Below are 46,346 nucleotides of genomic sequence, written 5' to 3'. Positions count from 1 at the left end.
CAAAGGAACCTCATCCACCGGAGTGGACGGGGTATCAACTTCTGGCGTTGATTTTTGGCACGCTGTTGAGTTCTCAAGGAACGGACGCTTCCTTCGTACTCACCCTCTCGGGCTTTCCTCCGGGCTTCGTTCTTGCGTTTCCCACTCTATCAGAGTGTTTCGCGCTTCGCTTTCCGAGGTTCTTCGCTTTCGCGTTTTCCCTTTCCGGCGATTCCAACCTTACCAGATTCTTTATCCGTGCCGTTTCCGGTCCGGATTTGAATTGGATGGCCGTTGGAGGGCCTTTCCCTTTCGGGCGGATCAGACCTTATCAGGTATTCCTGGGTCCCGATTACCACCCGCTCGCACGAGGAGTCCGGGCACAGGAGTGTGCCCGGGCTTGTCACGAGGTGGAGCCGTAAACGTACTGGAGCGGGGCCCCCGATGCAAATCCGGTTGCCCCGCTCCGGTGACACGGCTACGCCGGGTCTCAGACCTCCACGACGACCGGGAGGATCATCGGCCGGCGGCGGTAGCCGTCGGAGACCCACTTGCCCATCGTCCGGCGGATGAGCTGCTGGATCTGGTGCGGTTCCGCCACACCGTCGGCGGCCGCCCGGGCGATGGCCTCCTCGATCTTCGGCAGGACCCCCGTGAACGCGGAGTCCTCGATGCCGGAGCCGCGGGCCTGGATGTTCGGGCCGCTCACGACCTTGCCCGTGGTGCTGTCCACCACGACGAAGACCGAGATGATGCCCTCCTCACCGAGGATCCGGCGGTCCTTGAGGGAGGTCTCGGTGACGTCGCCGACCGAGAGGCCGTCCACGTACACGTAGCCGGCCTGGACCTTGCCGGAGATCCGCGCCTTGCCGTCGATCAGGTCGACGACGACGCCGTCCTCGGCGATGACGATGCGGTCCTTCGGGACACCCGTCATCGCGCCGAGCTCCGCGTTCGCCCGCAGGTGGCGCCACTCGCCGTGGACCGGCATGAGGTTCCGCGGCTTGCAGATGTTGTAGAAGTACAGCAGCTCGCCCGCGGACGCGTGGCCGGAGACGTGCACCTTGGCGTTGCCCTTGTGCACGACGTTGGCGCCCCAGCGGGTCAGGCCGTTGATCACGCGGTAGACCGCGTTCTCGTTGCCCGGGATCAGCGACGAGGCCAGGATCACGGTATCGCCGGGGACGATCCGGATCTGGTGGTCCCGGTTGGCCATGCGGGACAGGGCCGCCATGGGCTCGCCCTGGGAGCCCGTGCAGACCAGCACGACCTCGTCGTCCGGCAGGTCGTCGAGGGTCTTCACGTCCACGACGAGACCCGGCGGGACCCGCAGGTACCCCAGGTCACGGGCGATGCCCATGTTCCGGACCATCGAGCGGCCCACGAAGGCCACCCGGCGCCCGTACTCGTGCGCCGCGTCCAGGATCTGCTGGATGCGGTGGACGTGGCTGGCGAAGCTGGCCACGATGATCCGCCGCTGCGCGCCGGCGAAGACGCCGCGGATCACGTTCGAGATGTCGCGCTCCGGCGGGACGAAGCCCGGGACCTCGGCGTTCGTCGAGTCCGACAGGAGGAGGTCGATGCCCTCCTCGCTCAGCCGGGCGAACGCGTGCAGGTCCGTGAGCCGGTTGTCCATCGGGAGCTGGTCCATCTTGAAGTCGCCGGTGGCGACGACCAGGCCCGCGGGCGTGCGGATGGCGACCGCCAGCGCGTCCGGGATGGAGTGGTTGACCGCGATGAACTCGCAGTCGAAGACGCCCAGGTTCTCCCGGTCGCCCTCCTTCACCTCAAGGGTGTAGGGGCGGATGCGGTGCTCCTGGAGCTTCGCCTCGATGAGGGCCAGCGTCAGCTTCGAGCCGATCAGCGGGATGTCCGGCTTCTCCCGGAGGAGGTAGGGGACGGCGCCGATGTGGTCCTCGTGACCGTGCGTGAGGACGATGCCCTCGACATCGTCGAGCCGGTCCCGGATCGACGTGAAGTCCGGCAGGATCAGGTCGATGCCCGGCTGCTCCTCCTCGGGGAAGAGCACACCGCAGTCGACGATCAGCAGCCGGCCGTCGAACTCGAAGACGGTCATGTTGCGGCCGATCTCGCCCAGGCCGCCCAGCGGGGTGACCCGCAGGCCGCCCTTGGGAAGCTTCGGAGGGGGGCCGAGCTCAGGGTGCGGATGGCTCAAAAGTCTCTCCTCACCATGCGCGCCACGTGCCTCGTCCGGCACGTGGCGCGCATGTCAGTCGTGCATTCGTGCACTTGCATGTGTCTGGTTCGGGTCTTGCCTATTCAGTTGTGAAGTCCGTTGTCAGAGCTGTACCCCGCCGGCAGCAAGATCGATCTTGAGCTGGGCGGTCTCCTCGGCGGTCAGCTCGACCAGCGGGAGCCGCAGCGGGCCCGCGGGCAGGCCCTGGAGGTTCAGGGCGCCCTTCGTGGTGATCACGCCCTGGGTGCGGAACATACCGGTGAAGACCGGGAGCAGCTTCTGGTGGATCTCGGTGGCCTTCTGGACGTCGCCGTCGAGGTAGGCGTCCAGCATGGCGCGCAGCTCGGGGGCGACCACGTGGCCGACGACGGAGACGAAGCCGACGGCGCCGACGGACAGCAGCGGCAGGTTCAGCATGTCGTCGCCGGAGTACCAGGCGAGGCCGCTCTGGGCGATGGCCCAGCTGGCGCGGCCGAGGTCGCCCTTGGCGTCCTTGTTGGCCACGATGCGCGGGTGCTCGGCCAGGCGGACCAGGGTCTCGGTGTTGATCGGGACGCCGCTGCGGCCGGGGATGTCGTACAGCATCACCGGAAGCTCGGTGGCGTCGGCGACGGCCGTGAAGTGCCGGTAGAGGCCCTCCTGCGGCGGCTTGTTGTAGTACGGGGTCACGGCCAGCAGGCCGTGCGCGCCGGCACGCTCCGCCTGGCGGGCGAGCTCCAGGGTGTGGCGGGTGTCGTTGGTGCCGATGCCGGCGACGACGTGGGCGCGGTCGCCGACGGCCTCCAGGACGGCTCGTACGAGCTCGCTTTTCTCCGCGTCGGTGGTGGTCGGGGACTCGCCGGTGGTCCCGTTGACGATCAGGCCGTCGTTGCCTGCGTCCACCAGGTGGGCGGCGAGCCGCTGCGCGCCGTCGAGGTCGAGTGCGCCATCCGCCGTGAACGGCGTGATCATGGCGGTGAGGACCCGCCCGAAGGGGGTCTGCGGAGTCGAGATCGGAGCCATGGGTAACACGCTACTCGCTGCCACGCCCACGGTGACCCCTCGGGGGACGTCTCGCAGGTGTGCCATTCCTGCGGCGGCCGGGAGGTGCTTGGAGCCCGGCACTGCCTGCTCGGGGGTTCAAGCAGTGCCGGGTCCGTTTGATCAGCCTAGATGAACTTCACGAAACGTCGCAATACGGACACTTCGGACTTGATTTAGCACATCCGTGCGGATCGGGCGAATGGGTGTTTGGCGGGCCTTGCGTCGCCCGCCCCCTCACGGGGCGATGCGGCCGTTCGCGTTGAAGGCGGCGTACGTGAGCGGCATCAGCCTGGCCCAGTGCTGCTCCATCTTCTCGCCCACCATCTCGATCTCCCGCTGCGGGAAGGACGGCACCTGCGCCAGCTCGTGCTGGGTGCGCAGCCCCAGGAAGTGCATCAGCGAGCGCGCGTTGCAGGTGGCGTACATCGAGGAGAACAGGCCGACGGGCAGGACCGAGCGGGCCACCTCGCGGGCCACGCCCGCGGCCAGCATCTCCTGGTAGGACTCGTACGCCCGGCGGTACGAGTCCTCCATGATCCGGCCGGTGAGCTCCAGCTGGGCCTCGGTGCCCTCGACGAAGACGTACTTGCCCGGACGGCCCTCCTGGACCAGCTTGCGCTCCGCGTCCGGGACGTAGAACACCGGCTGGAGCTCCCGGTAGCGGCCCGACTCCTCGTTGTACGACCAGCCGACCCGGTGCCGCATGAACTCACGGAACACGAAGATCGGGGCGCTGATGAAGAAGGTCATCGAGTTGTGCTCGAAGGGGCTGCCGTGGCGGTCACGCATCAGGTAGTTGATGAGGCCCTTGGAGCGCTCCGGGTCCTTCTGCAGCTCGTCGAGCGACATCTCACCGGCCGTCGAGACCCGGGCGGCCCACAGCACGTCCGAGTCGGCGGCGGTGTGCTTGACCAGTTCCACCGTCACATCACTGCGGAAAATGGGTTTCAGGGCGGGGGCGGCGGACTCGCTCACCGGGGATCCTTCCGGACGACCTACAGGGGGGCGCGCCCACTCTACGGCGCCCGTGACGGCGCTCCTTGCAGGTGCCCCCGCGGCAGCCGGTCGTCACCGGGGCTGACGGACCGCGTGAAAATCTTTCCCCGTTGTCCCGAATTCCGGCACCAATCGGGCGGTTCGTACGTCCATACGGGTAGCACCCCCGTGTTCGCCCGCCGCCCCGCACCGGGGCCCCGACCGTGAGGAGCGCCGTCCCATGTCCCCGCCCCGGCTCCCGCTGGGCACCTCCCGGCGCGAGCCCGTCCCCTTCGCCTTCGTCGCCGAGGCCGACCGCTTCCGCAGCAACGTCGCCCCGCCGCCGCGCGAGCGCCTGGGCAAGGCACAGTTGACCGCCCGTACTCTGGTCGGTCTGACCGTGGTGGCGGGGCTCGTCGGCTCCCTGCTCTTCGGCGTGCCCGCACTGCAGCCCCACTCGGCGCCCGCCACGTCGCAGCAGTCGCAGGCCTCCGACGGGCGGTAGCCTCACGGACAAGCCCAACCGAACGTGCATGTGAGTGAGGTCCAGCCGTGCCCCTGCCCTTCCTGACGGCCGACGGCGCGTTCGACGCGCAAGAGGAAGACGTCCCCCTCGCCCACGACGACCGCGACCGCTGGCGCCGCCCCTACCGGCCCGGGCCCTGGCGGGTGGCCGGCTCCGCACTGCTGCTCCTGCTCGCCGCGTTCATGCTGCTCGCCACGATGATCATCGCCTTCGCGGGCACCTGGCCCGGCGCGGCCGTGTGCCTCGCGGCCGCGCTCAGCGTCATCGGGACGGCGGTGCGGATGCTGATGACGGGTGTGTGGGTGAGCCGCTCGGGGCTGCGACGGGTCGGGTTCTTCGGCGCCCGCTCGGTCGCCTGGAACGACATCACGGAGATCCGCACGGTGCAGCAGCCCGTGCGCTGGCTGGGGCTGCCGAGGACGGTGCAGGGCCAGGCCCTGACGGCCGCCTGCCGGGACGGTGTGGAGCTGCCGGCGCTGTTGACCGACCACAACCCCGACTTCCTGTCCCGGTCCGAGGCCTTCGACCGGGCTGCCGACACGGTCGAGGCCTGGGCCGAGGAGTACCGGACGGTGCACGCCGCCGCCTGAGGCGCGCGGCGCGCACGGGAAGCCCGTACGGGGATCAGACCTGTACGGGCTTCCTGTCGTGCAGGGCGATGGCCCGCTGCATGGCCTTGCGCGCCCGCGGGGTGTCGCGGGCATCGTGGTAGGCGACCGCCAGGCGGAACCAGCTGCGCCAGTCCCCCGGCGCGTCCTCGGTCTCGGCCTTGCGTCGCGCGAAGACCTCGTCGGCGGAGTCCCGCAGGATCCGGCCGTACTGGTCCCGCTCCAGCTCGTCGACGGGCAGCCCGCCCTCGGCCTCCAGCTCGGCGGCGAGCTGGTTGGCCCGGGTGACGAACCGGGTGTTCTTCCACAGGAACCAGATGCCGATGACCGGCAGGATCAGCACGGCCGCCCCGAAGGCGACCGTCAGCCAGGTGCCCTGCCTGATCAGCAGCAGGCCCCGACTGCCGACCAGGACGAAGTAGACGACCAGGACGGCGGCCGTGAGGAAGTAGGTGATCTTCGCGCGCATGGATGTTACTGCCTGATCGTCAGCCGAGGTCGAGGAAGTTTTCCAGGCCGAACGTGAGGCCCGGGGTCTGCACCACGCGCCGCACGCCGAGCAGGATGCCCGGCATGAAGCTGCTGTGGTGCAGGGAGTCGTGACGGATGGTCAGGGTCTCGCCCTCGCCTCCGAGCAGCACCTCCTGGTGGGCCAGCAGGCCGCGCAGGCGGATCGCGTGCACCGGGACGCCGTCGACGTCCGCACCGCGGGCGCCGTCCAGGGCGGTGGCGGTGGCGTCGGGCTGCGGGGCGCAGCCTGCCTCGGCGCGGGCGGCCGCGATGAGCTGGGCGGTGCGGGTGGCCGTGCCGGAGGGGGCGTCCACCTTGTTCGGGTGGTGCAGCTCCACGACCTCGACGGACTCGAAGTAGCGGGCGGCCTGGGCGGCGAACTTCATGGTGAGGACGGCGCCGATGGAGAAGTTCGGGGCGATGAGCACACCGGTCTCGGGGGACTGGTCGAGCCAGCCCCGCAGCCGGCCGAGGCGGTCCTCGGTCCAGCCGGTGGTGCCGACGACGGCGTGGATGCCGTGGCGGATGCAGAAGTCGAGGTTGCCCATGACGGACGCGGGGGTGGTCAGCTCGACGGCGACCTGGGCGCCGGTCTCGGCCAGCGTCTCCAGCTTGTCCCCGCGGGTGAGCGCGGCGACCAGCTCCATGTCCTCGGCGGCCTCGACGGCCCGGACGGCTTCGGATCCGATGCGCCCCTGGGCACCGAGTACCGCGACCCGCAGCTTGCTGCTCATGCGTACTTCCTTCGCTTCCACTGGTCGTGGCGGCCAGGCCGCCGGGGGTGCGGGCGGAGCGGCGGCGGGCCGTCCCCGAAGGGCGGCCGGCCGTCTCCCCTGCCGCGCATGGCTCAGGCCACCGCCTCGTCGAGGCGGGCGGCCTGCTTCTCCTTCAGCGGACCTATCACCGCGAGCGACGGCCGCTGGGCCAGGACGTCCTGGGCGACCGAGCGGACGTCGTCCGGGGTCACGGCGGCGATCCGGCCCAGCATGTCGTCGACCGACATCTGGTCGCCCCAGCACAGCTCGCTCTTGCCGATCCGGTTCATGATCGCGCCTGTGTCCTCCAGGCCGAGGACGGTGGAGCCGGACAGCTGGCCGATGGCCCGCTTGATCTCCTCGTCCGTGAGGCCCTCCGCGACGACCTTCTCCAGCTCGCCGCGGCAGATGCGCAGCACGTCGTGGACCTGGCTGGGGCGGCAGCCCGCGTACACGCCGAACAGGCCGGTGTCGGCGAAGCCGGAGGTGTACGAGTACACGCTGTAGGCCAGGCCGCGCTTCTCCCGGACCTCCTGGAAGAGCCGGGAGGACATGCCGCCGCCGAGGGCGGTGTTCAGCACGCCCAGGGCCCAGCGGCGGTCGTCGGTGCGGGCGAGGCCCGGCATGCCGAGGACGACATGGGCCTGTTCGGTCTTGCGGCCGACCAGGTCGACGCGGCCGGAGGTGCGGATCCGCTTGGTGCCGCCGCGCGGGCCGATCGGCTGGGCGTCGGTGCGGCCGAGGGCGCCGGCCTTCTCGAAGGCGGCGCGGACCTGGCGTACGACCTTGGCGTGGTCGACGTTGCCGGCGGCGGCCACGACCAGGTGGGTGGGGTCGTAGTGCTTCCGGTAGAAGCGGTGGATCCGGTCGGCGCCCAGACCGTTGATCGTGTCGACGGTGCCGAGGACGGGGCGGCCCAGCGGGGAGTCGCCGAACATGGTGTGCGCGAACAGGTCGTGCACGCAGTCGCCGGGGTCGTCCTCGGTCATCGCGATCTCCTCGAGGATGACACCGCGCTCGGCGTCGACGTCCTCCTCGCGGATCAGCGAGCCGGTGAGCATGTCGCAGACGACGTCGATCGCCAGCGGCAGGTCGGTGTCGAGCACCCGTGCGTAGTAGCAGGTGTACTCCTTGGCCGTGAAGGCGTTCATCTCGCCGCCGACCGCGTCGATCGCGGAGGAGATGTCGAGGGCGCTGCGCTTGCCGGTGCCCTTGAAGAGGAGGTGCTCGAGGTAGTGCGTGGCGCCGTTGAGCGAGGGCGTCTCGTCCCGGGAGCCGACGTGCGCCCAGATGCCGAAGGTGGCGGAGCGTACGGAGGGCAGCGTCTCGGTGACGATGCGCAGGCCGCCGGGGAGGACGGTGCGCCGGACGGTGCCGATGCCGTTCTCGCCCTTGAGGAGGGTTTGGGTACGGGCGACGGCCCGCTCCTCCGAAGAGGGGCGGGCCGTCACACGGGAACTACGCGACGTCACTTGTCGGAGTCGTCCTTGTCGGCGTCGGCGGCGTCCTCGCCCTCGATCACGGGGATCAGGGAGAGCTTGCCGCGCTGGTCGATCTCGGCGATCTCGACCTGGACCTTGGCGCCGACCGCGAGCACGTCCTCGACGTTCTCCACGCGCTTGCCGCCGGCGAGCTTGCGGATCTGCGAGATGTGCAGCAGGCCGTCCTTGCCCGGGAGCAGGGAGACGAAGGCACCAAAGGTGGTGGTCTTGACGACCGTGCCCAGGTAGCGCTCGCCGACCTCCGGCATGGTCGGGTTGGCGATCGAGTTGATCGTGGTGCGGGCGGCCTCGGCGGCCGGGCCGTCGGCGGCACCGATGTAGATGGTGCCGTCGTCCTCGATCGTGATCTCGGCGCCGGTGTCCTCCTGGATCTGGTTGATCATCTTGCCCTTGGGGCCGATGACCTCGCCGATCTTGTCCACGGGGATCTTGACGGTGATGATCCGCGGGGCGTTCGGGGACATCTCGTCCGGCGTGTCGATCGCTTCCATCATCACGTCGAGGATGTGGAGGCGGGCGTCGCGGGCCTGCTTGAGGGCCGCGGCCAGGACGGAGGCCGGGATGCCGTCCAGCTTGGTGTCGAGCTGGAGGGCGGTCACGAACTCCTTGGTGCCGGCGACCTTGAAGTCCATGTCGCCGAAGGCGTCCTCCGCACCGAGGATGTCGGTGAGGGCGACGTAGTGGGTCTTGCCGTCGATCTCCTGGGAGATCAGGCCCATGGCGATACCGGCGACGGGGGCCTTGAGCGGCACACCGGCGTTCAGCAGCGACATGGTGGAGGCGCAGACGGAGCCCATGGACGTCGAGCCGTTGGAACCGAGGGCCTCGGACACCTGGCGGATCGCGTACGGGAACTCCTCGCGGCTCGGCAGAACCGGGATGAGGGCGCGCTCGGCGAGGGCGCCGTGGCCGATCTCGCGGCGCTTGGGGGAGCCGACGCGGCCGGTCTCGCCGGTGGAGTACGGCGGGAAGTTGTAGTTGTGCATGTAGCGCTTGCGGGTCACCGGGGAGAGGGTGTCCAGCTGCTGCTCCATGCGGAGCATGTTGAGGGTGGTGACGCCCAGGATCTGGGTCTCGCCACGCTCGAACAGCGCGGATCCGTGGACCCGCGGGATCGCCTCGACCTCGGCGGCCAGGGTGCGGATGTCGGTGACACCGCGGCCGTCGATGCGGACCTTGTCCTTGATGACGCGCTCGCGCACCAGGGCCTTGGTCAGGCTGCGGTAGGCGGCGGAGATCTCCTTCTCGCGGCCCTCGAAGGCCGGGAGGAGCTTCTCGGCGGCGAGCTCCTTGACGCGGTCGAGCTCGACCTCGCGCTCCTGCTTGCCGGCGATGGTCAGGGCCTGGGCCAGCTCGCCGCGGACGGCCTGCTCCAGGGCGGCGAAGACGTCGTCCTCGTAGTCGAGGAAGATCGGGAACTCGCCCTCGGGCTTGGCGGCCTTGGCGGCGAGGTCCGACTGGGCCTTGCACAGGACCTTGATGAACGGCTTCGCGGCCTCGAGACCGGCGGCCACGACCTCCTCGGTCGGCGCCTCGGCGCCGCCCTTGACGAGGGTGATGGTCTGCTCGGTGGCCTCGGCCTCGACCATCATGATCGCGACGTCGCCGTCCTCCAGGGTGCGGCCCGCGACGACCATGTCGAAGACGGCGTCCTCGAGCTCGGAGTGCGTCGGGAAGGCGACCCACTGGCCCTTGATCAGCGCGACGCGGACGCCGCCGATCGGGCCGGAGAAGGGCAGGCCGGCGAGCTGGGTGGACGCGGACGCGGCGTTGATCGCGATGACGTCGTACAGGTGGTCCGGGTTCAGCGCCATGATGGTGGCGACGACCTGGATCTCGTTGCGCAGGCCCTTCTTGAAGGACGGGCGCAGCGGGCGGTCGATCAGGCGGCAGGTGAGGATCGCGTCCTCGGAGGGGCGGCCCTCGCGGCGGAAGAAGGAGCCGGGGATCTTGCCGGCCGCGTACTGCCGCTCCTCGACGTCGACCGTCAGGGGGAAGAAGTCGAGCTGGTCCTTGGGCTTCTTCGACGCGGTGGTGGCGGACAGCACCATCGTGTCGTCGTCCAGGTAGGCGACGGCGGAGCCGGCGGCCTGGCGGGCCAGACGGCCCGTCTCGAAGCGGATCGTGCGGGTGCCGAAGGAACCGTTGTCAATGACGGCCTCGGCGTAGTGGGTCTCGTTCTCCACTAGCGTTTTCTCCATTTTCGTCGTCTCCGTCCGCGGCCCGTGTGGCGGCGGACGGCTGGAGAAGCGCTCCTTGCGTGCGGGCCGGTCTTCGATCGAAGTACCCGGTTCGGCGCCCGTGGGGCATTTCCGGGTACCACTACCGAGGACCGGCGGCGTAGGAGGGCGCTCCTCCCCCTTCAGTTGTGCACCGCAGTGCGACGCGCACGTGCGTCCAGACTACAAAGCGTCCGGTACGTCCCGCACGCAGAGCGGGCGCACGGCACGTATGGCAAAGGGAGCGGTCCCCTCATCGTGGGAACCGCTCCCTTCTCAGCGTCTTACTTGGCGCCGGCCGCACCGCGGCGGATGCCGAGGCGGTCGACCAGCGTACGGAAGCGCTGGATGTCCTTCTTGGCCAGGTACTGCAGCAGGCGGCGGCGCTGGCCGACGAGGATCAGCAGGCCCCGGCGGGAGTGGTGGTCGTGCTTGTGGGCCTTCAGGTGCTCGGTCAGGTCCGAGATGCGGCGGGAAAGCATCGCGACCTGGACCTCGGGGGAGCCGGTGTCGCCCTCCTTGGTACCGAACTCGGCCATGATCTGCTTCTTCGTGGCGGCGTCGAGCGACACGTTTACTCCTTTGGGTGATTCGTGGCCACCGAGCGCCCCAGGTCGTCGTCTCTGGGGCTTCTGTGACTCGGGTGGCGGTCCGCTGAGCGCATCCCCCGGAAGGCTCCGGGGCCGCGTACACAAACGGCCGTCACACAGCGTACCAGCCTGCCGTCCGGCGTGTCTCAGCTGGTGAGCGAGCGGGCGCGGGAGTAGACGTCGAGGACGGCCAGGGCCAGCGGGACGAGGCTCAACAGCACGGCCGCCTCGGTGAGGTCGAGCAGCCGCCCCCAGAAGGGTGACAGACCCTTGCGGGGTATGACCAGCGCAATTCCGGCGAGGAGGGCGGCGCCGGCGGCGACCGCGGCGGACAGCCAGATCGTACGGAGGTCCAGGCCGCCGCGGTCGTGGTAGCGGATGAGCTCCACCAGCAGGTCGGCGGGCGGGCGCAGGGCGAGGCCCAGGATCAGCAGGGCGACGGCGGCCAGGCCGGCGGCCAGGGCGCACACGACCTGGGAGGTGTAGCGGAAGAGCCGGGCGCGCAGCAGCATGGCCAGCCCGGTGGCCAGGGCCAGGAGCCGGCCCCAGGTGTTGTCGGAGAAGCCGAGGACCGCGGCGGAGCCCACCGCGACCGCGGCGCAGCCGGCGACGAGGCCGAGCAGCATCTCGTGTCCGCGGCGGGCCTGGGTGGCGATGGCGTCGGCGTCGAGCGGGGTGCCGGCCTCGCCTTGGTCGGGGCCGGCGGCGGGGTCGCCGTACGGCTCAGTCTCGTAGCGGTCCGGAGTCTCGTAGACCTCGACGGCGCTCTGCGGGGCGGCGTAGCCGATGGGCAGCCGGGCGAAGCGGGCGGACAGGCCTGGCAGGAAGGCGACGAGGCCGATGGCGACGGGGGCGCAGCCGGCGGCGGTGGCCGTGGCGGAGGCCTCGGTGACGATGGCGAGGAAGGTGGCCAGGGTGCCGGTGGCTGCGAGGAAGGTGGCCGCGACGAAGGGGGCGTCGCCGTTCGGGGTGAGCGCGACGAGGGCGACGGAGGCGATCAGGACGCAGACGCAGCCGAGCAGGAACTGCAGGCGGCCGGGTCCGTGGCCGGCGGCGGGGGCGATGATGCCGGAGCCGGCGATCAGGAGCTGGGGCAGGGCGCCGAGGCCGAGGGCGACGGCGGAGCCGCGGTCGCGGTAGACGCGGGCGCGGACGCCGGCGGCGGCGGTCAGCAGGAGGCCGACGGCTCCGGCGATGATGCCGGGCAGGCCGTGCATGTCGTGCCGGACGGGGTCGGCGTACCAGAGGACGAAGCCGAGCAGGAGGAGCAGGACGGCGGCGCCGGCCAGGCCCGCGCCGCGCAGCATGTCGTCGCTCCACAGGTGGCGGTCGCGGACGACGGCGGAGGCCACGGCGTCGGAGACGTCGTCGAAGACGGCGGGCGGCAGCGACTCGGCGAACGGGCGCAGGCTGAGCACCTCGCCGTCGAGGACCTGCTGGGCGGCGAGGGTGCGCGCGCCGTCGAGGACGGTGCCGTCGCGGCGGACGAGGTGGTATCCGGTGGGAGCGCCGACGGGCTGGGTCTGGCCGGTGAGGCGCAGCAGTTCGGGGTAGACGTCGGCGACGGCGATGTCCTCGGGGAGGGCGACGTCGATGCGGCTGTCAGGAGCCACGACGGTGACCCTGCAGAAGCCCGTCGCTGCGGCCGTACTCACCTGTGGGACCCCCTGGTTGGCGGAGCGGGTGCATTCCGCGGCCGTCTCGGATTCGCGGATGCGCATACTGCGCGGGCCACCCTACCGGGAGTATGTGTGACAGTCGGCAAGTAGGATCGCCGTCGCGCGGGGAGAGCCCCTTCGCGCCCGGGACTTGGGGCGCAGCAGCAGCGTCCGGTCCGTTTTCGAGGGATTGATGCTCCGGTGAGTCAGATCGTCGTCAAACGCCCGCCGCGGTCCCTGCCGCCCGAAGTCCCCGCGGACGAACTGAGGCTTGAGGCTCCGCCGGAACTTCCCCGGGGACAGCAGGAGGGCATGCTGATGCAGCTCCTGCCGATGCTGGGCATGGGTTCCTCGGTCGTCTTCTTCTTCATGCCGGGTGCCGCGCCGTTCATGCGCATCATGGGCGTGCTGATGCTGGTGTCGACCGTGGCCATGATCATCGCCCAGTTGGTCCGCCACCGGCGCGGTACGCAGGGGCAAATGGCCGATGTGCGCAGGGACTACCTGAAGTACCTCGCGCAGACGCGCCGTCAGGTGCGCAGGACCGCGCGGGCGCAGCGCGACGCGCAGCTGTACCTGCACCCGGCTCCCGAGCAGCTGTGGTCGGTGGTGGCCGAAGGCTCGCGGCTGTGGGAACGGCGTGTGGGCGACGCGGACTTCGGGCAGGCGCGGCTGGGGCTGGGCGTGCAGCGCCTGGCGACTGCGCTGGTGGCGCCGGACACGGCTCCGGTGGACGAGCTGGAGCCGCTGACGGCGGGCGCGATGCAGCGGTTCCTGAAGGTGCACTCCTCGCTGGACGGGCTGCCGGTGGCGGTGTCGCTGCGGGCCTTCTACCACATGACGGTGTCCGGGGAGCCGGAGTCGGCGCGCGGCGCGGCCCGGGCGGTGGTGGCGCAGCTGGCGACGCTGCACTCCCCCGACGACCTGGTGGTGGCCGTGGTGGCCGCGCCGGGCGCGGTGGAGGCGTGGGACTGGGTGAAGTGGCTGCCGCACACGCAGGTCCCGGGGCAGGTCGACGGGGCGGGCGCCAAGCGGCTGTTCGGAGACGACCTGACCGAGGTGGAAGCGCTGCTGGCGCCCCGGCTGGAGGGGCGGCCGCGGTTCAGCCGGGACACCTCCCCGGTGCTGGACCAGCCCCACCTGGTCGTCGTCCTGGACGCCAACTCCCGCGGCGGGCTGGTGCCGGCCGAGTCGGCGTTCGCGGCGGCCGAGGGGCTGCAGGGCGTCACGATCGTCGAGGTGATCGCGGGCGAGCTGGACGAGCCGCGCGGCGGGCTGTCCGTCGTGGCGCGGCCGGGGAAGCTGCGCCTGGAGTCCGGCGGCGGGGTCGCGTACGAGGGCGTGCCGGACAACCTGTCGCTGCCGGCGGCGGAGGCGCTCGCCCGGCAGCTGGCGCCGCTGCGCACGGGCGGCGGTGACGACGACGAGCCGCTGCTGGCCAACCTGGACTTCACGGACCTGCTGAACCTGGGCGATGCGGCGTCGATCGACGTGGCCCGGACCTGGCGGCCGCGGTCGGCCGGGGAGAGGCTGCGCGTGCCGATCGGTGTCGGCGAGGACGGCTCGCCGGTGATGCTGGACCTGAAGGAGGCCGCGCAGGAGGGCATGGGCCCGCACGGGCTGTGCGTGGGCGCGACGGGTTCGGGCAAGTCGGAGCTGCTGCGCACGCTGGTGCTGGGCCTGGCGGTGACGCACACCTCGGAGACGCTGAACTTCGTCCTCGCGGACTTCAAGGGCGGTGCGACGTTCACCGGCATGGGGCAGATGCCGCACGTCGCGGCGGTCATCACCAACCTGGCGGACGACCTGACGCTCGTGGACCGCATGGGCGACTCGATCCGCGGCGAGCTGCAGCGCCGCCAGGAGCTGCTGCGCTCCGCGGGCAACTACGCGAACATCCACGACTACGAGAAGGCGCGCGCGGCGGGTGCCCCGCTGGAGCCGCTGGCCTCGCTGGTCCTGGTCATCGACGAGTTCAGCGAGCTGCTGACCGCGAAGCCCGACTTCATCGACATGTTCATCCAGATCGGCCGCATCGGCCGCTCGCTGGGCGTGCACCTGCTGCTGGCCTCGCAGCGCCTGGAGGAGGGCAAGCTGCGCGGGCTGGACACGTACCTGTCGTACCGGATCGGTCTGCGGACCTTCTCGGCGGCGGAGTCGCGCACGGCGATCGGCGTGCCGGACGCCTACCACCTTCCGTCGGTGCCGGGTTCGGGCTACCTGAAGTTCGGTACGGACGAGATGGTCCGCTTCAAGGCGGCGTACGTCTCGGGCACGTACCGCTCGGGCGGGCGGGAGCTGTCGGTGGGGCAGTTCCCGGTGGAGCGGCGGCCCGCGCTGTTCACGGCGGTGCCGGTGCCGGTGGTGTACGCGGCCCCTGACCCGGCGTACCTGGCGGCGCAGGCCGACCAGGAGGACGACGCGCTCGCGGACACCGTGCTGGACGTGATCGTGTCCCGGCTGGAGGGGCAGGGGGTCCCGGCGCACCAGGTGTGGCTGCCGCCGCTGGACCAGGCCCCGGCGCTGGACCAGCTGCTGCCGGCGCTGGCGGCCTCGGCGGAGCGCGGGCTGCACGCGGAGGGCTACACGCGGCCGGGCGGGCTGGTGGTGCCGCTCGGGCTCATCGACAAGCCGTTCGAGCAGCGGCGCGAGGTGCTGTACCGGGACTTCTCGGGTGCGGCGGGCCACATGATGGTGGTCGGCGGTCCGCAGTCGGGCAAGTCGACCCTGATGCGGACCCTCATCTCCGCGTTCGCGCTGACGCACACCCCGCGCGAGGTGCAGTTCTACGGGCTGGACTTCGGCGGCGGCGGTATGTCGTCGGTGGCGGAGCTGCCGCACGTCGGCGGGATCGCCTCGCGCCTGGACCCGGAGCGGGTGCGGCGCACGGTCGCCGAGGTGGGCGGCATCCTGAACCGCCGCGAGGAGTTCTTCCGGGCCCACGGGATCGACTCGATCGGCACCTACCGGCGCAAGCGGGCGGCGGGCGAGCTGCCCGGCGAGGCGTGGGGCGACGTGTTCCTGGTCATCGACGGCTGGGGCGGCTTCCGGAGCGAGTACGACGTCCTGGAGCAGGTGGTCACGGACATCGCGTCGCGTGGTCTGGGCTACGGCATCCACGTGGTGATCACGGCGGCGCGGTACATGGAGGTGCGGGCCGCGCTGAAGGACCAGATGCTGGGCCGGCTGGAGCTGCGGCTCGGCGACGTCATGGACTCCGAGTTCGACCGGAAGGTCGCGGCGAACGTCCCGCCGGGAATGCCGGGGCGCGGACAGGTGCCGGAGAAGCTGCACTTCCTGGGGGCGCTGCCGCGGATCGACGGCTCGCACGACGTGTCGGAGCTGTCGGACGCGACGGCCGCGTTCGTGTCGGCGGTGAAGCAGAACTGGTCGGGGCCGGCGGCTCCGGGCGTGCGGCTGCTGCCGCGGCTGCTGCACGCGGACCAGCTCCCGGGCGGTGGGGAGTTCCCCGAGCGCGGCATCGCGATCGGCATCGACGAGACGAACCTGGAGCCGGTGTTCGTCGACTTCGAGGCGGACCCGTTCCTCCTCGTCTTCGGCGAGAGCGAGTCGGGCAAGACGAACCTGCTGCGGCTCATCGCGCAGCAGATCGCGCGGCGGTACACCCCGGACCAGGCCCGGCTGGTCGTCGGCGACTACCGGCGCACCCTGCTGGGGGAGCTGCCGGAGGAGCACCTGCTGGAGTACGCGCCGATGGCGAGCTCCCTGCAGATGCACATGGAGGCCCTGGGCGGCGTGTTCGCCCGGCGGCAGCCGCCGGACGACGTCACCCCGCAGCAGCTGCGGGACCGCAGCTGGTGGACGGGGCCGGACGTGTTCATCGTCATCGACGACTTCGACCTGGTGGCGACGAGCCAGGGCAACCCGCTGGCGCCGCTGGTGGAGTACCTGCCGTTCGCCCGGGACACGGGTGTCCGGTTCATCATCGCGCGCAATTCCGCGGGCGCCTCGCGGTCGCTGTACGAGCCGTTCATGCAGCGCATCAAGGAGCTCGGCGCGCAGGGCGTGGTGCTGTCGGGCGACCCGTCCGAGGGTGACCTGATCGGCACCGTGCGCCCGCGGCCGATGCCGCCGGGCCGGGCGTACTTCTCCTCGCGCCGGCGGGGGACGTCGCTGGTCCAGCTGGGCCGGATGCCGGGGGCCTGAGCCCCGGCGGGGGCCCGCCCGGCCCCGTCTTGCGGGGGAGCGGAGGGTGATCAACCGGAAACGCTCCCCCGCTGCGGCCCCGAGCCCCGATAATCGGCAGCGTAGGACCGCCGAAGGAGAGGCCGCACATGGGCACCCAGCAGGAGAAGGACGAGCTGTACGCGCTCGACATCAGCGGCGTGGAGTGGGAGGGCCCGCCCGGGACCACCCCGGACGAGGAGCGGGTCGAGATCGCCCGCCTGCCCGAGGGTGCGGTGGCGATGCGGTCCTCCCTGGACCGGGACACGGTGCTGCGCTACACGGCGGCCGAGTGGGAGGCGTTCGTACTCGGCGCCCGGGACGGCGAGTTCGACCTCGACCGCGGCCCGCACCGGTAGCCGGGACCGGTATGGCCCGGGCGGCTCAGTAGGCCTCGGTGAACAGGCGGGAGGCCTTCACATCGGTGGCGCGGTAGTCGCCCTTGCCGCGCTCGATCAGCTTGGCGACCGTCTCCAGCGTGTCCTTCATGTGGTCGGCCTTCTGCCTGTACTTGCCCTGGAGCGTGACGTACTCCTTGTGCGCCTCACCGTCCCAGGTGTCGGTGACGACCTTCAGGGCCTGCTCCATCTCCGACAGGTCGTCGATGATGTTCTTGGAGACGACGCGAATGCGGTTCGCCATCTCCTGGACGCTCTCGTACCGTACCCGGGTTGCCCCGTCGTTGGCCGCCATGGTCTTCTCCTTCGCGCTGGCTTGAGCTGGGTGGGGAACGACGTGTCGGTCAGACGCCGTTGAGGCCCGAGGTGTTCTGGTTGCCGGAGTTCGCCTGGACGGCCTTGAACGCGGCGCGCACCTCGTCGTCCTGGGCGTTGCTCAGGTTCTTGGTCTGGGCGACCGCGTTATGCAGGACACCGAGCAGGCGGCGGATCTCGTCGTGGTCGTCGTTGACGGTGGTCTGGGCGGAGACGAAGCCGGAGGCACCCACACCGGTCCAGCCGGCGCTCACCGTGGCGAGGATGTCGGCCAGCTCACGGGCCTGCCTGGTGACGGCGTTGGCCGTCGTCTCGATCTTGTTCTTCGCCTGGACGACCGGATCGTCCGCAAGTCCGAAATTGTTGCTCATCCGAAGCTCCTCACTTCTCAATTCGCCGGCAGAACCGACGGACTGCGCAGCGGAGCGGACGTCCCGGTTGCGAATGCTCCTCGCCCACCGGGGAATTCCCCCTCCACCTCACGCGATCCCCCGATCACAGTCGTGAAGCCTGGTGCCACTCTAGCCAGTTCATGTCACAGCCCCAACATCAGTGGCCTGCATCCGTCGATGAACTGTGACCGTTCACTGCAAACGGCCACGGCGCCTGCGCGCGTCCCGGATGACGGTCGCGGTCCCTGCGATGACCGCGATGAGCACGGCGCCGGTCCCCAGGACGTACGTGCCGATCCGCTCGTCCCGCTCCTGCGCGGTCTCGGTCAGCCGCAGGGCCGCCGCCTCGGGCGCGGCCGCCGGGGGCGGACCCGGGTCGGGCACGGGAGCCCTGGGCCGCTCGTGGTCCTGGGTGACGGCGCGCACCGGATCGACGACCCCCCAGCCGACGTAGTCGTCGCGGCCGTTGACCGAGCGCTCGGCGGTGCTCTGGATCTGCCAGATCACCTCCTGCGGGGACCAGTCCGGGTGCTCGGCGCGCAGCAGGGCGGCGACGCCGGCGACGTACGGCGCCGAGAAGCTGGTGCCGTTGTCGATGCACTGGCCGAAGCCGGGGACGGTGGAGACCATGTCGACGCCGGGCGCGGCGATCCCGACGAAGTCGCCGGGCTGGGAGAACACCGCCCGCTCGTTGTTGCGGTCCGAGGAGGCCACGGCGAGGACGCCGGGGAAGGCCGCCGGGTAGGTCCTGCGCTTCTGGCCGCTCGCGCCGTCGTTGCCGGCGGAGGCGACGACCAGCACCTTCGCGTCGACGGCGCGCTGGACGGCCTTGCCGAGCTCGGTGTCGGCGCTCAGGGGGACGTCGGTGTCCTGCGAGATGTTGATGATCTGGGCGCCCTTGGCGACGGCGTGGTCGATGGCCTGGCCGAGGGAGAGGGCGTTGCCCTTGCCCTGGCCGTCGTTCTGCCGGATCGGGATGATCACCGAGTCGGGGGCGAGGCCGACGAAGCCGGTGCCGTCCTGCGGGCGGGCCGCGATGATCCCGGCCACCTTCGTGCCGTGGCCGACGGTGTCGGCGGTGCCGTCGCCGCCCTTGGCGTCGACGAAGTCCTTGCCCGCCCCCACGTCGAGGGCGCCGCTGAGCTGCGGGTTCACCCGGTCCACACCGGTGTCGATGACGGCGACGCGGACCGGCTTGCCGTCCTTGTCCTTGCCCTTGGTCCGGGCCCAGAGCGTGTCGAGCAGGAGTCGCTGGAGGGCCCAGGGGCGATCTGCGATCTGCTTCTTCATGGGGAAGGTGCACTCCCCCGCGCCGTCCGGGCGCAGGGCCGGGGCCGCCGCCCCCGGCGGCCGGGCGGCGGGGCCGCCCGGGCCGGTGGCGGCCGCGGCGGTGGCGGCCGTACCGCAGGCCGCGGCCAGGGTGACGGCGGCGGCGAGGAGCGCGCGGCGCCCGTACGGGGAGGGGATCATCGGCGGCTTCCTCACGAACCCTGAGGCTGGCGGGCGGAGTTGGTGTCCAGGCGCGGACCCTTGGAGAGGAACTCCGACCACGCGATGGGCACGAGGGCCGGGGTGACGCCGCCGTAGCCGAGACGTATCTGCGCCTGGCTCGCCTCGGGCCGGCCGTCGCCGCCCGCCCCCTGCTGGTCCGGGGCCCCGATCTTCGACTTCTCGGCGTCGCTGTCCCCGTTGGCCTGGACGGCGTACCGCAGGCCGGTGTCGGTGACGAGGAACAGGGCGCCGCCCGCCGTGCTCTGCTTGCCCTGCAGCTGGGTGTACAGCAGCCCGGAGCCGGGCGTGACGTACGCGCTGGTGCCGCTGGCGGTGATGTCGACGGGGAAGCCGGTGCCGGCCCAGGTGCTCAGGGTCTGGTTGCCCTGGCCGTCGACCGAGCGCAGCACGTTGCAGACGGTGTCGCGCGCCCCGGCGCCCTGCGCGGCGGCCGTGTCCCCGGACGGGGCCTGGTTGATGCGGGCGGTCTTCTTCGACGGCCACCGGGTCTCGCCCTTGAACGGCGTCTGCTCCGGGTTGAGGGTCTGGAGGTCGACCTCGCGCGGCTTGCCGTGCATGTTGAGGCTGTCGGTGGCGGGCGCCGAGATCAGCAGCCAGGCCGCGAAGTCGGAGACCGGGGCGACCTTGCCGGGCAGCACCACGTAGTGCTGGGCGCCCGAGCCGGTCTGGGCCCGCAGCACCATGCCGACCTTGTTGTCGGCAGTGCCCAGGCCCGGCACGTCGGCCTTGGTGCCGGCCGCCGCGGGCAGCTGCGGGAAGGCCAGGTCGTCACCGGAGTTGAGGGTGGCCAGCCACTGCTCGGTGACCTGCTGCGGGGTGGCACCCGTGTTGCCGACGAGGGCGTTGGTCATCTTGCCCGCATCGGCGGTGCCTTCGGGGAACTTGTACTTGGTGCCCGTGCTGTCGACGAGGTAGCGCTCCTTGGCCCCGCCGGTGCTCTGCACGTACAGCATCTGGCTGTCGGTGAGCCTGCGCGCGTCGTCCGTCATGCCCGCCTCGCGGTCGGCGAGGACGAAGGTGGCGGTCTGCACGCTCTTTCCGTTGCCGCCCGGCGCCTGGCACACGGCCCAGCGCTTGGCCTTGCCCGCGTCCTTCGGGGCGGGCAGCCGGTCGGGGGCGTACGGGATGCCGATGATGGGGCCGCGCGGCGGCTTGCCCGCGTCCAGGATCTTGTCGTCGATCTGCAGGACCTTGAACTTCTGCGGGTCCAGGAGGAGTCGGGCCGAGGCGAGGTTCAGCACCGGGTGCAGGCGGGTCTGCTCCTTGCCGTTCACCTTCGTCGCGAGGACCACGTAGCGGGTCGTCGACTGCTTGCCGACGAGCACCTTGGTACCGGCCTCGTCCCAGCCCTTGGGGGCCTGGGGCTTGAACATGCCCCAGGCGCCGAACCCGGCGAGGATGACCGCCCCCACCACCAGACCCGGCACGACCGCGCGCAGGGGCCGTGGCGCGCCTTCCTCGGAACCCGTCGCGGACGGCTGGAGGAACGCGGCCACCGTCCGCCGCTTCGCAAAGGTGTACGCGTTGAGTTCATCACGCCGTGATGCCATGACCGTCTGCTTCTCCCCGCACGACCCGGTCGGCGACCGCGGTCCCCGGGCCTCGTTTGTCGGACCGGGGACCTACTATGCCTCTTGATCGAAGGGGCGGACGGGCCGGGTAGGGTGAGGCCGCCGCTCAGTGCCTTCCACAGCCCTCCAACCCGGGCGAATCAGGGCCTGTTGGGGTGGAATGGGGAGATTCCGGGGTCCCGCGGTGAGCGCCGCACAGCCCCGGCGCTCACGGGGTCTGGTGCCGGAAAGGGGAGGTGGGCGAATGACGGCCACCGCTACGGAGCCGCAGGCGGGCACAACCGCACCCGTACGCAGCGGGGTGACACCGAGTCCGAAGTCGAGCCCCGGCCGCTTCGGGCCGTTCCGACTGCAACAGCTGGTCCTGCTCCAAACGGCCGCGGCCGCACTGCTGGTGGCCTGGGTGGTGGAACCGCTGCTGCTGGTTCCCGCCGGTGTCCTCGCGCTGGTCCTCGTGGTCCTCGCCGTCGTACGCCGCCACCAGCGCTCCCTGCCCGAGTGGATCGGCAGCGCGCTCGCCCTGCGCGCGCGCAAGCGCCGGGCCGCGGCGTTCGCCGTGCCCGCGGGCACGGAGCCGGGACTGGCGCCGCTCGTCGAGGCCGACCCGGCACTGCGGACCATGACGTTCAGCGACCGCGACCGGCGGCCCGTCGGCATGGTCGGCGACGGAACGTTCCTGACCGCCGTCGTGCAGGTGGACACCGATGCCACTGCGCTGCGGCCCGAGCGGACTGCCCGGCCGCTGCCGCTGGCGCTCGTCCGGGACGTCCTCGACACGGACGGAATCCGGCTGGAGTCCGCGCAACTGGTGCAGCACACCCAGCCCGCGCCCGCCCCGCACCTGCCCCCGCAGTCGATGGCCACCCGCAACTACGCGCCGCTGCAGGCCCGGACGGGCACGCCGGCGGTACGGCTGACATGGATCGCACTGAAGCTCGATCCCGAGCTGTGCCCCGAGGCGGTCGCCGCCCGCGGCGGCGGGCTCGCGGGCGCGCAGCGCTGTGTGGTGCGCGCGGCCGACCAGCTGACGAGCCGGCTCGCGGGCGCCGGCTTCCGTGCCACCGTGCTCACCGAGCAGGAGCTGACGGCCACGCTGGCCACCTCCTCGTGCGCGAACCCGCGGGCCATCACCCAGGCGGGCCGCTCGGCCGGCTCCGGCCGCCGCACGGAGGAGACCTCGCGGACCTGGCGCTGCGACGACCGGCGCCACACCACGTACTGGATCGGCCGCTGGCCGCAGTTGGGCGGCTCGGGGACGGCGTCCCTGCCTCAGTTCGTGGCACTGCTGACCTCGCTGCCCGCGCTCGCGACCACGTTCAGCCTGACCGTGGCCCCGGCGGAGCGGCAGGGCGTCACCCTGACCGGGCACGTCCGCGTGACGGGGCGCAGCGACGAGGAACTGGTGGCGGCACGCCGGGAACTGGAGCGGACGGCCCGCGGTGTGCGCGCCGGACTGGTCCGGCTCGACCGCGAACAGGTGCCGGGGCTGCTGGCCTCGCTGCCGCTGGGAGGCGCACGATGAGGAACGCGGTCAGGGGCGGCTTCGGGCTCGTCGGCCCGCGCCGGGAACGGCACACGGTCCCCGCGGTGGACCTGGACGCCCTGGCGCTGCCGGTCGGCGACGACGGGGTCGTCATCGGGGTGGACGCGCACGGCCGGGCGGCGGTGCTCGGCATCAACCGGCCCACCCCGTACGAGGTGACGCTCATCGGCGGCGTGTGGACCGCCCAGGTGCTGGCGCTGCGCGCGGCGGCCACGGGCGCCCGGGTCGCGGTGGAGACCGGACGGGCCCAGGTGTGGTCCGCGCTGGCCCAGGCGGCGGGCGGCGGCCAGCAGTGCGTGACCCTGCACGACGTGGGCCGTGTACCGCCGCAGGGCGCGTCGGCGGGCAGCCCGGTGCTGGTCGTCCGCGACTGCGGGATGCGGCCCCCGCGCGGGCGCGTGGTGGCCGCGCCCTGGCAGTCGGTGGTGACGCTGCTGCCGTACCTGAGCCCGACGGCGCTGCGGCTGCTGCCGAACTCCTCCCTGGCCGGGATCCAGCGGGTGTCCCCCGACGAGGCGGAGCAGATCGGCCGCCTGATGAACCTGCCGCGTCAGACGGTGGATTCACTGCCGACGCTGGGCGACGGGGTCACCCTGTGGTGCACGCCCCGGGACCGGCAGTTCGTGATGACCCAGGGCACGGAGGCGGAGGCGGGGCTCCTGGGCCCGTGCCGGCGCATCGACTGACCGTTGCCGCCGTGGCCCTCCCGGGCGGCGGCCGGACGGTGGCGGTTGCCCGGTCGGCCCCGCCGGTGGACAGGGCCTGGCGTACGGGCCTCTCGCCGCCCGGAGCCGTCCCGCGCCGTACCGGCCGTCTTCTTCGGGGCCCGGCGGGGCCCGGCCCGGGCCGACGCGGGCCGGTGCGGGCGGTGTGGCCCGTCGGAGGGCCGACACGGGTGTCCGCGCGCGATTAGGCTGAGCGTGGGCGTGGCGTCACGGGGCGCCGGACCAGTGTTCGACAGACCAGGAGGACGGACGAGTGAGCGGCGATCGGAACGAGAGGCGCGGCGGGACGTGGGACGTCCCGACGGACGATCAGTCCGACGCGGAGCCCGAGATGACGGGCCAGTTCACCATCGACTACACGCCGCCGGCCTGGTACACGCAGAGCGCGGCGCCCGCCGCGCCGGTGCCGGCCCTGCCCGAGGGCAGCGGCTTCGAGCCCCACAGCCCGTCGGGCACGCCGGCCCCGACGGCGTCGGGCCCGGCCGAGGCCACCGACCCGACCCCGCCGGAGCCCGCCTCCGGACTGCCGTCCTACCTCTCCGCAGCGGACATCGAGCCCGCGCCGCCGGCGCCCGCGGTCCCGGCCGACGCGGCACCGGCCGTGCCCGCGCAGGAGCCTGCGCCCGGACTGCCGTCCTACCTGACCAAGGCGGACATCGAGCCCGCGCCCGCGCTGCCGGCGCCCGTGACCCCGTCCGCAGCGGACCTTGAGCCTGCCGCCACGCCTGCCCCGCCGGCCGACGGGGCAACGGGCCTGCCTGCCCCGGGTGTCGGACCGGCGCCCGAGCTGCCCTCCTACCTGTCGGCTGCGGACTTCGAGCCCGCGCCGCCGGCGCCCGCGTCGGCTCCTGCGCTGCCGGCGCCCGCCGACACTCCCGTCGACGGCGTGCCCGTGCCCGCGCCCCCGTCCGGGGCGGGGTCCGGCTCCGGTGTCGTGCTGGGGAAGGCCTCCGCCGGGGCCTTCTCCCAGGACACCCCGTCTGCGGTGCCCGCGCCGGTTGCCGCGCCCGCTCCGGACGGCGCCCACCCTGCGGCGCCGGCGGCCGTGGAGCCCATCACTCCTGCGTCCGCTCCCCACCCGGCGGTGGAGGCCCCCGTCGCGGGGCCGGTCGGCGAACTGCCCCAGCTGCCGCCCGTGTTCCCCGCCCCGGAAGGACCCGGGGCCGGGTACGGCTTCCCGCAGCACGACGTCGCCCGGGCCGAGCCGCAGCCGGTCCCGCCGGCCATGCCGCAGGCCGGGTACGGCTTCCCGCAGGTTCCGCCGGCCAACGCGCAGCCGCAGGACGGCTATGGCTTCCCGCAGCCCGCCCCGGCCCCTGTACCGGCGCAGCCGCAGGCGGCCGTGGAAGCGGCCGGGTACGCGCTCCCGCCCGCCGCACCGCAGCAGGACGGCTACGGGTTCCCCCCGGCCGCCCCCGGCCCCGTACCGGCACAGCCGCAGGCCGCCCAGGCCCAGCCGCAGGATCCGGCCCAGGCGCAGGCGCAGCCGTACGTCGATCCGCGTACCGGCGCCCCGTGGCCGGCCGCCGCCCAGCCGGGCCCGCAGCCCGGCCCGCAGCCGCACGATCCCCGCTACCAGCCCGGCGCGCCGGCCTCCGGCGGTGCGCCGCTCGGCTACACCGCGGCCGTCGAGCTGTCCTCGGACCGGCTGCTGCGCGGCAAGCAGAAGCCCAAGCCGCAGCGCACCGGCTTCCGCTTCGGCGGCAAGGCCGCCGAGGCCGACCGGCAGCGCAAGCTGGAGCTCATCCGCACGCCGGTGATGTCCTGCTACCGGATCGCCGTCATCAGCCTCAAGGGCGGCGTCGGCAAGACCACGACGACCACCGCCCTCGGCGCGACCCTCGCGACCGAGCGCCAGGACAAGATCCTCGCCATCGACGCGAACCCGGACGCCGGCACCCTCGGCCGCCGGGTCCGCCGCGAGACGGGCGCCACGATCCGGGACCTGGTCCAGGCGATCCCGTACCTGAACTCGTACATGGACATCCGGCGGTTCACCTCACAGGCCCCGTCCGGCCTGGAGATCATCGCCAACGACGTGGACCCGGCCGTCTCGACGACCTTCAACGACGAGGACTACCGCCGCGTCATCGACACCCTCGGCCGCCAGTACCCGATCATCCTCACCGACTCGGGGACCGGCCTGCTCTACTCCGCCATGCGCGGCGTCCTGGACCTGGCCGATCAACTGATCATCATCTCCACCCCCTCCGTGGACGGCGCCAGCAGCGCGAGCACCACGCTCGACTGGCTGTCCGCGCACGGGTACGGAGACCTCGTCTCCCGCTCCCTCACCGTCATCTCGGGGGTCCGCGAGACCAGCAAGATGATCAAGACCGAGGACATCGTGCAGCACTTCGAGACCCGCTGCCGCGGGGTCGTCGTGGTGCCGTTCGACGAGCACCTCGCGGCCGGCGCCGAGGTCGACCTGGACCTGATGCGGCCGAAGACCCGCGAGGCGTACTTCAACCTCGCCGCCCTGGTGGCCGAGGACTTCGTACGGGCCGCCCAGGCAGCCCAGCAGAACCACTGGGGCGCGCCCCCGCAGCAGCCCGCGCAGCCGCAGCAGGCCCAGCCCCCGCACGGGCAGCCGGCGTACGCCCCACCGCAGCCGCAGCCCGGCCAGCCGTACGCGCCGCAGCCCCAGCCCCAGGCGCCGTACCAGCAGCCCCCGCAGCCGTACGCCGATGGCCGGTCGTACCCGCAGCCGCAGCCGCAGCCCGGCCAGCCCTGGCCGCAGCACCCCCAGCCCGGGCACCCCGGGCAGCAGCCCCCGCGCGACCCGCGCCTGGGCTGACCTGCCGTCCGTCCGGCCCCGGACGGACGGCAGGACGAGAAGAAGGGCCCGCACCGGGCCCGGGGGATCCCCGGGCCCGGTGCGGGCCCTTCCTTCCGTCAGGCCGCGGCTCAGCGCTCCACGCGCTCCGTGTCGTACGTCCGCGTCAGCTCCCGCGCGCGCTTCACGTCGTCCGCGATGGCCTCCAGCAGGCCCTCCAGCGACTCGAACTTGGCCATGCCGCGCACGTACGCGAGAAAGTCCACGGTGACGTGCAGCCCGTACAGGTCCAGCCCGACCCGGTCGATCGCGTACGCCTCCACGGTCCGCTCCGTGGCGTCGAACTGCGGGTTGGTGCCCACCGAGATCGCCGCGGGCATGCGCTCGCCGTTCGCCGTCAGCCAGCCCGCGTACACACCGTCGGCGGGGACGGCGGTGTGCGGCGGGGTCTCCACGTTGGCCGTCGGGTAGCCGAGTTCGCGGCCGCGCTGCGCGCCGCGCACGACGACGCCCTCGACGCGGTGCGGACGGCCCAGGACCTCGGCGGCTCCCGTCATGTCGCCCTCGGCGACCAGCTTGCGGGCGAGGCTCGAGGAGAACGGCACGCCACCGCCGGCCGTACCGCGCTCGACCAGGTCGATGACGTCGACCTCGTAGTCGTACGTGCCGCCCAGTTCGCGGAGGAAGTCGACGTTCCCGGCGGCGCGGTGGCCGAAGCGGAAGTTGGGGCCCTCGATCACGGCGCGGGCGTGCAGCTTGTCGACGAGCACCTTGACGATGAAGTCGGCCGGGGACAGCTGCGAGAACTCGGCCGTGAACGGCAGGACCAGCAGGGCGTCGACCCCGAGCCCGGCCATCAGCTCGGCGCGCCGGTCGTAGCCCGCCAGGATCGGCGGGTGGCTGCCGGGGCGGACGACCTCGCTCGGGTGCGGGTCGAAGGTGACGACGACGGACGGGACGCCGAGCTCGCGCGCCCGGGCCACGGCCCGCCCGATGATCAGCTGGTGGCCCCGGTGCACACCGTCGTACGAGCCGATGGTGACGACGCTGCGTCCCCAGTCCTGGGGGATGTCCTCCAAGCCACGCCAGCGCTGCACTGTGACCGCTCCTCGCCCGAACCGTGTAGGCCCTGTACTCGTTGCCGATTGCACGTCTAAGACTGCCATGCCCTCGCCCGGCGCCCCGCATCGGTATAGGGCTGCGGGGCGCTCTGTGTCACCTCGGCCGGAAGGCACCGGGGAGCCCGGCGGGAGGGGCCGGCGCATCCGGGGCCCCACGGGCGGGCGGCGGAAAGCAACGCGGCAGAAAAGCGCCCCCTTGTGCTCCCTCCAGTCACTCCACGCGCCTGCTCGGACGGGTGAATACAGGCGCTCTGCTGGATAGAGACCTACCCGAGGGGGGTGGGTGGAGCGGTGAGCAGCGGACGATGCGCTCTCACCGCTCCACGCCGCAGTCGGCGGACCCCCGGATCGACAACGGATCGCCCCGGCAGCCCAGCGGCGGATCAGCGGATCAGCGGATCAGCGGATCAGGCGAAGACAGCGAGCGACTTCGCCTTGCCGCCCTTGCTCTCCACGAGCGCGAGCAGCTGCCCCTGCGGCCCGAAGACCGCGACGGTCCGACCGGCCTCGTACATGTCCGGCATCTCGATCCGCACGCCGTTGGCGAGCAGCGAGGCCCGCCGGGCGTCCAGGTCCCAGCGGGGGAACGCCGCGGCCGCCGCCTCGCCGATCGGCATGACGGTCAGCTCCTCCTGGAGCTGGTCCAGGGTGCGCGCCCGGTCGAGCTTGTACGGGCCCACACGGGTGCGCCGCAGCGCGGTCAGGTGCCCGCCGACGCCGAGGTCGGCGCCGAGGTCGCGGGCCAGGGCGCGGATGTACGTGCCGCTGGAGCAGACGACGGAGACGACGAGGTCGACGACCAGGGTGCCGTCCTCGGCCTCGGCCTCGCGCATGTCGTAGACCTGGAACGAGGAGATGGTCACCGGCCGGGCGGGGATCTCGAAGTCCTCGCCGTCGCGGGCGCGCTTGTACGAGCGCACGCCCTTGATCTTGATGGCGCTGACCTTGGACGGGACCTGCATGATCTCGCCGGTCAGTTTGGCGATGCCCGCGTCGACGGCCTCGCGGGTGACCCCGGAGGCGTCGGCGGAGGAGGTGATCTCGCCTTCCGCGTCGTCGGTCAGGGTGTTCTGGCCGAGACGGATCGTGCCGAGGTACTCCTTCTCCGTGAGCGCGAGGTGGCCGAGGAGCTTGGTGGCCTTCTCGACGCCCAGGACGAGCACGCCCGTCGCCATCGGGTCGAGCGTGCCCGCGTGGCCGACGCGGCGGGTCTTGGCGATCCCGCGCATCTTGGCGACCACGTCGTGCGAAGTGAAGCCGGACGGCTTGTCGACGATGACCAGGCCGTCCGGCGTCTTCCCTGCGTTGCTGCTCATTCGGCGGCTGCGTCCTCGTCGTCGCCGGGCTTCTTGTACGGGTCGGCCTCGCCGGCGTACTCGGCGCCCGAGGAGGCCTCGCGCACCGCGGCGTCGGAGCTCCGCGCCTTGTCGAGGAGGTCCTCGATCGTCCGCGCGTTGTCCGGGAGGGCGTCCGCCACGAAGGTGAGGGTGGGCGTGAACTTGGTCCCCGCCACCCGGCCGACCGCGGAGCGCAGCACGCCCTTGGCGCTCTCCAGGCCGGCAGCCGCGCTGGCCCGGTCCTCGTCGTCGCCGTACACCGTGTAGAAGACCGTGGCCTCCCGCAGGTCACCCGTGACCCGGGTGTCCGTGATCGTCACGTGCGTACCGAGGCGCGGGTCCTTGATGCCTCGCTGCAGCTTCTGGGCGACCACCTCCCGGATGAGGTCCGCCAGCTTCTTCGCCCGCGCATTGTCGGCCACTGGTCCGTCTCCTTCTTTCCTTGCATTCAGTCTTCATCACCGTGGAGCCGTCGGCGCACCGACAGCAGCTCCACTTCCGGACGTGCCGCGACCAGCCGCTCGCAGCGGTCCAGTACGTCCGAGAGGTACCCCGTGTCCCCGCTCACCAAGGCGACGCCGATGCGGGCCCTGCGGTGCAGATCCTGGTCGCCCACCTCTGCCGCGCTCACGGAGAACTTGCGTTGGAGCTCGGCGACGATGGGCCGGACGACGGAGCGTTTCTCCTTCAGCGAGTGGACGTCGCCGAGGAGCAGGTCGAAGGACAGAGTCCCCACGTACATGCAGTTCCGGATATCCCGCCGGTCCGGGTTCGGTGGCCTGCCGGCCGACTGGCGGCAGGGTCACCAGAACCGTACACGCAACGGCCGGGGCCGATCGACGGAAATAATCCGCCGACCGGCCCCGGTCACGACACGGTACGAACCGCCTCGCGCTTACGCGCGGGGCTTCTCGCGCATCTCGTAGGTCGCGATGATGTCGTCGATCTTGATGTCGTTGAAGTTTCCGAGGTTGATACCGCCCTCGAAGCCTTCGCGGATCTCGGTGACATCGTCCTTGAAGCGGCGCAGACCGGTGATCGTGAGGTTCTCTGCGACGACCTTGCCGTCGCGGAGCAGGCGCGCCTTGGTGTTGCGCTTGACCTCGCCGGAGCGGATGAGGACACCCGCGATGTTGCCCAGCTTGGACGAGCGGAAGACCTCGCGGACCTCCGCCGTACCGAGCTCGACCTCTTCGTACTCCGGCTTGAGCAGACCCTTCAGGGCCGCCTCGATCTCCTCGATGGCCTGGTAGATCACCGAGTAGTACCGGACGTCGACGCCCTCGCGCTCCGCCATCTGCGCGGCACGGCCGGCCGCACGGACGTTGTAGCCGATGACGATGGCGTCGGAGCCCATCGCCAGGTCGATGTCGGACTCGGTGACCGCACCCACACCGCGGTGCAGGACGCGGATGTCGACCTCTTCGCCGACGTCGAGCTGGAGCAGCGAGGACTCCAGGGCCTCGACCGCACCGGACGCGTCGCCCTTGATGATGAGGTTGAGTTCCTGGACCAGACCGGCCTTGAGCACGGAGTCGAGGTCCTCGAGGGACACGCGACGGACGCGCTTGGCGAAGTTGGCGTTGCGCTCGCGCGCCGCGCGCTTCTCGGCGATCTGGCGGGCCGTACGGTCCTCGTCGACGACGAGGAAGTTGTCGCCGGCGCCGGGGACGTTGGTGAGACCCAGGACCAGGACGGGGGTCGACGGACCCGCTTCCTCGACGTTGTTGCCCTTGTCGTCGAGCATCGCGCGGACACGGCCGTACGCGTCGCCCACGACCATCGTGTCGCCGATGCGCAGGGTTCCGCGCTGGACGAGGACGGTCGAGACGGCACCGCGGCCGCGGTCGAGGTGGGACTCGATCGCAATACCCTGGGCGTCCTGCTCGGGGTTGGCGCGCAGGTCGAGGGCGGCGTCCGCGGTCAGGACCACGGCCTCCAGCAGCTTGTCGATGTTCAGACCCTGCTTGGCAGAGATGTCGACGAACATCGTGTCGCCGCCGTACTCCTCGGCCACCAGACCGTACTCGGTCAGCTGACCGCGCACCTTGGTCGGGTCCGCGCCCTCGACGTCGATCTTGTTGACCGCGACCACGATCGGCACGTCGGCCGCCTTGGCGTGGTTCAGAGCCTCGATCGTCTGCGGCATGACACCGTCGTTGGCCGCCACCACGAGGATCGCGATGTCGGTCGACTTCGCACCGCGGGCACGCATGGCGGTGAACGCCTCGTGACCCGGGGTGTCGATGAAGGTGATCTTGCGGTCCTCTTCGTTGACCTGGGTCGCGACCTGGTAGGCACCGATGTGCTGGGTGATGCCGCCGGCCTCGCCCGCGACCACGTTGGTCTTGCGGATCGCGTCGAGGAGGCGGGTCTTGCCGTGGTCGACGTGACCCATGACGGTGACGACCGGCGGACGCGCCACGAGGAACTCCTCGCCGCCCTCGTCCTCGCCGAACTCGATGTCGAAGGACTCGAGCAGCTCGCGGTCCTCCTCCTCCGGGCTGACGATCTGAACCTCGTAGTTCATCTCGCCCGCGAGGAGCTGGAGGGTCGCGTCGGAGACGGACTGCGTGGCAGTGACCATCTCGCCGAGGTTCATCATGACCGCGACCAGCGACGCCGGGTTGGCGTTGATCTTCTCCGCGAAGTCGGTGAGGGACGCACCGCGCGACAGGCGAACGGTCTCGCCGTTGCCGCGGGGCAGCATCACGCCGCCGACGGACGGGGCCTGCATGGCCTCGTACTCCTGGCGCCGCTGCCGCTTCGACTTGCGGCCGCGACGGGCCGGACCGCCGGGACGGCCGAAGGCACCCTGCGTACCGCCGCGGGCACCCGGACCGCCGGGACGGCCGCCGAAGCCGCCGGGACGACCGCCGCCGCCACCGGCCGGGCCGCCGCCGAAGCCGCCGCCACCCGGACGCGGGCCGCCGAAGCCGCCGCCGGCCGGACGGGAGCCCGGACCGGCCGGACGGCCGGCGAAGCCGCCGCCGGGACGACCGGCGCCGCCGGGACGCGGACCGCCGGCACCGGGACGGCCGGGGCCGCCGCCGGGACGCGGGCCGGGACCGCCGGCAGCGGGACGCTGCGGCATCATGCCCGGGTTCGGACGGTTGCCGCCGGGGGCCGGACGCGGGCCGCCCTGCGGACGGGGCATGCCGCCCGGGGTCGGACGCGGGCCGCCGGGGGCCTGCGGACGCGGGGCACCGGGGCCGGCCTGCGGACGCGGAGCACCGCCACCGGGGCCGCCGGCGCCGGGGGCACCGGGGCGGGGGCCGCCGCCCGGACGGGGCGCCTGCGGGCGCGCCATGCCGGTGGAGCCGCCGGAGGTGAACGGGTTGTTGCCCGGACGGGGACCCGCCGGACGGCCACCCGGACGCGGAGCCTGGGCACCGGGCCGCGGGGCCTGGGCACCCGGGGTCGGGCCACCCGGACGCGGGGCGCCGGAACGCGCGCCCTGACCGGGGGCCGCGGGACGCTGCTGCGTCGGACGCGGGCCGGGGGTCGCGGCCGGACGCGCCGGAGCCGCCGGAGGCGCGGTGAACTCGGTCGCCACGGGCGCCGCCGGGGCGGGCTTCGGGGCGGCCGGAGCCTTCGGGCCGGGACGCGGGCCGGGCGTGGCCGGAGTCACCGGGGCAGGCGCTGCCGGAGCCTCGGCTGCGGCCGGCTTGGGGGCCGGTGCGCCGGGCTTCGGGGCGGCGGGACGTGCAATGGCACCCGGGGTGGGAACCCCGGGCTTGGCGGGGGCGGCCTTGCGAGGCGCACCCGGCTTCGCAGCGGACTTGCCGGCGCTGCCGCCGGGCCCCTGCAGTGCGTCAGTCAACTTGCGCACAACCGGCGCCTCGATCGTCGAGGACGCCGAACGGACAAACTCACCGAGTTCCTGGAGCTTGGCCATGACGACCTTGCTCTCTACACCGAACTCCTTGGCGAGTTCGTATACCCGGACCTTAGCCACTTCGCTCCTTTTAGGTCCGGGTTGCGCCGGACCGTCGCTACTTCATGGGCGTACTCATCGCGTACTCATCGAGTGCTCATCGCAATCTCGACCTACTTCCAACTCGCGAGGTACCTGACCGCACGGGAATCCGTGCCGTTGTGCTTCTTACGGTGTTGCCTCGGCCTGTGCGGCCACGGCTCTGCTCAGCCCGGCCGTGTCGAGTGCTCCCGGGGACCGGAAGGCCCGGGGGAACGCTCTGCGGCGGACCGCCTTGTCGAGACAGACCTCGGCAGGGTGCACGTAGGCACCCCGGCCGGGCAGCGTACCGCGTGGATCGGGGACGCATTCGTCCCCGATCGCCACGATGCGCAGCAGTTCGCTCTTGGCCGCTCGCTCCCGGCACCCCACACAGGTGCGTTCGGGGCATGCGCGGGCTTGCGTCCGGCCAGACACGGCTCAGTCTACCTCCCCGTGTCGACCTCGCCCCTTCGGGCGAAAAATCGAACGGACGTTGTCGCGATCTGCTGTCTTGATCTGTTGCCTTGAACCTGTGTACCGGGCGACAGCGCCGCCCGGTACCGGTTTTATTCCCCGCCCTGACCCGAGGCGTGCTCGGTGTCCGGGCGGATGTCGATGCGCCAGCCGGTCAGGCGCGCGGCGAGGCGGGCGTTCTGGCCCTCCTTGCCGATGGCCAGCGACAGCTGGTAGTCGGGCACGGTCACCCGGGCCGAGCGGGAGTCCCAGTCGACGACCTCGACCTTGCTCACCCGGGCGGGGGACAGGGCGTTCGCGACCATCTCCGCCGGATCGTCGGACCAGTCGACGATGTCGATCTTCTCGCCGTGCAGCTCGGCCATGACGTTGCGCACACGGGCGCCCATCGGGCCGATGCAGGCACCCTTCGGGTTGAGGCCCGAACGGGTGGACCGGACGGCGATCTTGGTGCGGTGGCCGGCCTCACGGGCGATCGCCGAGATCTCCACGCTGCCGTCCGCGATCTCCGGGACCTCCAGCGCGAAGAGCTTCTTCACGAGGTTCGGGTGGGTGCGCGACAGGGTCACGGACGGGCCGCGGACGCCCTTCGCCACCCGGACGACGTACGCCTTGAGGCGGAGGCCGTGCGGGTACTCCTCGCCGGGGACCTGCTCCTGCACGGGCAGGATGGCCTCCAGCTTGCCGATGTCGACCAGGACGTTCTTCGGGTCCTTGCCCTGCTGCACGACGCCGGTCATGATGTCGCCCTCGCGCCCGGCGAACTCGCCGAACGTCAGGTCGTCCTCCGCGTCGCGCAGACGCTGCAGGATCACCTGCTTGGCGGTGGTCGCGGCGATCCGGCCGAAGTCCGACGGAGTGTCGTCGAACTCCTTGGGCTCCTGCCCCTCCTCCAGGTCCCGCGGGTCCTCCGTCGCCCAGACGACGACGTGCCCGTTGGTGCGGTCCAGCTCCACGCGCGCCCGGCGGAAGCTGCCCTCGGTGCGGTGGTACGCGATGAGGAGGGCCGACTCGATCGCCTCGACGAGCAGGTCGAAGGAGATCTCCTTCTCCCGGACCAGACCCCGCAGGGCACTCATGTCGATGTCCACGGCTACGCCTCCTCTTCCTTCTTGTCCTTGCGGTTGAACTCGATCTCGACACGCGCCCTGGCGATGTCCGTGAACGCGATGCGGCGGGCGGTCGCCTTGCGGCCCTTCACGCCCGGAACCTCGAGGTCCATGCCCTCCTCGTCGACGCCGAGGATGCGGGCGACCAGGTCCCCGGCACCCTTCTCGCCTCCGGCGGACAGCTGGAACTTCACGAGGCGGCCGACGGCCCGTACGTAGTGGCGGTGCTCGGTCAGCGGACGGTCGGCGCCCGGGGAGCTCACCTCGAGGACGTACTCGCCCTCGCCCATCGCGTCGGTCTCGTCGAGCTTGTCGGAGACCTCGCGGCTCAGCTCCGCACACGCGTCCAGTTCCACGCCCTCGTCGGAGTCCACGATGATGCGCAGCATCCGGCGCTTTCCTGCCCTGGACAGCTCGATGTCCTCGAGGTCCAGGCCCTTGGCGGCGACGAGCGGCTCCAGCAATCCGCGCAGCCTGTCGCTCTGGGTGGTGCTCATCCGGGTGACTCCTCGGCCGCGTGTGCTGTTGTGGTGTACGTCGCGTGTCAGGTCAAAGGGTATCCGGTCGCGGAGGGTGTTGCCGTCAGCCGGGCGGACACGGCCCCGGGTACCGTGATCACACCCTGCCCGTACCACCCCCGAGGACGTCGCCGTGCCCTGGACCCCGCCCCCGAGGCCTTCGCGAAGGAGCCTGCTCGCCGGTGCCGCCGGCGCGGCGCTGCTCACCGGCTGTTCCGGCGCGCCCGCGGACACCGGCGCCACCGCCGGCGTTTCACTCGAACGGGGGATGCGCGAGGCGGCCGTGCGAGACAGTGAGCGGCTGCTGGAACGTTACGACGCCACCTCCGCCGCCCACCCGGCCCTCGCCGCACGGCTGGCCCCCCTGCGCTCGGCGGTCGCCGCGCACACGGCGGCGCTGGCCTCCCCCGCCTCCCCCTCCGCCTCGCGCACTCCCGGGACCGGATCGGCCAAGGGATCCGCCGCCCCCGCGCCGGACGGCGGCACTCCCGCCGCGAGCGCCGAGCCGGTTCCGCCGAAGGCCGAGGACGCGCTGGCCGCCCTGGCCGACGCCGAGCGCAGCCTGGCCGAGGCCCGGACCGTCGCCCTGGGCGGGGCGCCCGGGGAGCTGGCCCGGCTGCTCGCCTCGGTGGCCGCCTGCGGCGCCGTCCACACCCACCTGCTGACCTCGCCCCCGGGAGCCACGCCGTGAAGCCCTCGCCCTCCCCCGCCAACCGGGCCCTGGAGGCCGCGCAGTCCGCCCTCGCCGCCGAGCACGCGGCGGTCTACGGCTACGGGGTGATCGGCGCCCGGGCCGCGTCCCCCCGCGCAGCCGAGGCCCGCGAGGCGCACGGCACCCATGTCGCGCGCCGGGACGCGCTGGCGCGCACCGTGCGCGAGCTCGGCGGTACGCCCCGGGCCGCTGAACCGGCGTACGCCCTCCCGCACGAGGTGCGCAGCCCCGCCGACGCCGAGCGGCTGGCCGCCGAGATCGAGGACCGGGTGGCGGGCGCGTACTCCGATCTGGTGCGGGCCGCGGACGGCCGGCTGCGCCGCGAGGCGGCCGACGCGCTGAGCGCCGCGGCCGTGCGCGCGGCACGCTGGCGCGGTGTCGGCGTAGCCTTCCCTGGGCTCGCGGAGAAGCGCTGATCACGCGCACGGGCCCGGTCGAGCTGAAAGGGATCACGCACGCATGGCTTTCGAACCGCCGCAGCGGCTCGTACGGGCGCTCGGCGAGACGCCGGATTCGGCGGCCCGCACCGCGGACTGGCTGGAGCAGTTGCCCCGGCTCACCGAGGCGGCGCTGGCCCGGCGTGCGGTGGAGGCCGTGCGGGTCCAGGCCCCCGGCGGCCGCAGCAGCCTCGTCGTCCTCGTCCGGTACGCCGACGGCACCCCGGCCGCGCTGAAGCTCGCTCCCCCGCAGGCCCGGCCCGACCTGGAGCTGGCCGCGCTGGCGCACTGGGGCGGGTTCGGGGCCGTACGGGTCCTCGACACCCGCCAGAGCGCCGAGGACGGGGCCCTGCTGCTGGAGCGGCTCCACCCCGAGGTGTCCCTGCGGTCCCTGCCCGAGGCCAAGGCCGTACTGGAGGCCTGCGGCACGCTGCGCCGGCTGTGGGTGCAGCCGCCGGCCGGACACGCCTTCGAAACGGTCGCACAGCGCACCGCTCGGCAGGCCGAGGAGCTGCGCAAGGCCCCGCCGGAGGCCGCGGCGCTCGCGTCGGCGGCGCTGGAGGCCCGCGAGGAGCTGACCGCCGAGCCCGGCGAGGAGCTGCTGCTGCACGGGAACTTCCGGCAGGGCAAGGTGCTGGCGGGCGACCGGGCCCCGTGGCTGACGGTGGGACCGGACCCGCTGGTCGGCGAGCGTGCGTACGACCTCGCCCGGCTGGTCCGGGACCGGCTGGAGGACCTGGTCGCCTCCTCGGCGGGGGCGGCGGGCGCCCGCCGCCGGGTGAACAGGCTGGCCGACAGCCTGGAGGTGGACCGGGACCGGCTGCGGGGCTGGACGCTGTTCCGGGCCGCGGAGTCGGGCAACCGCGCGCTGGCCGCCGGGCGGCGCCGGGACGCGGAACTGCTCCTGGAGTTTGGCACCTGGTTGTAGGGCATACGGTAGGTAGAACGTATGCCCGGCAGGAGGCCGTCATGGTCCAGGAACTGCTTGCAGCGGGTGTCGCGGCGGGTCTGGCGGTGGTGGTGTACGCGGGTGCCGCGGCCCGGGTGGTGAGGCAGTACGAACGGGGCGTGGTCCTGCGCTTCGGCCGGCTGCGGACGGGTATCCGGCCCCCGGGTTTCACCATGGTCGTGCCCTTGGTCGACCGGATGCACAAGGTGAACATGCAGATCGTGACGATGCCGGTGCCGGCGCAGGAGGGCATCACCCGGGACAACGTCACGGTGCGGGTCGACGCGGTCGTGTACTTCAAGGTCGTGGACCCGGCCAGCGCGATCATCGAGGTGGAGGACTACCGCTTCGCGGTGTCGCAGATGGCGCAGACCTCTCTGCGCTCGATCATCGGCAAGTCCGACCTGGACGACCTGCTGTCCAACCGGGAGAAGCTGAACCAGGGCCTGGAGCTGATGATCGACAGCCCTGCCGTGGGGTGGGGCGTGCAGATCGACCGGGTCGAGATCAAGGACGTCTCGCTGCCGGAGACGATGAAGCGGTCGATGGCGCGGCAGGCGGAGGCCGACCGCGAGCGCCGGGCCCGGGTGATCAACGCGGACGCGGAGCTCCAGGCGTCGAAGAAGCTGGCCGAGGCGGCGGCGGTCATGTCGGACCAGCCGGCGGCGCTCCAGCTGCGGCTGCTGCAGACGGTGGTGGCGGTGGCCGCGGAGAAGAACTCCACGCTGGTGCTGCCGTTCCCGGTGGAGCTGCTGCGCTTCCTGGAGCGGGCGACACCCGGTTCGGCCGAGGCCCAGGCGGCCCAGCCCCGGCCGGCGGCAGGAGCCGACGCGGAAGGAGCGGGGGCGGACGCGGAAGCCGGGGCCGCTGCGGGAGCGGACGCCGGATACGAAGCCGTCGTCGCGTACGGCGCCGGGGCCGGGGCCCTGCCCGCCGTACCGGACCTGCCCCCCGGGGTGGACGCCGGTGTGCCCTCCGTGGCCGCGGCCGAGGACGGCTCCGAGGCCCTCGACCCCGAGCCCGTCGACCCCGAGCCCCTGTTCCCGGCCGACACCGACCGGGCGGCCGGACCGGCGGCCTGAGGGCCCGCCTGCTGCCCGGGCGGCAGCAGGCAGCAGGCAGCAGGCAGCAGGCAGCAGGCAGCAGGCAGCAGGCAGCAGGCAGCAGGCAGCAGGCAGCAGCGAACGGTTCAGCGGGCTTCGCGCAGGCGGTTCAGCGCCTCGTCCAGGGAGAGTTCCTCGCGGGCGCCGGTGGCGCGGTGCTGGAGTTCGACCACGGACTCGGCGGACCGGCGGCCCGCCACCACGATCCACGGCACGCCGATCAGCTCGGCGTCGGTGAGCTTCACGCCCGGCGAGAGGCCGGCCCGGTCGTCGAGCAGGACCCGCAGGCCGGACTCCGCCAGCGCCGAGGCCGCCGCTTCGGCGAGCGCCAGCTGCACGGCCTTGCCCGCCGCCACCACGTGGACGTCCGCGGGGGCCACCTCCGCCGGCCAGGACAGGCCGCGCTCGTCGGCGGTCTGCTCGGCCAGTGCCGCCACGGCCCGCGAGACGCCGATGCCGTAGCTGCCCATCGTGACCCGCACCGGCTTGCCCTCGCGGCCCAGCACGTCGAGCCCGAAGGCGTCCGCGTACTTGCGGCCGAGCTGGAAGATGTGGCCGACCTCGATGGCGCGGTCCAGCCTCAGCCCGGCACCGCACTGCGGGCAGGGGTCGCCGGGCTCCACGACGACCACGTCGAGGTAGCGGTCCACCTCGAAGTCGCGGCCGCAGACCACGTTCCGGGCGTGCGTGTCGGGCTTGTTGGCGCCCGTCACCCACGAAGTGCCGGGTGCGACACGGGGGTCGGCGATGTAGGGGACCTTGCCGAAGCCCTGCGGGCCCACGTAGCCGCGTACCAGGTCGGGGCGGTCGACGAAGTCCTCGGCCGTCACCAGCTCCACCACCGCCGGGGCGAGGTGCTCGCCCAGCTTGCCGAGGTCCACCTCGCGGTCCCCGGGCACGCCGACGGCCGTGATCTCGCCGTCGACCTTCACCAGCAGGTTCTTCAGCGTGGCCGACGCGGGCACGCCGAGGTGGGCCGCCAGCGTCTCGATCGTCGGGGTGTCGGGGGTGGGGATCTCCTCCAGCGGGGGGTGGCCGGCGCCCGCCTCCGCGGCGGACTCCGGGACGAAGGCCACCGCCTCGGTGTTGGCCGCGTAGTCGCAGGCGGGGCAGTCCACGAAGGTGTCCTCGCCGGCCGCCGCGGGCGCCAGGAACTCCTCCGACGCGGAGCCGCCCATCGCGCCGGAGACCGCCGAGACGATCCGGTGGTCGAGGCCGAGACGGGTGAAGATGCGCTGGTACGCGGCCCGGTGGAGGGCGTAGGACTCGGCCAGCCCCTCGTCGCTGACATCGAAGGAGTACGAGTCCTTCATCTGGAACTCGCGGCCGCGCAGCACCCCGGAGCGGGGCCGGGCCTCGTCGCGGTACTTGGTCTGGATCTGGTAGAGCATCACCGGCAGGTCCTTGTAGGACGTGCACTGGTCCTTCACGACGAGGGTGAAGATCTCCTCGTGGGTGGGGCCGAGCAGGTAGTCCGCGCCCTTGCGGTCCCTGAGCCGGAACAGCAGGTCGCCGTATTCCGACCAGCGCCCGCTGACCTCGTAGGGCTCCTTCGGCAGCAGGGCCGGGAGCAGCACCTCCTGGCCGCCGATCGCGTCCATCTCCTCCCGGACGATGCGCGAGACGTTGTCCAGGACCCGCTTGCCGAGCGGCAGCCAGGTCCACACCCCGGCCGAGCTGCGGCGGACGTATCCGGCGCGGACGAGGAGGCGGTGGCTGAGGGTCTCGGCGTCGGCCGGATCCTCGCGGAGGGTCCTGGCCATGAGGCGGGACATGCGCTGAACGGATTGCGTTGCCATGACGGGAGGCTACCGGTGGACCGCGGGCGGCCCGAAGCCATTTCAGGGCCTGCGCAGCGGCAGCGGGGCGCCCATGACGGCGTACGGCATGCTCGCGCTCGGGAAGTGCACCTGGCGGGCGAGGTCGGTGTAGCCGAGGGCGCGGTAGAGCCGGCGGGCCGGGCTCTCGGCGTCGACGGCGGAGAGGATCGAGCGGGGCTCCTCGGCGCTGTCGGTGATCCGGGTGATGAGGGCGCGGCCGACGCCGCGGCCCTGGAAGCCGGGGTGGACGTGCAGCTCGGTGATGACGAAGGAGTCGTCGAGCCAGCCGTCGTGGCCCGCGGCCCGCAGGTACGGCTCGACGATCGAGGACCACCAGTACGTGCGGTCGTTCGGCATCCCGTAGACGAATCCGGCGAGGGCCCCGTCGTCGGTGAACGCGCCGAGGGCCCGGGCTCCGCGGCAGGTCATGTGGCGCTGGACGATGTAGCGCCGGATGCCGATCTCCTCCTCGCTGAGCCCGAAGGCCACGGCCTGCACGCGCAGGGCCTCGTCGACGCGCGCGGCGAGGTCGAGGGGGCCGATGCTCAGTCCTGCGGGCCGGGCGGGGACGTCGCCCTCGGGGGTAGGCAGCATGCGGTGACCTTACTCGGCGGTCCCGGCCCGCCGGTATGCCCGGGCGGGTGCCAGGGGGGAGTTCCCGCCGACCGTGCCGGCGGCCGCCCGGTGCTCTGACCGGAAGGGTTCACCTCCTCACGGCGCCCGGCACGGCGCCTCGCTGCGTCGTCGGACCGGGCGAGCACGCCGGGTACGAGCTGCGGTCCTCTGCCTCGCGGTGCACCGCACCGGACGCCGCGGGCCGGCAAGGCTTCCGGCGGGAGCGCTAGAACAGAACGCTCATGAACGCGCCGACCTCGCGGAAGCCGACGCGCCGGTACGCCGCCCGGGCGGCGGTGTTGAAATCGTTGACGTACAGGCTGACCACGGGCGCGACGTCGCGCAGCGCGAAGTCGACGACGGCGGCCATGCCGGTCTCGGAGTGGCCGCGGCCGCGGAACTCGGGAGCCACCCACACGCCCTGGACCTGGCAGGCGGAGGCGGTCGCGGCGCCGATCTCCGCCTTGAAGACGACCTTGCCGTTCTCGACGCGGGCGAAGGAGCGGCCGGAACCGACCAGCTCGGCGACCCGGGCCTGGTAGAGGAGGCCGCCGTCGCCGGCCAGCGGGGAGACGCCGACCTCCTCGGTGAACATGGCCACGCAGGCGGGCATGATCAGCTCCATCTCGTCCTTGCGGATCCGGCGGACGAGCGGGTCGGGCCGTACGTCGGAGGACGGCCGTTCGGTGACCATGAGCGGCTGGTGGGACCGGACCTCGCGGGCGGGGCCCCAGCTGGGCTCCAGGAGCCGCCACAGCAGTCCGGTGGCCTCGGCGGGGCCGACGATGGAGGAGCATCGGCGGCCCGTGCGCCGGGCGCGGTCGGCGAAGGCCCGTACGGCGTCGGGGCCGGCGCAGACGGGGACGAGGTTGGCGCCCGCGTAGCACAGGGAGCGCAGCTCACCGCCCGCGTAGTAGCCCCACATCTCGCCCCCCAGGCGCCACGGGTCGAGTCCGGCGACCTGGACCCGGGAGGTGACGAAGGCGTTCTCGACCGGTTCGCGCTCCAGGATCGCGAGCGCGGCCTCGAGATCGCTGGGCTCAAGGACCCGCGTGGTGGTCTGCGTCAACACTGGGGCCTCACCTACAGGGCTGCTGATCTGTCGAACTGTACCCGCCGGGCGGGGGGAGCGCCCGGCCGCAGCGGTCACGAAAAGGCCGCGGCCCCGCCCGCGAGCTGCGGGAACGGGGCCGGGGCCGGTGCGTGCCGGGTACTGCGTGCTGGGTGCCGGGGGGGGGCCGGCGGGGTGGCTCAGACGCCGATGGCGACGGTGGGCTCGCCGGAGGCGACGCCGTCCTTCTCCATCTGCTCGGCGATCTTCATCGCCTCCTCGATGAGGGTCTCCACGATCTTCGACTCGGGGACGGTCTTGATGACCTCGCCCTTGACGAAGATCTGGCCCTTGCCATTGCCGGAGGCGACGCCGAGGTCGGCCTCGCGGGCCTCGCCCGGGCCGTTGACGACGCAGCCCATGACCGCGACGCGGAGCGGGACCTCCATGCCGGTGAGGCCTGCGGTGACCTCCTCGGCGAGCTTGTAGACGTCGACCTGGGCGCGCCCGCAGGACGGGCAGGAGACGATCTCCAGGCGGCGCGGCTTGAGGTTCAGCGACTCCAGGATCTGGCGGCCGACCTTGACCTCCTCGACCGGCGGGGCCGAGAGGGAGACGCGGATGGTGTCGCCGATGCCCTCGGAGAGCAGGGCGCCGAAGGCGACGGCGGACTTGATGGTGCCCTGGAAGGCGGGGCCGGCCTCGGTGACGCCGAGGTGCAGCGGGTAGTCGCACTGGGCGGCCAGCTGGCGGTAGGCGTTGACCATCACGACCGGGTCGTTGTGCTTGACCGAGATCTTGATGTCGCGGAAGCCGTGCTCCTCGAAGAGGGAGGCCTCCCACAGCGCGGACTCGACCAGCGCCTCGGGGGTGGCCTTGCCGTACTTCTGCAGCAGGCGGCGGTCGAGGGAGCCGGCGTTGACGCCGATGCGGATCGGGGTGCCGGCGTCGCCGGCGGCCTTCGCGATCTCCTTGACCTTGTCGTCGAACTGCTTGATGTTGCCCGGGTTCACGCGGACGGCGGCGCAGCCGGCGTCGATCGCGGCGAACACGTACTTGGGCTGGAAGTGGATGTCGGCGATGACCGGGATCTGCGACTTCTTCGCGATGACGGCGAGGGCGTCGGCGTCGTCCTGGGTCGGGCAGGCCACGCGGACGATCTCGCAGCCGGACGCGGTCAGCTCCGCGATCTGCTGGAGCGTGGCGCCGATGTCGGAGGTACGGGTGGTGGTCATGGACTGCACCGACACGGGTGCGTCGCCACCGACGGCGACCGTGCCGACCTGGATCTTGCGGCTGACCCTGCGGTCGGCAAGCTTCGTCGGCACGGACGGCATTCCGAGAGAGATGGCAGTCATCTGCAGTGCAACCCCAAGGTGTGGATCGAGGTCCCGAGATCGGCGGGCTCCGGCTTCGAGGTTACGCCAACGTGGGCGCCGCCCTTGCATCCGAGGCGGCCGGGCACCCGTACGCGACGGGCCGGGCACGTATCGTGCCCGGCCCGTCGCGCGCCCGGCGCTCGTGCGGTCGAATCAGGTGATCTTGATCGGGTTCACCACGTCGGCCACGAGGACGAGCAGCGTGAAGCAGACGAACACGCCGGCCACCACGTATGCGGCGGGCATCAGCTTCGCCACGTCGAACGGGCCGGGGTCGGGCCGGCGGAAGACCTTGGCCACCGCGCGCCGCACCGACTCCCACAGGGCCCCCGCGATGTGCCCGCCGTCGAGCGGCAGCAGCGGGAGCATGTTGAACAGGAACAGGGAGAGGTTGAAGTAGCCGACGAGCTGGAGGAAGAACACCAGCCGGTCGGTGGCCGGGATGTCCAGGGTGGCGATCTCGCCGCTGATCCGGGCCGCGCCGACGATGCCCATCGGGGAGTCGGGTTCGCGCTCGGCACCGTCGAAGGCGGCGTTCCACAGCCCCGGGACCTTGGCGGGCAGCTTGAGCAGCCCCTCCAGGCTCCGGTCGACCTCCTCGCCCATGTGGCTGACGGACTGGCCGAAGGTCAGGGGTGTGGTCTCGTTCTTCGGGCTGAAGCCGAGCCAGCCGGCCGTGACGTACTCGCCCTTGACGTAGCCGCCGTGGCCGTCGGTCTTGGCCACCCGGTTCTCGATCAGCGTGACGGGCAGGGTGAGGCGCTGCCCGTCCCGCTCGACGGTGACGGTGGCGGGGCCGACGGTGTCGCGGATCCGCTTCTGCAGGGTGGACCAGTCGGACACGGCGCGCCCGTCGAAGGCGACGATCCGGTCGTCCGCGCGCAGGCCGGCGGCCTTGGCGGGGGCGACCGGGTCGCCGTCCTTGCAGACCTCGCGCTTCTCGCTCTGCTGGATGACGCACGGCGAGACGCTGGCGATCTTCGTGGTGGTCTGGTTGACGCCGAAGGTCGTCCAGACGCCGAAGAAGACCGCGAGCGCCAGCACCAGGTTCATGAACGGGCCGGCGAACATCACGATGACGCGCTTCCACGGCTTGCGCGTGTAGAAGAGCCGCGTCTCGTCGCCCGGCTGGAGCTCCTCGTACGCCGCCGAGCGGGCGTCCTCGATCATCGAGCGGAACGGGGAGGTCGACCGGGCGGTGACCTTGCCGTCGTCGCCGGGCGGGAACATTCCGATCATGCGGATGTAGCCGCCCATCGGGATGGCCTTGATCCCGTACTCCGTCTCGCCCTTGTGCCGGGACCAGATGGTCGGGCCGAAACCGACCATGTACTGGGGCACGCGGATGCCGAAGAGCTTGGCCGTGGAGAGGTGGCCCAGCTCGTGCCAGGCGATCGAGACGAGCAGCCCGAATACGAAGATGAGTATGCCGAGCACCGTCATGAGTGCTGTCATGCGCGCGCCTCCAGGGCGGCCCGTGCCGCCGTTTCCCGTGCCCGGGCCCTGGCCCAGGTCTCCGCTTCGAGGACGTCCTCCACGGTGAGGGAAGTTCCCGTGTCCGGCGTCCCGTGCTCATCGACCACGGCAGAGACCGTATCCATGATTGCTGTGAACGGCAGCCGACCGGCCAGGAACGCGTCCACGCACTCCTCGTTCGCCGCATTGAAGACGGCGGGGGCGGTGGAGCCGAGCGTGCCCACGTGCCGGGCCAGGTCCACGGCCGGGAAGGCCTCGGTGTCGAGGGGGAAGAACTCCCAGGTGGACGCCTTGGTCCAGTCGAAGGCGGGGGCGGCGTCCGGGACGCGCTGCGGCCAGCCGAGGCCGATCGCGATGGGGCCGCGCATGTCCGGCGGGGTCGCCTGGGCGAGGGTGGAGCCGTCGGAGAACTCCACCATCGAGTGCACGTAGGACTGGGGGTGGACGACGACCTCGATGCGGTCGAAGGGGATGTCGTAGAGCAGGTGCGCCTCGATGACCTCCAGCCCCTTGTTGACCAGGGTCGCCGAGTTGACGGTGATGACCGGGCCCATCGCCCAGGTGGGGTGCGCGAGCGCGTCCTCGACGGTGACGGCCGCCAGCTCGGCGCGGGTGCGGCCGCGGAAGGGGCCGCCGGAGGCGGTGACCACGAGCTTGCGGACGTCGGCCCGCGTGCCGGCGGCCAGCGCCTGGAAGAGGGCGGCGTGCTCGGAGTCGACCGGGATGATCTGCCCGGGCTGCGCGAGCTCCTTGACCAGCGGGCCGCCGACGATCAGCGACTCCTTGTTGGCCAGGGCGAGGGTCCGGCCCGCCCTCAGCGCCGCGAGGGTGGGTGCGAGGCCGATGGAGCCGGTGATGCCGTTGAGGACGGTGTGGCACGCGGAGCCGGCGAGTTCGGTCGCGGCGTCCGGCCCGGCCAGGATCTCGGGCAGCGGCTCGGAGGCTCCGTAGGCGGCGCTCAGCGCCTCTTTCAGGGCCGGTACGGCGTCCTCGCGGGCCACGGCCACGGCATGGACCCGCAGCTGTCGGGCCTGCTCGGCCAGCAGCCCCGGGCGCCCGCCCGCAGCGGACAGCGCGGTCACCCGGAACCGCTCCGGGTTGCGCAGGGCCAGGTCGATGGCCTGGGTGCCGATGGACCCGGTGGAGCCGAGGACGACGACGTCCCGGCGGCCGGCCGCGGCGTCGAAGAGGAGGTGCGGATCGGCGAGGGGGGCTGGACTGTCGCTCATCCCCCCATTGTCGCGGCAACTCAGGAGCGCTCGGACACGGAGTCCCCGCAGGCGTCCCCGCCCGGGTCCCCGCGCAGCACTCCGGCGAGGAGCTCGGGCAGGGTGCCGACGCAGTCGGGCAGCGCGCGGGCGGCGGCCCACCAGGCGTCGGGGTCCGTGCCGAGCGCGGCGTGGCACAGCCGGTCGGCCTCGGCGCGGGCGGCGAGGACGGCATCGGGCCGGTCGTGCCGGTCGGGATGGTCGGTGTCGCCCAGCCAGTGGTCCTCGTCCAGGGCCCACGCGGCGGGCGCCTTGTGCCGGACGATGTCGGCGCCGGCGAGCACGCCGCGGTCCAGGCAGGCCCGGACCCAGCGGATGTCCTCGCGCAGGTCGCCCATGGCGTTGGGCACCCCGAGGCTGGCCAGGGCCAGCTCGCGGTCGACGCCGCCGGCGGCCGGCCGCGCCGGGCCGGGGGCGAGGGCCTCGACGGCCTGCGCGAGGCCGGGTATCCCGCCCCCGGGGTGCGGGCGGGGTGCGGCCCCGGCGGCCACCGCGGTCGCCAGCTCGGGCAGGGTGCCGCGGAATCCGGGGGCGTGGCGGCGGAGTTCGGCCCACAGCCGCGGGTCGTCGCCGAGCGCCGGGCGCAGCACCCGGGTCAGGGCGGCGCGCATCCCGGCCCGTTCGGCGAGATTCCAGCCGAGGCTCCCGGCGGCCCGCAGCTGCCCGAGGAGCAGGGCGCGGTGGGCCGGGGCCACGGCCGCCGCGAGCTCGTCGAAGGTCAGGGTGCCGGTGCGGACGGCGCGGACCGCCGGCCGGTGCCAGCCGGGCCCGTACGCCTCCTGCGCACGGGTGTCGAGCAGGGCGAGGCAGGTCTGCCGGTCGAGCTCTCCGACGAGCAGCAGCGCTTCGGCGGAGCCGGGCGGCAGCGGGGAGCGGGCGTGCTCGCGCAGCAGCAGGGCGGGGTCGAGCCCGTGCTCCAGGGTGAGGACGTCGAGCGGGATCCGCGGCCGGCGGCGGCCGTGCCGGCGCAGCAGGGCGATCACCTCGGCGCCGGTCAGCGGCGGCTGCGGATCCCGCCCGAGTTCGGCGCCGAGGGTGGCGAGCAGGGCGGGCGAGGGGC

At 72.5% G+C, this 46,346-nt stretch carries 39 protein-coding genes; 11 read left to right on the top strand and 28 right to left on the bottom strand.

All coding sequences use genetic code 11. The features are described from left to right. Positions 1–469: 469 nt before the first annotated feature. From HYE82_RS06900 to thyX, 3 genes are all read right to left on the bottom strand, one after another. Positions 470–2,155: a ribonuclease J gene (locus HYE82_RS06900; protein ID WP_179173042.1), complete on the bottom strand. Its 1,686-nt coding sequence runs from the start codon at positions 2,153–2,155 to the stop codon at positions 470–472. Positions 2,156–2,278: 123 nt separating this feature from the next. Next, positions 2,279–3,178 carry a 4-hydroxy-tetrahydrodipicolinate synthase gene (gene dapA / locus HYE82_RS06895; RefSeq protein WP_179173041.1) on the bottom strand — a complete coding sequence of 300 codons (900 nt, stop codon included), beginning with the start codon at positions 3,176–3,178 and terminating at the stop codon, positions 2,279–2,281. A gap of 255 nt (positions 3,179–3,433) precedes the next feature. After that, positions 3,434–4,174, bottom strand: coding sequence for an FAD-dependent thymidylate synthase (gene thyX, locus HYE82_RS06890; protein ID WP_179173040.1), 741 nt, complete (start codon positions 4,172–4,174; stop codon positions 3,434–3,436). A gap of 241 nt (positions 4,175–4,415) precedes the next feature. On the opposite strand from thyX, the gene HYE82_RS06885 reads away from it, so the two are divergent. Both HYE82_RS06885 and HYE82_RS06880 read left to right on the top strand, forming a co-directional pair. Further along, the gene (locus tag HYE82_RS06885; protein ID WP_179173039.1) at positions 4,416–4,679 is read left to right on the top strand and encodes a hypothetical protein; all 264 of its coding nucleotides are present in this window, start codon (positions 4,416–4,418) and stop codon (positions 4,677–4,679) included. 47 nt (positions 4,680–4,726) lie between these two features. After that, positions 4,727–5,290: a PH domain-containing protein gene (locus HYE82_RS06880; RefSeq protein ID WP_179173038.1), complete on the top strand. Its 564-nt coding sequence runs from the start codon at positions 4,727–4,729 to the stop codon at positions 5,288–5,290. 34 nt (positions 5,291–5,324) lie between these two features. Here HYE82_RS06880 and HYE82_RS06875 read toward each other — a convergent pair whose 3' ends face one another. The 6 genes from HYE82_RS06875 to eccD form a co-directional block, all read right to left on the bottom strand. Beyond that, the gene (locus HYE82_RS06875) at positions 5,325–5,777 is read right to left on the bottom strand and encodes a hypothetical protein (RefSeq protein ID WP_179173037.1); all 453 of its coding nucleotides are present in this window, start codon (positions 5,775–5,777) and stop codon (positions 5,325–5,327) included. Positions 5,778–5,796: 19 nt separating this feature from the next. Beyond that, complete coding sequence (gene dapB / locus HYE82_RS06870) at positions 5,797–6,552, bottom strand: 4-hydroxy-tetrahydrodipicolinate reductase (RefSeq protein ID WP_179173036.1); 756 nt, start codon at positions 6,550–6,552, stop codon at positions 5,797–5,799. Between the two features lie 113 nt (positions 6,553–6,665). Then, entirely contained in the window at positions 6,666–8,045 is a 1,380-nt protein-coding gene (locus HYE82_RS06865) for a pitrilysin family protein (protein ID WP_179173035.1), read from the bottom strand. Further along, positions 8,042–10,261 (bottom strand): polyribonucleotide nucleotidyltransferase, encoded by a 2,220-nt coding sequence (locus HYE82_RS06860; protein ID WP_179173045.1) that lies wholly within the window; start codon positions 10,259–10,261, stop codon positions 8,042–8,044. The genes HYE82_RS06865 and HYE82_RS06860 overlap by 4 nt, the downstream gene beginning before the upstream one ends. A 317-nt stretch (positions 10,262–10,578) precedes the next feature. After that, a complete protein-coding gene (gene rpsO / locus HYE82_RS06855) occupies positions 10,579–10,866 on the bottom strand; it encodes a 30S ribosomal protein S15 (RefSeq protein WP_179173034.1) in 288 nt (95 codons plus the stop codon). Positions 10,867–11,030: 164 nt separating this feature from the next. Beyond that, positions 11,031–12,539: a type VII secretion integral membrane protein EccD gene (gene eccD, locus HYE82_RS06850; RefSeq protein ID WP_179173033.1), complete on the bottom strand. Its 1,509-nt coding sequence runs from the start codon at positions 12,537–12,539 to the stop codon at positions 11,031–11,033. A gap of 204 nt (positions 12,540–12,743) precedes the next feature. Between eccD and eccCa the strand changes: the two genes are divergently transcribed. Beyond that, a complete protein-coding gene (eccCa, locus tag HYE82_RS06845) occupies positions 12,744–16,709 on the top strand; it encodes a type VII secretion protein EccCa (protein ID WP_179173032.1) in 3,966 nt (1,321 codons plus the stop codon). A gap of 128 nt (positions 16,710–16,837) precedes the next feature. Continuing rightward, the gene (locus HYE82_RS06840; protein ID WP_179173031.1) at positions 16,838–17,086 is read left to right on the top strand and encodes a DUF397 domain-containing protein; all 249 of its coding nucleotides are present in this window, start codon (positions 16,838–16,840) and stop codon (positions 17,084–17,086) included. A 25-nt stretch (positions 17,087–17,111) separates the two neighbouring features. Here the strand turns inward: HYE82_RS06840 and HYE82_RS06835 are convergent, their stop codons facing one another. From HYE82_RS06835 to eccB, 4 genes are all read right to left on the bottom strand, one after another. Continuing rightward, positions 17,112–17,420: a WXG100 family type VII secretion target gene (locus HYE82_RS06835; protein WP_179173030.1), complete on the bottom strand. Its 309-nt coding sequence runs from the start codon at positions 17,418–17,420 to the stop codon at positions 17,112–17,114. A 49-nt stretch (positions 17,421–17,469) separates the two neighbouring features. Further along, entirely contained in the window at positions 17,470–17,811 is a 342-nt protein-coding gene (locus tag HYE82_RS06830) for a hypothetical protein (RefSeq protein ID WP_179173029.1), read from the bottom strand. A gap of 213 nt (positions 17,812–18,024) precedes the next feature. After that, entirely contained in the window at positions 18,025–19,302 is a 1,278-nt protein-coding gene (mycP, locus tag HYE82_RS06825) for a type VII secretion-associated serine protease mycosin (protein WP_179173028.1), read from the bottom strand. An 11-nt stretch (positions 19,303–19,313) separates the two neighbouring features. Continuing rightward, on the bottom strand, positions 19,314–20,894 hold the full coding sequence (eccB, locus tag HYE82_RS06820; RefSeq protein ID WP_179173027.1) for a type VII secretion protein EccB: 1,581 nt from the start codon (positions 20,892–20,894) through the stop codon (positions 19,314–19,316). Between the two features lie 265 nt (positions 20,895–21,159). Between eccB and eccE the strand changes: the two genes are divergently transcribed. The 3 genes from eccE (at position 21,160) to HYE82_RS37760 (ending at position 25,980) form a co-directional block, all read left to right on the top strand. Next, on the top strand, positions 21,160–22,437 hold the full coding sequence (gene eccE, locus HYE82_RS06815) for a type VII secretion protein EccE (RefSeq protein WP_179173026.1): 1,278 nt from the start codon (positions 21,160–21,162) through the stop codon (positions 22,435–22,437). Continuing rightward, entirely contained in the window at positions 22,434–23,144 is a 711-nt protein-coding gene (locus HYE82_RS06810) for a hypothetical protein (protein WP_179173025.1), read from the top strand. Before eccE ends, HYE82_RS06810 begins: the two co-directional genes overlap by 4 nt. A 292-nt stretch (positions 23,145–23,436) precedes the next feature. Beyond that, a complete protein-coding gene (locus HYE82_RS37760; RefSeq protein WP_309144223.1) occupies positions 23,437–25,980 on the top strand; it encodes an SCO5717 family growth-regulating ATPase in 2,544 nt (847 codons plus the stop codon). 110 nt (positions 25,981–26,090) lie between these two features. Here the strand turns inward: HYE82_RS37760 and HYE82_RS06800 are convergent, their stop codons facing one another. From HYE82_RS06800 to rimP, 8 genes are all read right to left on the bottom strand, one after another. Next, a complete protein-coding gene (locus HYE82_RS06800) occupies positions 26,091–27,056 on the bottom strand; it encodes a bifunctional riboflavin kinase/FAD synthetase (protein WP_179173024.1) in 966 nt (321 codons plus the stop codon). A 431-nt stretch (positions 27,057–27,487) separates the two neighbouring features. Next, a complete protein-coding gene (gene truB, locus HYE82_RS06795; RefSeq protein ID WP_179173023.1) occupies positions 27,488–28,396 on the bottom strand; it encodes a tRNA pseudouridine(55) synthase TruB in 909 nt (302 codons plus the stop codon). After that, on the bottom strand, positions 28,393–28,839 hold the full coding sequence (rbfA, locus tag HYE82_RS06790; protein ID WP_179173022.1) for a 30S ribosome-binding factor RbfA: 447 nt from the start codon (positions 28,837–28,839) through the stop codon (positions 28,393–28,395). The genes truB and rbfA overlap by 4 nt, the downstream gene beginning before the upstream one ends. Positions 28,840–28,865: 26 nt before the next feature. Beyond that, complete coding sequence (locus HYE82_RS06785; RefSeq protein WP_054223643.1) at positions 28,866–29,159, bottom strand: DUF503 domain-containing protein; 294 nt, start codon at positions 29,157–29,159, stop codon at positions 28,866–28,868. A 153-nt stretch (positions 29,160–29,312) separates the two neighbouring features. After that, positions 29,313–32,375, bottom strand: a complete 3,063-nt coding sequence (gene infB, locus HYE82_RS38880) for a translation initiation factor IF-2 (RefSeq protein ID WP_179173021.1) — start codon at positions 32,373–32,375, stop codon at positions 29,313–29,315. Positions 32,376–32,522: 147 nt separating this feature from the next. Then, on the bottom strand, positions 32,523–32,810 hold the full coding sequence (locus tag HYE82_RS06775; RefSeq protein ID WP_179173020.1) for a YlxR family protein: 288 nt from the start codon (positions 32,808–32,810) through the stop codon (positions 32,523–32,525). 131 nt (positions 32,811–32,941) lie between these two features. Then, positions 32,942–33,940, bottom strand: a complete 999-nt coding sequence (nusA, locus tag HYE82_RS06770; protein WP_179173019.1) for a transcription termination factor NusA — start codon at positions 33,938–33,940, stop codon at positions 32,942–32,944. Positions 33,941–33,942: 2 nt separating this feature from the next. Further along, positions 33,943–34,455, bottom strand: coding sequence for a ribosome maturation factor RimP (rimP, locus tag HYE82_RS06765; RefSeq protein WP_179173018.1), 513 nt, complete (start codon positions 34,453–34,455; stop codon positions 33,943–33,945). A gap of 154 nt (positions 34,456–34,609) precedes the next feature. Between rimP and HYE82_RS06760 the strand changes: the two genes are divergently transcribed. From HYE82_RS06760 to HYE82_RS06745, 4 genes are read left to right on the top strand one after another with little or no spacing between them, the layout of a single operon-like run. Further along, positions 34,610–35,167 carry a hypothetical protein gene (locus HYE82_RS06760; protein WP_179173017.1) on the top strand — a complete coding sequence of 186 codons (558 nt, stop codon included), beginning with the start codon at positions 34,610–34,612 and terminating at the stop codon, positions 35,165–35,167. Then, on the top strand, positions 35,164–35,604 hold the full coding sequence (locus HYE82_RS06755; RefSeq protein WP_309144222.1) for a ferritin-like domain-containing protein: 441 nt from the start codon (positions 35,164–35,166) through the stop codon (positions 35,602–35,604). Before HYE82_RS06760 ends, HYE82_RS06755 begins: the two co-directional genes overlap by 4 nt. A 43-nt stretch (positions 35,605–35,647) precedes the next feature. Then, on the top strand, positions 35,648–36,553 hold the full coding sequence (locus HYE82_RS06750) for an aminoglycoside phosphotransferase family protein (protein WP_179173016.1): 906 nt from the start codon (positions 35,648–35,650) through the stop codon (positions 36,551–36,553). A 41-nt stretch (positions 36,554–36,594) separates the two neighbouring features. Further along, a complete protein-coding gene (locus HYE82_RS06745) occupies positions 36,595–37,656 on the top strand; it encodes a slipin family protein (protein ID WP_179173015.1) in 1,062 nt (353 codons plus the stop codon). A 107-nt stretch (positions 37,657–37,763) separates the two neighbouring features. On the opposite strand, the gene HYE82_RS06740 is transcribed toward HYE82_RS06745, so the two are convergent. From HYE82_RS06740 to HYE82_RS06710, 7 genes are all read right to left on the bottom strand, one after another. Next, positions 37,764–39,476, bottom strand: a complete 1,713-nt coding sequence (locus HYE82_RS06740; protein WP_179173014.1) for a proline--tRNA ligase — start codon at positions 39,474–39,476, stop codon at positions 37,764–37,766. A gap of 42 nt (positions 39,477–39,518) precedes the next feature. Continuing rightward, positions 39,519–40,091 (bottom strand): GNAT family N-acetyltransferase, encoded by a 573-nt coding sequence (locus HYE82_RS06735; protein WP_179173013.1) that lies wholly within the window; start codon positions 40,089–40,091, stop codon positions 39,519–39,521. A 247-nt stretch (positions 40,092–40,338) separates the two neighbouring features. Next, positions 40,339–41,184, bottom strand: coding sequence for a GNAT family N-acetyltransferase (locus HYE82_RS06730; RefSeq protein WP_179173012.1), 846 nt, complete (start codon positions 41,182–41,184; stop codon positions 40,339–40,341). A 179-nt stretch (positions 41,185–41,363) separates the two neighbouring features. Continuing rightward, complete coding sequence (gene ispG, locus HYE82_RS06725; protein WP_179173011.1) at positions 41,364–42,521, bottom strand: flavodoxin-dependent (E)-4-hydroxy-3-methylbut-2-enyl-diphosphate synthase; 1,158 nt, start codon at positions 42,519–42,521, stop codon at positions 41,364–41,366. A 174-nt stretch (positions 42,522–42,695) separates the two neighbouring features. Further along, positions 42,696–43,997, bottom strand: coding sequence for an RIP metalloprotease (locus HYE82_RS06720; RefSeq protein ID WP_179173010.1), 1,302 nt, complete (start codon positions 43,995–43,997; stop codon positions 42,696–42,698). After that, entirely contained in the window at positions 43,994–45,247 is a 1,254-nt protein-coding gene (dxr, locus tag HYE82_RS06715) for a 1-deoxy-D-xylulose-5-phosphate reductoisomerase (protein ID WP_179173009.1), read from the bottom strand. Before dxr ends, HYE82_RS06720 begins: the two co-directional genes overlap by 4 nt. 20 nt (positions 45,248–45,267) lie before the next feature. After that, the coding region (locus HYE82_RS06710; RefSeq protein ID WP_218782330.1) for a hypothetical protein at positions 45,268–46,346 on the bottom strand (1,079 nt) is incomplete at its 5' end.

It is taken from the genome of Streptomyces sp. BR123, assembly GCF_013401435.1.
GTDB lineage: Bacteria > Actinomycetota > Actinomycetes > Streptomycetales > Streptomycetaceae > Streptomyces.
This window is presented reverse-complemented; position numbering and strand designations above follow the sequence as displayed.

Bases quoted from the DNA above. Each gene is read 5' to 3' on its own strand.
- HYE82_RS06745 (WP_179173015.1), top strand. From the start codon at position 36,595: ATGGTCCAGGAACTGCTTGCAGCGGGTGTCGCGGCGGGTCTGGCGGTG.
- eccB (WP_179173027.1), bottom strand. From the start codon at position 20,894: ATGGCATCACGGCGTGATGAACTCAACGCGTACACCTTTGCGAAGCGG.
- eccE (WP_179173026.1), top strand. From the start codon at position 21,160: ATGACGGCCACCGCTACGGAGCCGCAGGCGGGCACAACCGCACCCGTA.
- HYE82_RS06835 (WP_179173030.1), bottom strand. From the start codon at position 17,420: ATGGCGGCCAACGACGGGGCAACCCGGGTACGGTACGAGAGCGTCCAG.
- HYE82_RS06885 (WP_179173039.1), top strand. From the start codon at position 4,416: ATGTCCCCGCCCCGGCTCCCGCTGGGCACCTCCCGGCGCGAGCCCGTC.
- HYE82_RS06785 (WP_054223643.1), bottom strand. From the start codon at position 29,159: ATGTACGTGGGGACTCTGTCCTTCGACCTGCTCCTCGGCGACGTCCAC.
- HYE82_RS06720 (WP_179173010.1), bottom strand. From the start codon at position 43,997: ATGACAGCACTCATGACGGTGCTCGGCATACTCATCTTCGTATTCGGG.
- dxr (WP_179173009.1), bottom strand. From the start codon at position 45,247: ATGAGCGACAGTCCAGCCCCCCTCGCCGATCCGCACCTCCTCTTCGAC.
- HYE82_RS06840 (WP_179173031.1), top strand. From the start codon at position 16,838: ATGGGCACCCAGCAGGAGAAGGACGAGCTGTACGCGCTCGACATCAGC.
- HYE82_RS06740 (WP_179173014.1), bottom strand. From the start codon at position 39,476: ATGGCAACGCAATCCGTTCAGCGCATGTCCCGCCTCATGGCCAGGACC.
- HYE82_RS06750 (WP_179173016.1), top strand. From the start codon at position 35,648: ATGGCTTTCGAACCGCCGCAGCGGCTCGTACGGGCGCTCGGCGAGACG.
- ispG (WP_179173011.1), bottom strand. From the start codon at position 42,521: ATGACTGCCATCTCTCTCGGAATGCCGTCCGTGCCGACGAAGCTTGCC.
- truB (WP_179173023.1), bottom strand. From the start codon at position 28,396: ATGAGCAGCAACGCAGGGAAGACGCCGGACGGCCTGGTCATCGTCGAC.
- HYE82_RS06735 (WP_179173013.1), bottom strand. From the start codon at position 40,091: ATGCTGCCTACCCCCGAGGGCGACGTCCCCGCCCGGCCCGCAGGACTG.
- HYE82_RS06810 (WP_179173025.1), top strand. From the start codon at position 22,434: ATGAGGAACGCGGTCAGGGGCGGCTTCGGGCTCGTCGGCCCGCGCCGG.
- HYE82_RS06830 (WP_179173029.1), bottom strand. From the start codon at position 17,811: ATGAGCAACAATTTCGGACTTGCGGACGATCCGGTCGTCCAGGCGAAG.
- HYE82_RS06875 (WP_179173037.1), bottom strand. From the start codon at position 5,777: ATGCGCGCGAAGATCACCTACTTCCTCACGGCCGCCGTCCTGGTCGTC.
- rimP (WP_179173018.1), bottom strand. From the start codon at position 34,455: ATGAGCACCACCCAGAGCGACAGGCTGCGCGGATTGCTGGAGCCGCTC.
- mycP (WP_179173028.1), bottom strand. From the start codon at position 19,302: ATGATCCCCTCCCCGTACGGGCGCCGCGCGCTCCTCGCCGCCGCCGTC.
- dapA (WP_179173041.1), bottom strand. From the start codon at position 3,178: ATGGCTCCGATCTCGACTCCGCAGACCCCCTTCGGGCGGGTCCTCACC.
- dapB (WP_179173036.1), bottom strand. From the start codon at position 6,552: ATGAGCAGCAAGCTGCGGGTCGCGGTACTCGGTGCCCAGGGGCGCATC.